The sequence below is a fragment of the Rhodococcus sp. PML026 genome (genome assembly GCF_000963615.1).
GTDB classification, from domain to species: domain Bacteria; phylum Actinomycetota; class Actinomycetes; order Mycobacteriales; family Mycobacteriaceae; genus Rhodococcoides; species Rhodococcoides fascians.
The window spans coordinates 455,537-513,207 of the sequence record NZ_KQ031376.1 but is presented as its reverse complement, the minus strand read 5'-3'; the positions used below and the strand labels follow the sequence as shown (position 1 = coordinate 513,207).

The following is a 57,671-nucleotide window of genomic DNA, read 5'->3' as shown; positions in this document are numbered from 1 at the left end:
CGTCACGACCGCCCTCGCACTGTCGGGGCTGCCGGTGGAGCGCTTCTGCTTCGACGGATTCGCCCCGCGCAAGCAGGGACAGCGGCGCACGTATTTCCAGTCGGTGCTCGCCGAACCGCGTGCCATCGTCTTCTTCGAGGCCCCGCATCGGCTCGTCGCATGTCTCGACGACGCGGTGCACGTTCTCGGCCCCGACCGCCGCGCTGCGGTGTGCCGAGAGCTCACCAAGACCTACGAGGAGGTCCGCCGTGGCGGACTGGGGGAGCTGCTCGACTGGGCACGTGACGGAGTCCGCGGTGAGATCACCGTCGTACTCGAAGGAGCGGTCGCCGTCGCCGAGGAGCCCGAGGATCTCGTGGCCGAGGTGGAATCGCTCGTGGCGTCGGGCATGCGATTGAAGGACGCCTGCGCTCAGGTGGCCGTCGCAGGCGTGTCCAAGCGCGAGGTGTACGAGGCCGTTCTCGCCACCCGCAAGGATCAGTGACGCTCAGCCCACCACGTGCTGGCGTAGCCCTTCGGTCGCTGCCTCGAGAATGGTCTTGGTGCCCTTCTTGACGAGGAAGCCGGGCAGGGGAGCCTTCGGGTCGACGGTCAGCTCGAATTCGACGTGCGTGCCGTTGCCCTTGGGCGTCAACGTGTATCTGCCTTCCTGGGCCTTCTGCTGTGAGCTCTCCACCAAGCTCCACGAGACCTCGTTCTCGCTCCAGGTGTACTGGACCAACTGCTCGTCGTTGATGCCGATGATCGAGACCTTCATCTTGACGTGGTTCGGTCGACCGTCGTCGAAACGATCGACTACCTCGCACTTCTTGTGTACGGGGGACCACGAGGGGATGCCTTCGACGTCGGCGAGGACGTCGAGAATTGTCGCTGCGTCGGCCTCGATGTCGACGGACTTGTTCACTGTGACTGCCATGGGGAGAAGGTATCTCAGCTTTCTGTACGGGGGCTGACGTTACGGGCGAACTCGCCGATGGCGCGCAGTGCGCGACGCGCTTCGGGAACGAAATCGGCGGCCTGGAACACGTGCACCTGATCCTCGAAGACCTGTAGTTCGCAGTCGACGCCGGCGACGGCGAGGCGCTCCGCCATGAGTTCGGCGTCGGCATAGACCATTTCGGTCGATCCGACCTGGATCAGCACCGGCGGCAGGCCGGCGAGATCTCCGTCGACCGGTGAGACCCGAGGGCCGCGTTCACCTTCGATGACGATGCGTGCGTCGACACGATCGGCGAGCGCGGTCAGCGCAGGAACAGCATTGGATGGGAACACCGAACACTTGTCCGCGTTCTCGTGGGTGAGCTTGCCGGTGGGATCCATATCGGTCAGGGGCGACATCGTGAAGATCCCGGCCGGTGCGGGCAGGCCGACGGTCCGCAGAGCCAAGGTGACCATGAACGCGAGATATCCGCCCGCCGAATCCCCGCCCATGATGATCTGGTCCGGGCGATAGCCGGAATCGAGGAGGAAGCGGTAGGCGTCGACCCCGTCCTCGACGGCGTGTGCGATCGGGTTACGCGGCATCATGCGGTAATTCACCGACAGAACTGCGCCGTCGACGCTCTTGGAGACGCGTGACGTCATCCGCCGATGAGTCCGCAGTCCACAGCACACGAAGGCACCGCCGTGCATGTACAGAACGACACGATCGGTTCCGCTGCCCTCGGCCCGAATCCATTCGGCCTCGCATTCGGAGAGCATGACGCGACTGCGGGTGGTGCCGCTGATCTGGGGGACGAGCAGACCCGCGTAATCGACCAAACCCATCGGCCACGGCAGTGACGGTGCCTGCGCCCACACCGTCAGGAACGGGCGCACGGTGAACTGCAGGTATTTGGACAGGATCTGCGACTGCAGGCTTGCTCCGCGGATATCGCGGCGGCGCGCAGTGGCTGCCGCGTCGGACGTTTTCACTACGGTGAGCGCCGGATTCATAGCCGTCGCCTCCATCCCCGTTGGCTGTTGCAGGGCGCGTGTGCGCCGTGCGTCGGATCCCCGTTCTGTTTGGAACCCCTGGTAACGGACAATAGCGGGTGGGATTTCGTGAGCGCACGTAAGGTCGTGTTCTGAGTCACATTCGGTGCCGTACCGTGACATAAAACAAATGGAAAAAGGACAGCTCATGGCACTCATGCCCATCACCGAATCGATGTTTCTGATCGCCGAATCGCGGGAGCACCCGATGCACGTGGGCGGGTTGGAGTTGTTCGTACCGCCCGGCGATCCGCACGAGTTCGCACAGGAAGTGCATCGCAAGTTCACCACTGGTGAAGTGCACGAGCTGTTCCGCAAGCGGCCGGCCCGCCCGGTGCAGATCATGGGAACTCTCGCGTGGGCTTTCGATCAGGACGTCGACTTCGAGTACCACGTCAGGCGCGCTGTCTTGCCCTCGCCGGGACGCATCCGCGAGCTGTTCCAGTTTCTCTCGCTCAATCACAGTGCCCCGCTCGATCGCTACCGGCCGATGTGGGAACTGCACATCATCGAGGGTCTGGCCGACGGCCGAGTTGCGTTGTACACCAAGGTGCATCACTCGCTGGTCGACGGCGTCAGCGCGCTGAAGCTCATGCAGCGCACACTCTCGACGGACCCCGAGGATCGCAGCGGAGTGGCGACCTGGGACCCGTCGTTGTTCGGTCGCGGCAGAAAGAAGGTCGACAAGGCCGAGCCCGGGCGGCTGGCGCAACTGGGCAGCGGCCTGTCCATGGGACGCAAGATTGCCGGCGACCTGGTGGACTTCGCCCCTGCCTCCGCGCGAATAGGGTTGCGCGCGTTGAAGAAAGAAGGCGCACAGCTACCGCTGCGGGCACCGCGGACAATGTTCAACGTGCCCATCGGCGGCGCTCGACGCTTCGCGGCGGAGAGCTGGTCGATCGAGCGAATTCGTAAGGTCGGTACCGCTCTCGATGCAACGCTGAACGACATGGTGCTCGCGATGTGCGCCGGTGCGCTGCGTGCCTACCTCATCGATCAGAACGCGCTCCCCGATCAGCCACTGATTGCCATGGTGCCGGTCTCGCTGCGCAAGGAGGGCGACAGCAAGGACGCCGGTAACTCCGTGACGACCATTCTGTGCAACCTGGGGACCGACGAATCCGATCCACTGCTTCGCCTCGAACGCATCAAGGAGTCCACTGTTCGGGGTAAGCAGATGATGGGGGAGCTCAACACCCTCGAAGCGCTTGCCGTCGGTGCAATCACCATGGCCCCGTTGTTGTTCGGGCCGGTGCCGGGATTCGTCGACTACACCCCACCGCCGTTCAACGTGATCATCTCCAACGTGCCGGGTTCCAAAGAAGACCTCTACTGGAACGGCGCGAAACTCGATGGCATCTACCCGGCGTCCATCGTGTGCGACGGGCAAGCGCTCAACATCACCGTCGCCAGCAACGGCGATTCGTTGAACTTCGGGCTCATCGGGTGCCGACGCAGTGTGCCGCACCTGCAGCGGATGCTCACGCATCTGGAGAACACGTTGGAGGAGCTCGAAAAGGCGGCGTAGCCCCATGTGAGTGGAACCTCGTAGTGGGCTACGAAGTTCCACTCACAAGGGCTTACTTCTCTTCGTACTTGGGGAACACTGGTGTCGGGGCCGGGAGAGCGGTGCCGGGAACCGAACGTGTTGCGATGTCGGCGAATTCGCGGTTCGACGCCCCGAGCAGGTCGAGGATGCGCGACGCGGAATCGGGCATGACGGGCTGGGCCAGGATGCTCACGATGCGCAACACCTCGATCGTCACGTACAGCACCGTGGCCATGCGATCGGGGTCGGTCTTACGCAGCACCCATGGCTGCTGCAGCGAGAAGTAGCGGTTGGTCTCGCCGAGTACCGACCAGATCGCTTCGAGCGCGGAATGGATTGCCTGCACATCGAATTCGCGTCGGCAGATCTCCAGCAGCGCGTCCGCGCGGGCCAGCATCGCCTCGTCCTCGGCGGTGAATGCACCCGGTGTCGGGAGCTGTCCTTCGAGGTTCTTCGCCACCATCGTCAGCGAACGCTGCGCGAGGTTGCCCAGTTCGTTGGACAGGTCGGCATTGACGCGGGCGACGATCGCCTCGTGGCTGTAGCTGCCGTCCTGCCCGAACGAGACCTCGCGGAGGAAGAAGAAGCGCACCGGATCGAGGCCGTAGTTCTCCACCAACGAGTCGGGGGTCAGCACGTTGCCCAGAGACTTGGACATCTTCTCGCCCTTGACATTCAAGAACCCGTGCACGAACACCCGCTTGGGTAGCTCGATGCCTGCGGACATCAGGAATGCAGGCCAGTAGACGGTGTGGAACCTCGTGATGTCCTTGCCGATGACGTGCAGATCGGCGGGCCAGAACTTCCGGTACGCCTCCGAGTCGGTCTCGGGGAAACCCGCACCGGTGAGGTAGTTGGTCAACGCGTCGACCCACACGTACATCACGTGCGCGGGATCGCCGGGTACCGGCACACCCCAGTCGAATGTGGTCCGGGAGATCGACAGGTCGCGCAGACCGCCCTTGACGAAGTTCACGATCTCGTTGCGGCGCGTGTTCGGCGCGATGAAATCGGGCGACGCGTCGTACATCTCGAGCAGTTTGTCCTGGTACTGCGAGAGCCGGAAGAAGTACGACGACTCCTCGGTCCACTCGACGGGCGTGTTCGTCTCCGTCGCGACGCGGGAGCCGTCCTCGGTCAGGGTGGTCTCGGCCTCGGTGTAGAACGCCTCGTCGCGGACCGAGTACCAGCCGGAGTAGGAGTCGAGGTAGATGTCGCCGTTCGCCTCCATCCGTCGCCACAGTTCCTGGCTGGCGGCATGGTGGTCGGCATCGGTGGTGCGGATGAAGCGGCCGTACGAGCTCTGCAGCAGATCGTGCGCCGCCTGGAAGGCGTCGGAATTGCGCGCCGCGAGCTCGCGGACGTCGATGCCCTCGTTCTGCGCGGTCTGCTGCATCTTGAGGCCGTGCTCGTCGGTTCCCGTCAGAAAACGCACGTCGTAGCCATCGAGGCGCTTGAAGCGCGCGATCGTGTCGGTGGCGATGTATTCGTACGCGTGCCCGATGTGAGGTGCTCCGTTGGGGTACGCGATTGCCGTGGTGACGTAGAAGGGTGGCCGTGAGGCATCAGCTGGCGCAGTCATGGTGCGCCTACTCTATCCAGCGTGAGTAGAGAACGTCCCGCGCCACCGCTGCCCGATGCCGTCGGCACCCTCGTCGACGCCCACACCCACCTCGATGCCTGCGGAGCGACCGATGCCGCGAGCGTGGCCGCGATCGTCGATCGCGCCGAGTCGGTGGGGGTCACCCGGGTGGTCACGATCGCCGACGACCTCGACGCCGCGCGCTTCGCCGTCGACGCTGCATCCTGGGATCCACGGGTGTGGGCGGCGGTCGCGATCCATCCCACCCGCGCGAACGTGCTCGACGACGCAGCGAAGGCGGAGATCGAACGACTCGCGGCCGATCCCCGCGTCGTCGCCATCGGCGAAACGGGTCTGGACTACTACTGGCCCGGCAAGCTCGACGACTGTGCGACGGTCCCGGAGCAGCACGAGGGATTTCGCTGGCACATCGATCTCGCCAAGCGCCTCGGGAAGCCGCTGATGATCCACAACCGCGAGGCCGACGAGGATCTGCTCGCGGTCCTGGTCGCCGAGGGCGCTCCGGAGACGGTGATCTTCCACTGCTTCTCCGGCGGGCCCGAGACCGCCAAGGCCTGCGTCGACGCCGGTTACGTTCTCAGCTTCTCGGGGACGGTCAGCTTCAAGAACGCGCATGCGCTGCGTGAGGCCGCAGTGCTGGTGCCCGACGAGTTGGTGCTGGTGGAAACGGATGCTCCGTTTCTCACCCCGCATCCGTTTCGCGGTGCACCCAACGAGCCGTACTGCCTGCCGTACACCGCCCGGGCTCTGGCCGAGGTTCGTGGCCAGGACCCGGCCGAACTGGCGGCGCATGCCACGGCGAATGCCGAGCGGGTGTACGGGCTCTAGCTCCTTGGGTTGCGGCGGAGGTACTAATTCGTTACCGTACCGTGACCGAACTCGGGCGTTTCGACCCCGAAGTCACGCTTGCAACCGCCAGGAATACGAAACTTGTCGACTATCAGACGCCTCAACTCCGCTCGTTCGACCACGCTCTACCTGGTCATCGCGGCCCTGTTGATGACGCTGGTCGCCGGGGGCGTGATGGCGGTGAGCCGTCACAAAACCGTGACCATCGACGTCGACGGCGACATGATTTCGCTGAGCACGATGAAGACCGACGTCAACAGCGCTCTCGTCGATGCCGGCTACACGCCGTCGGACAAGGATCTGGTCGTTCCCGCGCCCGACTCCGGGCTGAGCGACGGCGACACCGTCGTGCTGCGCCGCGCTCGCGAGATCACCCTGAACGTCGACGGCAAGCCGGAGGAGATCTGGACCACCGCGTTGACCGTCGAGGAAGCTCTGCAGCAGACAGGCCTCGCCGAGGACGTCCACGTGTCGGCGTCTCGCTCCGAGCGGTTGCCCCTCGACGGCACCGAACTGGACGTGGCCCTGCCCAAGCAGGTCTCGCTGGTCGACGGAGGCAGTCCGGCAACGCCGGTGACGCTCGCCGCTCCGACCGTGCGCGAATTCCTCGAAGCAGCGGGCAAGCCATTGGAAGAGGCCGACACCGTGTCGCCGGATCCGGATGCCGCCGTCACCGACGGTGCCGAGATCGTCGTCACGCGCGACCGGACCGTCACCAAGACCGAGACCACCGACACCGATGCCCCGGAACAGCGCATCGAAGATCCGACGATGAACATGAGCAAGACCGTCGTCGAGAACCCTGGCGCTCCCGGCGTCTCCGACATCACCTGGAAGATCAACATGGTCAACGGGGTCGAGGCCGGGCGCGAGAAGATCGACGAAGTGGTCAAGGTGCCGGCGCAGCCGAAGACCGTTCGAGTCGGAGCCAAGCCCGGCACCGAGGTCCCACCCGTGGAGAACGGTGCGATCTGGGACGCGCTTGCTCAATGCGAGGCAACCGGCAACTGGGCCATCAACACCGGCAACGGTTTCTATGGCGGCGTGCAATTCGACCAGAACACCTGGGAACGCCAGGGCGGCCTGAAATACGCACCGCGCGCCGACCTCGCCACCCGCGAAGAACAGATCGCCATCGCATCGGTGACGCAGAAGTCGCAGGGCTGGGGCGCATGGCCGGCATGCACCTCGCGTCTGGGTTACCGCTGATCACCTGCCCGCCCGTAGAGTTCGCACCGTGTCCGAACATGTGAGGGGAGCTGCGGCTCTGCTCGGTCCTGCCGAAGTCCGCTCTCTCGCTGCCGAGCTCGACGTGCGTCCCACCAAACAACTCGGCCAGAACTTCGTGCACGACGCCAACACCGTGCGACGCATCGTCGCCTCCGCCGGTGTCGGACCTCAGGACACCGTCCTCGAAGTCGGTCCCGGTCTCGGATCGTTAACTCTCGCTCTGCTCGATGTGGCCGACGCCGTTGTCGCGGTCGAGATCGACCCCAAGCTCGCGACCCGGCTGCCCATCACGGTGGCCGACCGCGCCCCCACCCTCGCCGAACGGTTGACGGTCATCGAAGCCGACGCGTTGCGCGTACGGGCCGAGGACATTCCGGGACACCCGACGGCATTGGTGGCGAACCTGCCGTACAACGTCGCGGTGCCTGTGCTGATCCACCTGTTCTCGGAGCTGCCCAGCCTGCGGGTGGCCGTGGTGATGGTCCAGGCGGAGGTTGCCGATCGCCTCGCCGCGGTACCGGGAAGCAAGATCTACGGCATTCCCAGCGTCAAGGCCCGATTCTTCGGTGACGTCAAACGGGCCGGGGCAGTAGGCCGTTCGGTGTTCTGGCCGGTTCCCAAAGTGGAATCGGGGCTGGTGCGCATCGATCGATACGCCGAGCCGCCGTGGCCGACCGACACTGCACACCGGAAGTCGGTATTCGCTGTCATCGACGCCGCATTCGCCCAGCGCCGCAAGACTTTACGAGCAGCCCTCGCGGGGTGGGCTGGTTCACCCGTCGCCGCGGAGCGCAGACTCCGTGAGGCCGGAATCGATCCCACAGCCCGCGGCGAAACGATCGACGCGGCTGCGTTCGTTCGTCTGGCGGCTACCGAGGCCTGACGTCTCGTTCTTACAGGTGAATGTCCGACAGTCGCGTCAGTTCGGTCCACTTCGACGCCTCGGCGCGTGCCGCTGCGACAGGTGCGTACCGGTCGGCCTCGGTGAGACTTCCCAGCTCCAAGCTGGTCGCCGACGCGATGTCTGCTACCGGAACCTGATACGTGCGGTACGGGCCGAGCGGTGGGGGATCGGTCTCGACCCGAAGCGGCTTGTCGAGAATCGGGTCGAGTGACGGCGACTGATCGAGCACGTATCCGGTGCACGCCGGTGCCGAATCCTGGGACCACGCGGCAATCTTGAAGAAGCGACGCGGTATGGCAATGCCTCGGTAGATCGGATCGTCGTCGGCGAAGATGCAGCCACTGAACACCGAGAGTCGTTGCCCGAACTGCTCGGCATGGCCCAGTACGTAATCCTCGAGCCCCAGCCACAGAGTTTTCGATTGGTTCAGAATGGCCGTCTGCGGAGCGCACACCGTGTAGTGGAAGGTATCCGCATTGGCGCGCGTCGCGACCGACAGTTCGCCCCACACCGGATCTCGTCGGCGAACGAGATGCCCACGGTCGAGGTCGTTGTTCGAGTACAACTCGTTCCCCGCCTGCTGCGCTGCCGGAAGCCGCTCGTCCAGACGCCAATCATCGCCTCGCTCCACGTCTTTCAGGCTCGAGCCGTCGATGTTCACGCCGGTGACCGCGGCGAGGCGTCGGGCAGGATCCATGGACACCGAGAAATGCGTGTACGGAAGAACCACCAGGCCTGCTCGACCCGGCAGCGGAACGTCGATGTCGGCCAGGAAGGTCGGGTCGAAACCGAGTGGGGTCGTCATGGACCCATTGACTCACGCGTCGGTTACCGGAGGGTGAACCGCGGCGAGGTATCTCCGTTCGAGGGCCGCGTGACGCGCGGCGACCACGCGGCATTCCTCTTTCAGCTCCGGCGGGTCGAGCACGGTGAAGTCGGTGTCGAAGGCCGCGAGCCAGCGGGCGATCGACGGCAGTGAGTCTCCCGAGAGCACCACCGCACACGAGGTGTCGTCGATGGATTCGAGTGTGCCCCAGTGCTCGTCGACCATCGGGGCGATCGTCTCGATCGGCGCATGCAAGCGAATGCGCGCCTGAACCTGGGTGAACGCGCGGTCGATTCCCTGCGAGACGTAGGCCGCCGCGCCGCCCGCAGGTAACTCCCGCGGCGTGAACCGTGGGCCGGTGGGAATCTTCGGAGTGAGCCGATCCACCCGATACGACCGCCAATCCTGGCGCAGCACATCCCAACCCAGCAGATACCACCGCGCTCCCGCCCGAACCAAGCTGTAGGGCTCCACCTCGCGCCGAGACTCCGAACCGTCGTGCTTGCGGTAGTCGAATCTCAGTCGCTCGTGCCCATGGCACACCGCAGCCACCGTCGACAACACCGCCGCATCCACCGCCGACCGCGGCGTGTGCTCCACCACGTCGATCCGGAGGGCGTCGAGCCGATGCCGGATGCGCGACGGCATCACCTGCCGGAGCTTCGTCAACGCACGCAACGACGCCTCGCCGATCCCCGCGACCGACCCACCGGCCGCCGACTGCAGGCCGAACGCCACCGCCAACGCCTCGTCGTCGTCGAGCAACAACGGGGGCATCTCGGCACCCGGCCCCAACTGATAGCCGCCGCCGACACCCGGCGTCGCATTGACCGGATAACCGATATCGCGCAACTTGTCGACATCGCGCCGCAGCGTGCGAGGCGTCACGGCGAGCCGTTCCGCCAGCTCTGCACCCGCCCAATCGCGACGGGTCTGCAGAAGCGACAACAGCCGCAACAGCCGGGCCGAGGTTTCCTTCATATCCACACAATGCCACCGAATGCGGACACCTTCGGTCCTCTTTACCGACCCGACCCCGCCACCGAAGTCCACTCAACGTGACATTGACCCCCGAAAGTGCTCGACGGTCGTTTCGCAGGCTGCACTCCAGTCCACTCAACGTGACATTGAGTACCCCCAGGTGGGCCGTCTGATGGTGAACCCGGCCCCTGTTTCTCCACTACTGTGGTTAAACGTGCTGTCTGTCGTTCCCACGCCCGTTGTCGTTCGGGCCCCGTCGAAGGTGAATCTGCATCTTTCGGTCGGTGACCTGCGTCCCGACGGCTTTCACGAGTTGACGACGGTGTTCCAGGCGCTGTCTCTCTCCGACGAGTTGTCGGTCGTTCCGGCGAAGGCGTTGTCGGTTCGGGTGCGCGGCGACGACGCGAAGGTCGTTCCGACGGATTCGCGGAACCTGGTCTGGAAGGCCGCCGAGTTGTTGGGCCGTCGGGTCGGGCGCGAGCCGTCGGTGGAGATCACCATCGACAAGGGCATTCCGGTCGCCGGCGGCATGGCGGGCGGTAGTGCCGATGCTGCCGCGACGTTGGTTGCGCTCAACGCGATGTGGCATCTCGAACTCTCGCGTGACGAGCTCGACGAGGTGGCGGCCGAACTCGGTAGCGATGTGCCGTTCTCGTTGCACGGTGGGACTGCCGTCGGTACCGGCCGCGGTGAGAAGTTGCTTCCGGTGCTCTCGCGTAACAACTTTCATTGGGTTCTGGCTCTGGCGAAGGGTGGTCTGCAGACCCCTGCCGTGTACGGCGAGCTCGATCAGTTGCGGGCCAAGGGCGATCCGCCCAGGCTCGGCGGCACCGAGGATTTGATGCATGCCCTCGCGTCGGGTGATGCGCGGGCTCTCGCCCCGCTGTTGGGCAACGATCTGCAAGCCGCTGCGGTCTCGCTGATGCCGCAGTTGCGTCGCACACTGAGAGCGGGTGTCACTGCGGGTGCGTTGGCGGGCATCGTGTCCGGCTCGGGCCCCACGTGTGCGTTCCTGTGCGCCGACGCCGATGCGGCGGTGTCGGTGAGCGCTGAATTGTCCGGTGCAGGCGTGTGCCGCACCGTCCGTGTTGCGAGTGGACCGGTTCCCGGTGCTCGTGTGGTCACTAGTGAATCGAATGGTTTTTCCTGATGGTCAATCTCGTCAATCTCGAAAACGTCAGTAAGTCGTTCGGCGTCAAGCCTCTGCTCGACGGCGTCTCCCTCGGTGTGCAGGAGGGCGAACGCATCGGCATGGTCGGCCTCAACGGCGGTGGCAAGACCACCACCCTCGAGGTTCTCGCCGGCATCGAACCCCCCGATTCGGGACGCGTCAGCCGAGTCAACGGACTGCGGATGGCCGTCGTCACTCAGCGTGGTGTGTTGCCGCCCGGGTCGACGGTCGGTCAGGTGGTGCTCGATCCGCTCGGGATGGCCGAGCACGAGTGGGCCGGCGATTCGCGGGTACGAAACATCCTGACCGGCATCGGTATTGCCGATCTGGGTCCGGCCGGTAGCTCCGGACTGGACGCGCCGATCGACAACCTCTCCGGTGGCGAGCGCCGACGAGTCGCGTTGGCAGCAGCCCTCGTTCAGGATCTGGATCTTTTGGTGCTCGACGAGCCCACCAACCACCTCGACGTCGAGGGCGTGCAGTGGCTGGCCGCGCACCTGGTGAGCCGTCGGAGCGCGCTACTGGTCGTCACGCACGATCGGTGGTTCCTCGACACCGTCGCCAATCAGACGTGGGAGGTCGTCGGGGGTGGTATCGAAACCTACGAGGGTGGCTACAACGATTGGGTCTTCGCGCGGGCAGAGCGCTCCCGTCAGGCCGACGCATCCGAGGAGCGGCGTCGCAACCTCGCTCGCAAGGAACTCGCATGGCTGCGCCGCGGTGCTCCCGCGCGAACGTCCAAGCCCAAATACCGCATCGAGGCCGCCGAGGCGCTGATCGCCGACGTACCGCCGCCTCGTGACTCCGTCGCGCTGTCCTCCTTTGCGCAGCGCCGTCTGGGCAAGGTCGTCATCGAACTCGAGGACGCCCGCCTGGAAACTCCCGACGGCCGTGAGCTGGTCAAGGACTTCACGTGGCGTCTGGCTCCCGGCGAGCGCGTGGGTCTCGTCGGCGTCAACGGCTCGGGTAAGACGACGATGTTGCGTACGCTCGCCGGTGAACTGCAGCCCGCTGCGGGCAAGCGCATCCAGGGCCAGACCGTCAAGATCGGTTGGCTGAAGCAGGAATTGGACGACCTACCCAAGAAGCTGCGTGTCCTCGACGCGGTCAAGGAGGTGGCCGAGCGGATCACGTTGGGCGACAAGGAGATTTCTGCTGGGCAGCTCGCAGAAAGGCTGGGCTTCACTCCCGCTCGCCAGCGCACGCCGGTCGGTGACCTGTCCGGTGGCGAACGACGCCGCCTGCAGTTGACACGAGTCCTGATGGCCGAGCCGAACGTGCTGTTGCTCGACGAGCCGACCAACGACCTGGACATCGACACCCTGCAGCAGCTCGAGGACATCCTGGACGGCTGGGCGGGCACGCTCGTCGTCATCAGTCACGACCGGTACCTCATCGAGCGCATCTGCGACTCGACGTGGGCACTGTTCGGTGACGGCAAGCTCACCAACCTGCCCGGCGGCATCGAGGATTACCTGCGCAGGCGGGCCGTCCTCGCCGCCGACGCGACGCCGGACTCGTTGACCACCGGTGGGGTGCCGCGGAAGGCAACCCGTGATGCGGCTTCGGAGCGCGCTGCCCGTAAGGAACTCAGCAAGCTCGAGAAGCTCGTCATTCGCCTGTCCAAGCGGGAGACCGAACTGCACGCCGAACTCGCCGAGGCTGCCACTGCGCCGGACAAGCTCGTGGCCCTGGACACCGAACTCAAGCAGGTCCTCGCCGACAAGGACGTCGCCGAGGAACGCTGGATGGAATTGGCCGCCGAGTTGGAATGAGCGGCTCCGCCGCATGTGAGTGGTAGCTCGTAACCTGCTACGAAGTTTCATGCACATGCGCGCAGCGCATACTGTGGTCATGGCATCGGTCGTCGCAGAAGTGATGGGTTCGGATTTCGCTCGTCTGCATCCCAAGGTCCAATGGCGTTTCGGTTTGCAGTCCTCGGATCATCGGGCTCAGTTCGGGGTCGGTGTGATGGAGGAGATGACTCACTCTCGTCTCGTTCCTCCGCCGCTGCTGTGGGCCGGTCGTAAGCGAGGCCTGTTTCCTGCTGGGGTGGGCAAGGATGTGCCCTTCACCATTGCCAACTATGCGTACGTCGACGAATTGGGCCGCGAGACAATGTCTTTCGTGCGTCGCTTCGCGTTCGCCGCGCGTCCGCAGGGGATGAATTCGGTGATGGTGTCGTCGGCAGAATCCGACGCATATGCGCTCGACTACCTGGGGTTCTCGTCGGACATGGTGGTGCACACCACGTGTGCGGTCGACTCCGACGGCGGGTTGGTGCTCGAGAGCGAGGTGCCGCGGTTTCTGCTCGGTCCCATTGCGCCGAAGTTGCCGAAGGTGGCCTCTGCGGTCACGATCGGCCGGGAATGGTGGGACGCGGCAGAGGAACGGCACCGCATCGAGATCGAAGTCAAGAGCCCGATGCTCGGCCAGTTGTTCCTGTATCGCGGGTGGTTCACCGCCGAGGAGCGCGAGTGCCGTCCTGCCGACATACCGTCCGACGCGCGGCCGCGCTCGATCGAATCACGCGAATAGCGCTACTGTTACGCGTCGATCGAAGCAGGTGAAAGGGAGTCCGCAGTGGCCGTAGTCGAAGCCGAGGTAGTCGGTGGTGTCGGGCATATCGTCCTGAACCGGCCGGAGGCCCTGAACTCGTTGAACGAGGCCATGATCCACGGCATTCGTGCGGCACTCGATGCGTGGCGGGACGACGACACCGTCGGTTCGGTTCTGGTGACGAGCAGTTCACCGCGCGCGTTCTGCGCCGGCGGAGACATCAAGGCCATCAGGCAGGCCGTGATCGACGGCGACCGAGAAGCCGGGCCGCGCTACTTCTCTGCCGAGTACGACCTCGACGAGATCATTGCGACGTACCCCAAGCCGTATGTGGCGGTCATCGAGGCCGCGGCGTTCGGGGGAGGGCTGGGAATCTCGGTGCACGGCAGCGTGCGGATCGTGACAGAGAACGCTCTTCTGGCGATGCCGGAGACGGCGATCGGATTTGTTCCCGATGTGGGCTCGAGCTACTTTCTGTCCCGGTTGCCCGATCACATCGGACGCTACTTGGCACTGACAGGCACCCGGATCACCGGATCCGACGCTGTGACACTGGGATTGGCGACACACTTCTGTCCCAGCGAATCCGTTCAGGCGCTGAAGGACGACATTCTCGGTGGCACCGATCTCGGTGCAGCGCTCGATCGACACACGACCCCGCCGCCGACGACGGAATTGTCGTTCGACGCGAAAGCGGTGGCCACGGTGTTCGAGAAGACGTCGCTCGTCGACATCATCGATGCTTTGGAGTGCGATACCGCGTGGTCTCGCTCGACCAAGACTCAGTTGGCAACGCTGTCGCCGACGTCCTTGATGGCCACCGATGCCCTGATCGAGCGGGCTGCGGACAGTACGTTGCGGGAGTGCCTCGATCGCGAGTTGCGGCTGGCGACATGGATCATCACGGAACCGGACTTCGCCGAGGGTGTGCGCGCAGTGCTCGTCGACAAGGACCGCGCGCCGCAGTGGAAGCCTCTGGTGCTCGAGATGGTGCGACCAGAGGCCTTCCAGCAGCTGCTGTGACCGTCAGTGGGTCAGCGGTAACCCTTGGCGGGGTTCTGCAGGTCCAGCACGATGGTCTGGCCGTTGGAACGCACGTGGATCTCCGGGTTCTGCAGACCACCGGAGACGAGGTATTCGCCGAGGAGCTGAAGCAGCTCGTCGGGGCCGACGGAGGTGTCGGGAGTGCGGATGTCGCCGGTGCGGCTGCCGAGTTCGTTCTGGGTCAGCCGACCCGCGATACGAACCGAGGCGACGCCCATAGCGGTACGACGGTCGGGTGCCTGGCCGCGGCCGAGAGACGGCGACGTGCTGCCGCTGGAGGCGTGAGCGGTGGAACGGCCGTTGGTGGGCAGGCCGTGTTCTGAGATCTGATCGCTGGTGGTCACTTCAACCTCGTTCGATTCCGTGGCGGGCTTCTCTGATGCTGCGGGCTGTGGAGCGGATGCCGTGTCGGTGGACGTGACCACTGCCGCCGGGAAATCGGTGGTGGTTTCGGCCGCCTTCTCGGCGGGTGCAGCTACCGAACTGTCGGTGCGGGCACCGTTGGACGGAGTGGAATCGGACTTCGGCGGCGTCGCCAAACGATGCGCGGGAGCGCCACCGACCTTGATCCCGGCCAATGGGTAGTTCGTTCCCTTAGTCATGTCGTTTTCCACTTCATCGTGATTCTCGGGTGGTTCCGCGCCGAGACGCCATGATCGGAGAACTCACATGACGCCCAACTCGGCGTCGAGCACGCCAAAACGTACTCGAAGTTTGTTCGGACCGCCTGAGAGTAGCATCACGATTGTTTAGATCGCCATTTTTTGGTCCAAACGCTTGTTCTGGATCCTGAACCACACCACGAAACCCCAGGTCACAAACCCGGCGTATACCAAGTAGAGGACAGCGGACGGGTAGAAACCGGCAATCACCAGCAGCGGGACGCCCACGATGTCCACCGCGATCCAGATGAGCCAGAATTCGGTGAGCCCGCGGGCCATGCCGAACGTCGCCAGCATCGAACCGGTGAAGATCCACGCATCGGCCCACTTGCCGAACGAACCGAGGTACCCGAACAGCTGCGCGAACACGATCGTTCCGACGACTGCGACAGTGATCATCACCAGTCGCTCACGGGCAGTGCCCCAGCGCGGAACGACGGCGGCCCCCGAGTTCTTCGAGCCGCGCATCCACCGGGCCAGCCCGTAGGCGCTGACGGCAATGAACATCAGCTGCCGTCCGGCTTGTCCGTACAGATCCAACGCCTGCGGAGTGTGGAACACCCCGCCCATGAAGACGGTGAACAGCAGCGCATTTCCGATGATCCCCACCGGCCATGCCCACACGACTCGACGCATCCCGCCGACCGCGGAGAGCAGTCCGAAGCCGTTCCCGATCACCTCGCGCCACAGCACCGGGTGGCCCAGCACGCTGAATTCGGCGTCGAGCAGATCTGTCAGCACCGCGACAGGCTACTGATCGCCTGCGGCGACGAGGGGCTCGAGGGTGAGCTCGGGCATCTCCTTCTGGATGTACTGCAGTCGCCACTTGTCGCTGACGAGAGCCAGCAGGGCACCGTCGGTCCGGGTGAAGATCTCGACGCCGCGCTGACGGCCCAATTCGACGGCCGACGCCGCGTCGGTGCGCCGAGCAAGCGAGTAACCCAACGGTTCCATCCGAGCGTCGACGCCGAATTCGGTCTTCATTCGTGCGGTGACCACCTCGAACTGCATCGGGCCGACGGCCGCGAGAACCGGGGAGGCGTCGCCGCGAATGTCGTTGCGCAGCACCTGAACCACGCCCTCGGAGTCGAGTTGTTCGACGGCTCGGCGGAACTTCTTGTACTTGTCGGCGCTGTCGACGCGCAGTGCCGAGAAGTGCTCGGGTGCGAACGACGGGATCGGTGGGAACTCGACCTTCTTGTCGGTGTACAACGTGTGGCCGGGCGCGAGCGCGGTGGCGTTGACCAGACCGACGATGTCGCCGGGGTAGGCGTTCTCGACCGTCGTCCGGTCACGGCCGAAGACGGTGAGCGCGTACTTGGTGGTGAACGGCTTCTTGGTCTGTGCGTGCGTGACGACCATGCCGCGCTCGAACACACCCGAGACCACGCGCATGAAGGCCAGGCGGTCTCGGTGTGCGGTGTCCATGCCGGCCTGCACCTTGAACACGACGGCGCTGAAGGGATCTGTCACCGCGCGCACCCCGTCGGAGACGTCGGCCCGGGGGCCGGGTGCGGGGGCCAGCGCCACCAGGGTGTCGAGGATCTGGCGCACGCCGAAGTTCAGCATCGCCGATCCGAAGATCACCGGTGACGTCTGGCCGGCGAGGAACATCTCCTGGTCGTGTTGCTGGCCGCTCGAGATCAGCAGATCGCTCTCCTCGACGGCGGTGTCCCAGTCGACGCCCTCGCGCTGCGCGGCGGCCTCGGCCGTCATGAATTCTTCTGGCGCGATCGTGGCACCACCCGCAGTTCGGGTGAAGCGGATGTAACTGCCGTCCTGCACATCGAGCAGGCCACGGAAGTCACCAGCGATGCCGACGGGCCAATACAGAGGCGTCGGCGTCAGGCCGATGCGTGACTCGATCTCGTCGAGCAGTTCGAGCGGGGACTGACCCGGGCGGTCCCACTTGTTGATGACGGTGATGACCGGGATGCCGAACTGGCGGCACACCTGGAACAGCTTGAGGGTCTGCGGCTCGAGGCCCTTCGCGGCGTCGATGAGCATGACGGCCGCGTCGACCGCCGTCAGGACGCGGTAGGTGTCCTCGGAGAAATCGGCGTGGCCGGGGGTGTCGACGAGGTTGATCACGTTGGTGACCTCGGCGTCGGGGGAGGTCTGGTAATTGAACTGCAGCGCAGTCGAACTCACCGAAATGCCGCGCGCCTTCTCCATCTCCATCCAGTCCGAGACGGTGGAGCGACGGCCGGCCTTGCCGTGAATGGCACCGGCCTCGGAGATGACGCGCGCGTGCAGGGCGAGGGCCTCGGTGAGCGTCGACTTACCGGCATCGGGGTGTGAGATCACCGCGAATGTTCGACGCCTCGCGACCTCGAAATCGAGTTCCCTGGCCGAGTGTCGAGCGGGGCCGGAGTTCGGTCCTGACCCGTCGAGTGCTGCATCGACGTCGGGGGAACTGGGCGGGGTACTCACGAAGGCCTCTATCTCGTAGTCACGGCAACGGCAAAGGTCAAGGATACGCGGCCGGTAACGGTCACCGGTCATCGCGGGATTGCTTAGGGTGAGGGACGCGGAAGGACCGTCGAACGAGGAGATGACGCGTTGAGCAAGTTCACCGACGAGATGTTCGAGACCGCAAGCAGCAGCAAACGTGGTTTGGTCACCGGGGAGCCCGAGGCGGCGTTGCGTCAGTCGTGGGGTGAGATCCACGAGCAGGCGCGGAGGATGGCGGGCGCGTTGGCCGACGCGGGGGTCGAACACGGCGACGCGATCGGTATTCTCGCCGGCCAGCCCGTCGACATCGCACCTGCCTGCCAGGCCACGTGGATGCGCGGAGCGTCGGTGACGATGTTGCATCAGCCCACCCCGCGGACCGATCTGGTCGTCTGGGGCGAGGACACCGAAACCGTCGTCCGGATGATCGACGCGAAGGCGGTGATTCTGGGAGCTCCGTTCGACATCGCCGCACCGGTGCTCGTCGAGCGCGGCATCACTGTGCTGAAGATCGACGACATGAAGTCCGGTCGCGACATCGATCCGGTGCCGACGGCCGAGACCGACATCGCGCTGCAGCAGCTCACGTCCGGCTCCACCGGGTCGCCCAAGGCCGTGCGTATCACGCACGAGAACTTCTACGTCAATGCGTACGCGATGATCGATCGCATCGAGTTCGACGTGAATTCCGACGTCATGGTCAGTTGGTTGCCGCTCTTCCACGACATGGGCATGGTGGGCTTCCTGTCGGTGCCGATGCAGGTGGGTGCCGAGGTCGTGAGCATCACGCCGTTGGACTTCCTGCGCTCGCCACTGTTGTGGGCCAAGCTCATCGACAAGTACCGCGGAACAGTCACTGCTGCACCCAATTTCGCGTATTCGCTGTTGGCGCGTCGGCTGCGTCAGGCGGAGGACGATCTGGATCTGGATCTGTCCACGCTGCGTTACGCGTGGAACGGTGCCGAACCCGTCGACCCCGACACGATGATCGCATTGGCAGAAGCGGGTGCGCCGTACAAACTCGATCCGGCGGCCCTCGCGCCCGTGTACGGAATGGCGGAAACGACTCTCGCCGTGTCGATTCCGGACCCCGGCCAAGGGCAGGTGATCGACGTCGTCGACGCGGATCTACTCGAAACGCTCGGCCGCGCAGTCCCGTCCACCCGCGGCAACACCCGATCCCTGGCGACTCTCGGAAAGTTCGTTCCCGGTCTCGAGGGCCGCGTCGTGGACAAGGAAGGGCAGGTGCTCACCGCGCGCGGTGTCGGCATCATCGAGGTCCGCGGCAAGGCCGTCACGCCCGGATACATCACCGTCGACGGCCCCGTGCCGACACAGGACGCCGACGGCTGGCTCGATACCGGCGACGTCGGCTACATCACCGAGGACGAACTGGTGGTCGTCTGCGGCCGGGTCAAGGACGTCATCATCATGGGCGGCCGCAACATCTATCCCACCGACATCGAACGAGCCGCGGGCACCGTCGCGGGAGTTCGGCCCGGTAACGCCGTCGCGATCCGCCTCGACGCCGGCGACAAACGCGAAAGCTTCGCTGTTGCAGTCGAAACGAACGATATCGACAACCCCGACGAGGTCAAGCGCATCGAGCGTGAAGTGATCCACGCGGTGCATTCGGAGGTAGGAGTGCGCCCGCGCACGGTGGCAGTCCTGGGGCCGGGCAGCATCCCGAAGACGTCGAGCGGCAAACTGCGACGGGCCAATTCGGTGTCGCTGCTGAACTGATCAGCGCGGGTGCACCCGATTCTGGGCGGCCTCGAGACCGACCTTCAGCAGTAGCTCGGCGGCGTCGGCGGCTTCTTCGATCACGACGCCGAGGTCCTTGCGTTCGGGCGTCGAGAAGGGCTTGAGCACGAACGACGCCGGGTCCATCCGTCCCGGCGGCCGTCCGACGCCCACGCGGACCCGCAGGTAGTCCTTGGTGCCGAGGTGCTGAGAAATCGAGCGCAGACCGTTGTGCCCGCCCTCACCGCCGCCGAGCTTGAGTCGCAGTGCGCCGAAGTCGATGTCCAGTTCGTCGTGCACGACCACGATGTTCGCGGGGTCGACGGAGAAGAACCGAGCCAGTGCCGCCACCGGCTGGCCCGAGAGGTTCATGAACGTTCGCGGCTTCGCGACGACGACCGAACGGCCGTCGAGCCGGGCCTGCACGATGTCGGAATTGGACTTCTTGTGCGACGTGAACGACGAGCCGACGCGCCCGGCGAGTGCGTCGGCGACCATGAAGCCCACGTTGTGCCGAGTCTTGTCGTACTGCGGACCGGGGTTGCCGAGCCCGACTATCAGGGCGGGGCCGTTTTCGGTGCTCACGGGCGTCATTCTTCCATCGATGGTTCGAAACGAACGGCGCGCCGTCTCCCGAAGGAGAACAGCGCGCCGCTCGAGATGCAGGGGAGAGAATCAGCTCTCGTCGGAGCTGTCTTCGTCCTCGGAAGCTGCTTCTTCCTGAGTCTCGGCCTCGCCGGTCTCGGAGATCGGCTCGGTGCCTTCGCCGTCGGCCTCGAGGTCTTCCTCGGACGGTGCCTCGACGACGTTGACCAGGAGGGTCTCGCCGTCGGAGATGAGGGTGACGTCGGACGGCAGATCCAGGTCTGCTGCGGTGATCTGCGTGCCGATCTCGGCACCCTCGACGGAGACGACGAAGTTCTCCGGGATCTCGAGCGCGTCGGCCTCGATCTCGACGGCGGTCGAGTCGGTGGTGACGAGGGTGCCCGGTGCGGCGTCGCCCTCGACGATGATGTTGACCTCGACGGTGACGCGCTCGCCCTTGTTCAGGACGAGGAGGTCGGCGTGCTCGATGCTGCGACGGATCGGGTGCACGACGATCGACTTGGTCAGTGCCAGCTGCGACTTGCCGGCGATGTCGAGGGTGAGCACAGCGTTGGTGCCGTCGTTACGCAGCACGGCAGCGAATGCGCGGGCGTCGAGTGCCAGGTGCTGGGGGTCGGTTGCGTGTCCGTACAGAACGGCGGGAACGAGGCCGTCGCGACGAGCGCGGCGTGCGGCACCCTTGCCGAATTCGGTGCGGACCTGTGCGGTGAGGTTGTTTACCTTCGATGCCATGGTGCTACATGCTCCTGATAACTGTGATCTGTGGTTCGTGCGGCGTACTTCGTCGGGCTGTCAAACTCGTCGGGGCGGACACGAACGAGCGCGGCCAACGGGGCCGAGCCGCGTCGATAACGGTGGATCCTCATGAGCCGGATCTACCCTCGCCGAGACAACCTGGAAGACAATACACGACCAGGTCACGTGCGCGGAAGTTCGACCCCTGCTACGAACTTCCGCTCAGTGATACTGGAGTTGTTCGTCGAGGTGGAAGGTATGACTCGTTTCCGCTCTGACGCCGATGGCTGTCTTTCATGTGATGTGTCGGCCTTCGCCTCGACGGACATCGTTCACACGCGACCGGTGGGCGGAGTGACTTGATAGGAGCCTGACCAAAGAGTCCCGTCACTGTGTTGTCCGCCGTCCCGGCCGGTGCGTGGTCACCTGTCGAAGGGATAACCAGTGTCCAGCATGACCGAAAACCCACCCGATGTCAGCCTCGCCGTCATTGCAGGCATCGATACTCACAAAGACACCCACCACGCGGCGATCATCGACCACCTCGGCCGCAAAATCTGCGACCGAGAGTTCCCGGCAACCGGCGCCGGCTACCGCGCACTGCTGGCATGGTTGATCGGGACCGGCATCGTCGTCCGAGTCGGAATCGAAGGCACCGGAAGCTACGGCTCCGCGCTGACCACGGTCCTGCTCGCAGCGGGCCTCGAGGTCGTCGATGTCGACCGCACCGACCGCCGCTCGCGGCGCTTTCACGGCAAGTCCGATCCGCTCGATGCTTACAGTGCTGCTCGCATCGCTGCGGCCGGGCTGGCTCGCACGATTCCGAAGACCCACGACGGGGACGTCGAGGCGATTCGGTTCCTGCACAACGCTCGTCGCTCCGCGGTGAAAGCTCGCGCCGAGGCGATCACAGGTCTCAAATCTGCCGTCGTCAACGCGCCCGAACCGATTCGAGAACAGCTCCGGGGTCTGACAACAGTCGCATTGATCGACGCATGCGCAGCACTGCGGCCGACCGCCGTCACTCCAGGTGCACTGACCGCGGCGATCAAGACTGCACTGCGGTCGGTGGCGCGACGGATCCAGCTCCTCGACGCCGACATCAAAGCACTGGACAAAAATCTCGCAGTGCTCATCGACGATGCCGCCGAAGACCTCGTCGGCCGGTTCGGGGTGGGCTACGAAACAGCAGCACAGTTGCTGATCACCGTCGGTGACAACCCCCACCGCGTCAGCTCCGAAGCAGCATTCGCCAGCCTCTGCGGTGTCGCACCCCTACCCGCGTCCTCGGGCAAAACCACTCGCCATCGACTCAACCGCGGCGGCAACCGGCAGGCCAACCGAGCGTTGCACGTCATCGTCATGGCCCGCCTCAAATACGACACCCGCACCCAGCAATACCGCGACCGACGACTCGCTGAAGGCAAGAGCAAACGCGACATAATCCGCTGCCTCAAACGAGCCGTCGCCCGCGAAATGTTCCAACTTCTCACCCAGAAAACTGCCACTTGACACTCATAGGAGCATCACGTGCGAGCGCAGCGAGCAACTCGGCGGCCACCGACCGGGCGACGGCGATGGCGTCGTCCCGACCGCCTGCGGTTCCCATGACCACCGCACCTTCGTGCAACAGTGACAATCGAGTCCCGAGTTCTTCTGAATCGGGGTATCCGGCATCGGCGGCCAGGCGTGCGAACAGCGATCGCGTCCACGCCTTCTCCGACTCGATGATGGCCAACACCGGGCTGTCGGTGCCGCCGAACTCGGCGAATGCGTTGACGAATCCGCAGCCGCGATGGTTGTCGCGCATCCACAGGTCGAGTGCGTCGTAGACCCCGAGTACACGCTGCTCACCCTGGTCGAGGGAGTCGACGTACTGCGTCACGTGCGCACACCAGAGGTCGTATCGACGCTTCAGGTAGCGCTGCACCAGGCCGTCCTTGGAGCCGAAGCGGTCGTACAGGGTCTTCTTGGTCGTGCCGGCTTCCTCGGCGATCAGGTCGACGCCGACGGCGCGGATTCCGCGGTCGTAGAAGAGCTCGCTCGCAACGGTGAGAATTCGTTCCGCTGCGGGGGTCAGTGGCTTGTCGTGCATGGCGACCTTTCGAAAGCGCTGTTCGGAGTGGGGTGCACTGCGAGTATACAGACCTGTATGTTTACATCGCTCTCATGACCTCACGCATCGATGTTCTCGCCGGTACAGCTCTGGTGATTCTGTGGAGTTCGGGCTTCATCGGAGCAGAATTCGGCACCGCCGAAGCTCCGGCCCACACGCTGCTGGCCTGGAGGTACCTGGTGGCAGTCGTGCTCCTCGTCGCGTGGTGCCGATGGCGACGACTCACCCCGACGTGGCACGCGCTGCGTATCCACGCAGTCCTCGGCCTCTTCTGCCAGTTCCTCTACCTCGGTGCCACCATCACCGGCATCGGCATGGGCGTCCCTCCGGGCGTCGCCGCCCTGATCGCTGCTTTGCAGCCGTTGGTGGTCGCGCTGGCCTCGAGCAGGATCTTCGGCGAACGCGTCGGATCGAGAGGAATCCTCGGCCTCCTCGTCGGCATCGCCGGAGTGACGCTCGTCGTCATCGGTGACCTGTCCGGTGCCGATCTCGCGTGGCCCGTCTACCTGCTTCCTGCCGCGGGCATGCTGGCGCTGTCGGCCGGGACGATCGGGCAACGGCTACTGGATCCGAAAGAACCCATCGCGCTGGCCATGGCCATCCAATGTGGCATCAGCGCAGTCGGTTTCATGACGTGGAGTGCACTTGCCGGTGACGCGGTACCGCCGATGACGACGGGTTTCTGGGCTGCGGTGGCGTGGACGGTGGTGCTGTCGACCTTCGGCGCATACGGCGCGTACCTGTTCGTCGTACGCCGCAGTGGACCGACTCGTGCCAGCGTGCTGCTCTACCTGACACCGCCTACGACGATGCTCTGGGCTTTCGTGATGTTCGGCGACGCGGTCACGTGGTTCGGTATCGCGGGCCTCGCAGTCTCGGGGATCGGGGTCGCCGCCTACCTCAGCGCACATCCGGACCGTAGAGCCCGCTCACGCGCCGGCGAGCGCAGCGAGCATCGTGTCCAACTCGGTGAAGGTGACGAAGTAGTGCGGGGATGCACGGACAACGGCGTCGAGTCCCCGGCCTGTCATGTCCAGTCGAGTGGAACCGCGATGGCTCACCGTGACCGTCACGTTTCGGTCGGCAAGTCGGTCGCGGACGGCAACCGGCTCCTTACCGTCCACGGTGAACGAGACGATGCCGCTCTTGCGGTCACCGAGATCGTGGACGGTGACCCCGGGAATGCGTCGCATTCCGGCACGTAGGTACTCGGCGCGCTCGGAGATGGCGTCCGCGACGTCGTCGATGCCCAGTTCGAGTAGATAGTCGACGGCCGCGCCGAGGGCGAGGCGGGCTGCGACGTCGCATTCCCAGAACTCGAAACGTGTTGCGTCGTCGGCCATTCGGTAGGTCGAAGAGTCTTCCCACTGTGCGCTGTGCAGATCGAGAGCCGGTGGATGCAAGCTCGCGGCCAATTCCGGACGCAGGTACAGGAACCCGGTACCTCGGGGCCCGCGTAGCCACTTGCGACCGGTGGCCGACAGCGCATCGACGCCGAGTTCGTCGACGTCCACCCGCAGCTGGCCGATGGACTGACACGCGTCGAGCAGAACGAGGGCACCGTGTCGATGGGCGAGATCGGCCACTGCGCGGGCCGGGTTGATCAAGCCTCCGTTGGTGGGCGCATGCACGACCGACACCACCTTGACCCGGTCGTCGAGCATCTGTTCGAGTGCGTCGATGTCGATGCACCCCGACGCGTCGCTCGGAATCACCTCGACCGTGGCCCCGGAGACCTCGGCGCGGTGCAGCGCGGAAATGGCGTTGCTGGCGTATTCGGCCTCGCACAGCAGGATTCGATCCCCGGCCGACAACGGCACCGAGTAGAAGAAGTCGGTCCACGCGCGAGTGGCGGAATCGCTCAGAGCGATGGTCGACGCCGGTGCCCCGATCAGGGTTCCGATCGATGCCTTGACGGCCGCGAGATCGTCGAGGCGTTCGCTCGCGGCCCGGTACCCGCCGATCTCCGCCTCGCGGCGCAGATGGGCGATCGCGGTGTCGACGACGACGGTGGGCGGCAGCGAGGAGCCGGCGCTGTCGAGAAATACCCGGCCCGACGCACCAGGGGTGTCGCGGCGAATGCGGTCGTGATCGAGCATCGATAGTCCTTCCGGTAGCGAACTCTCGGGCATCAGGGTTCCACAATCGGTAGCCTCGATACGACGCGGGATCTCGGCGTTTTCGATCCTGGCAGCTGGGTACATTGCGTAGTCGGATCGCGGTGAGTGGGAAAGAAGGAAATGTGTCCTCCAACGAGAAGTCCCTCGAGCTGAGCACGCGCCCAGCCATCGAGGCATATGTGTCGAAGGTGTGTTTCAAGCTTGGGCCACCGTCGCTCATCGGTGCCGAACTCGAATGGCTCACGGCCCTCGACGACGGTTCGCGGCCCTCCCTGTCAGCTCTGGCCGCTGCGCTCGGTGATCACTCCCCGCGCAGTATCGCTCCCGAGTCACCCGCCCTGACGTTGCCGGGCGGAAGTATCGTCACCGTCGAACCGGGCGGCCAAGTCGAATTGTCCAGTTCGCCTTCTATTTCCGTTTCCCAGCTCGAACCGCTGCTCGACGCCGATGCCCGACTGTTGCACGACATGCTCGGTCGCGACGGCATCTCCATCAGCGCAGTTCCCGCCGACGCCGTGCGAGATCCCGAACGACTACTGGTCTTACCGCGCTACTGCGCGATGGAAAACCGTTTCACCACCATCGGGCCTTTCGGCAAGCTGATGATGTGCAACACCGCCGCCACCCAGGTCAGTGTCGACGCCGGACGTGATCGGGCGGAGGTCACTTCGCGATGGCAGATGCTGCACGCCATCGGCCCGGCCTTCGTCGCCGCGTTCGCGCGCTCTCCCGAACTCGCCGGGGCACCGACGGGTGCGTGGGCATCGCAGCGAATGCGGACCTGGCTCGAACTCGATTCCAGCCGGACCACAGTACCGAACACGGGCGATCCGATCGCCGATTACGCGCGGTGGGCACTCGACGTTCCGCTCCTCTGTATTCGGGGAACCACCCAGAACTGGGAAGCGCCGTCCGGCATCACTTTTGCGCAGTGGCTCGACGATCCGAGCGTTGTCGGTCGCCCCGCAACCTACGCCGATCTCGATTACCACCTGACGACACTGTTCCCGCATGTCCGAGCCTGCGGGCACCTCGAAATCCGTTACCTCGACGCGCAACCCGACGGGCAGTGGGTGATACCGGCCGCCGCGTTCGAGGCGCTGTTGTCCACTCCCGGTCTGGTTTCCCAGGCCACCGAACTCGGCGCAGGCACAGCTGGTCGGTGGCTCGATGCGGCCCGGGCAGGTCTGGCCGATGGCGAGCTGCGCAGGGCCGCAAGCGAACTGCTCGATCTCGCATCATCCGCGGGAGGAGAGTTCTCCCAGCAGTTGCGTGCGGCATCTCGGAGATGTCGCGCCGGTATTTCGCCCCACGAATTCGATGCGGTGTCGCCGACATCGCAGAGCCGAAAGGAATCGGTGTGAGCGCCGAAGAACTCAGGACCAGGATCGAGACCGTGCTGACTCGGAGCCGGTCCCGCAGTGCCGCGCTCACCGAGTGCGTGGACGAAACCGAACTGATGGCTCAGCATTCGCCGTTGATGAGCCCGCTGATCTGGGACCTGGCACACATCGGCAGTCAGGAAGAACTCTGGCTCGTGCGCGACGTCGGTGGCCGCGATCCTGTGCGGCCGGACATCGACGAGTTGTACGACGCGTTCAAGCACTCGCGTTCGTCGCGAACGTCCTTGCCGCTCCTGACGCCCGAGGAAGCGCGCGCCTACGTGCATACCGTGCGGGACAAGGCCTGGGACGTGTTGCAGCACAGCACGTTCGAGGGCCGACCGGTCGAGAAGCACGGGTTTGCGTTCGGAATGATCGCCCAGCACGAGCAGCAGCACGACGAAACCATGCTCGCAACGCACCAGTTGCGTTCCGGTCCTGCTGTTCTCACCGCTCCTGCACCGCCGACGTCCACGATGCCGGTCGCGGGTGAAGCCATCATCGCCGGTGGGCCGTTCACGATGGGAACTTCCCTGGACCCGTGGGCGCTGGACAACGAGCGGCCTGCACACGCCGTGCACGTGCCGACCTTCGCCATCGACCGGGCCCCGATCACCAACGCGCAGTACATGAACTTCATCGCCGACGGCGGCTACGAGCGTCCCGAGTTGTGGACGGAGAAGGGGTGGGCGCACCGCGTCGATGCGCAGCTCACCGCCCCGCAGTTCTGGGAGTCCGATTCCGACGGCACCTGGTGGCGTCGGAGCTTCGGGGTGCGCAGGCCGGTGCGTCCGCAGCAGCCCGTCGTGCACGTGTGCTGGTTCGAGGCCGACGCCTATGCGCGCTGGGCAGGCAAGCGGCTACCGACGGAAGCGGAATGGGAGAAGGCCGCGCGGTACGACGCGGCGTCGAACACCTCCCGCGCCTATCCCTGGGGCGACGCCGAACCCACTGCAGCACATGCCAATCTGAATCAGCGACATCTCGAACCGGCCGATGTGGGGGCGTATCCGCAGGGTGTGTCCTCGGCCGGGGTCCATCAGCTCATCGGTGACGTGTGGGAGTGGACGTCCTCGGGTTTCGAGGCGTACCCGGGATTCGAGGCATTCCCGTATGCCGAGTACTCGGAGGTGTTTCTGCGCGGCGATTACAAGGTGTTGCGTGGCGGCTCTTTCGGCACCGACGAGGTGGCCTGCCGCGGGACGTTCCGAAATTGGGATCACCCGATTCGTCGGCAGATCTTCAGTGGGTTCCGGTTGGCCCGCGACGTCGAGTCGCACTGAATGTGCCGTCATCTCGGGTACCTCGGAGCAACTACCTCGGTCGGGTCACTGCTGACCCGGGGCGAGAACTCCCTGCGCACACAATCGTTCGCGCCCACCGACATGCGGGGCGGCGGCACCATCAACGCCGACGGGTTCGGCGTTGCCTGGTGGGACGGCGACGACACCGTACGCAGCTATCGCAATCCGATGCCCATCTGGACCGACCCTGCGATCGACGATGCTCTGCCGCAACTGCAGTCGACGTCGGTGATCGCGGCGGTCCGATCGGCCACCGTGGGAATGCCGGTCGAACGCAGTGCCTGTGCCCCGTTCACCGACGAGCGATGGGCATTCAGCCACAACGGCGTCGTGTTCGGTTGGCCGGAATCGTTGGCGGAGCTGTGGTCGGAGATTCCGCCGACCGATGCGTTGATGCTGCCGGCCCCTACCGACGCCGCCGGATTGTGGATCGTGCTGCGAAACCTGTTGCGCACACACGATCCCGAGTCGGCATTGCGCATGCTGGTTCGAGAGGTTCTGGCCAGGTCGCCCAAGGCGCGCCTGAATTTTCTGCTCTCGGACGGCACGTCCATGTATGCCACGGCGGTGCATCATTCGCTGTCGGTACTGCAGACCGAGGATTCGGTCACGATCGCCTCCGAACCCGTCGACGACGATCCCGAATGGATCTCTATCGACGACCGCAGCATCGTCGTCGCGACAGCGACCGGTGTCACCGTTTCGACCCTGGAAGAATGAAGGAGAGTCATGAGCACGGTGGACGTACATCTGACCGACACGACGCTGCTGGACGAATTGCGCAAGGACGTGCGGGAGGGCTTGACGGCCGACCCGAAGTGGCTCTCGCCCAAGTACTTCTACGATGCCGTCGGCAGTGAGCTGTTCGAGCAGATCACGGTGCTGCCGGAGTACTACCCGACCCGCACCGAGCGCGCGCTGATCGAGGAGCATGCACTCGACATCGCCCGGGCCACCGAATCGTCGATGTTGATCGAGCTGGGCTCGGGTTCGTCGGAGAAGACCAAGCTGCTGTTGTCTGCCGGAATCGAACACGGTTCGCTGACAACGTATGTGCCTCAGGATGTGTCCAGTACCGCCTTGGAGGGTGCTATCGAGCAGATCTCGAAGGAGTTCCCGACGCTGGAACTGCACGGCATCGTCAGCGATTTCACCGATACCCTGCACAATCTTCCCTCCGGAACCGGCCGCACCATCGCCTTCCTCGGCGGCACTCTGGGGAACCTCATCCCGCAGGAACGTGAGGAATTCCTGGCGGCCGTAGCGGACGCACTCGACCCCGGCGAGTTTCTGCTGCTCGGGGTGGGCTTGGTGATCGATCCGGACGTGCTCGTTCCCGCGTACGACGACGCAGCCGGTGTGACAGCCGAGTTCAATCGAAACGTGTTGTCGGTTCTCAACTCTCGGCTCGGCGCGAATTTCGACCCCGAGGCTTTCGAACACGTGGCACTGTGGAACGCCGAGCACGAGTGGATCGAGATGCGATTGCGGGCCACAGCTGCGCAGGAGGTGTATTTGCACGATCTCGACCTGCACGTGCACTTCGAGTCCGGAGAAGATCTACGTACCGAGATCTCCGCGAAGTTCCGGCCGGACGGCATTGCCGGTGAATTGAAGATGGCGGGCTTCGACGTCCTCCATCTGTGGTCCGACGCAGATTCGCGCTTCGCTCTGATCCTGGCCGGAAGGGTCTGAACGGACCGCTGGCATTGCGGGCACCACTGCACACTATGTTCGCCGATCGACGGGATTCCGTCGATCGGCGTCGGTAGTGCGCAACCCTGCCCGTCGATGACGCGTATTCACGGGAGTCGACGTCCCGTTGCTGCAACCGACTTCCGGCGACGACGCACCACCGTGATGATTTCGTCCACGACGCGATCGAGTTCGGCAAGTGCTGTGGCCGCCGAGTATCGCAGCACCAACCATCCGTCGAGCACCAACTCGTTCTGGCGTCGACGATCGTTGTTGAACGTCGCGGGATCCGTGTGGAACTCTCGTCCGTCGATCTCGACGATGACTCGTGCGGAAAAGTCGACCAGGTCGCCGTAGAACCTACCTACGCGCGCATTGATCTCCATTGTGAAGTGGCGAGCTTTCAATGCCCGCGCCACCACCCGCTCCGGCTCGGACAGGGTTCTCGGGCAACAGCTTCGAAGCTGCTTGCGCACTGCAGCCATCCCGTCCATGCCCTTTGCCGTGTCACACAGTTCAGCGACCCGACGCCACGGCACGTGATTGTCTATGGCGTTGTCGAAGAACTTCTCGAGATCGGGCGTCGACAAGCAGGTCGCGACATCGACGAACGTTTGCTCCAGGGACACCACTCGCATGCCGCGTCGCGTGGTGATGTCGCCGAGAACTCGGCGGTGAACTCGGATCCAGGGCACCGACCTCGACTGGCCGGTCGGGCCGACAGTGACGTCGACCAGACGCGGTTCGTATTGGATCAGTCCCCATAACCATGCCGCACTTTCGTGACTCAGTGCGGCGTCCGGTCTCCACAGGGTGGCCCCGAGGCACAGTCCGAAATAGTCTGGCTTCTCCGTCGCGTAGACCTTCGGCAGCAGTCGCACCAGCTCACCGGACCGCGACCGCCTCGAAATCGTGCTCGTGCTGATTCCTTGTGCGAGCAATTGCTGCACTGTGTAGACCCCCATTGCTACACCGTTGCGGCTGACGGGCCCACGCAACAGTGGCAATCTCGCAATTGTGGATAACTCGACGACGTTATCCACAGGACTGCCCGGCGGAGCGGGCACGGTTGCACGCTACGGTCGCCGATCGACGGACTTCCGTCGATCGGCGTCGGTAGTGCGCAACCATGCCCCTGGTAGCCAACCCGAAGCCTCCCGATCAGGTGTCCGCCAACGCAAGTACCGGCGAGATCTTGTTCGCCCGCCGCGCCGGTGCCAACGATGCTCCGAGCGCCAGAAGCCCGCCGCACAGTACCGTGCCTGCGATGACGGCCCAGGGGAGTGTCGGAGCAGACACGCCGCCGCCGCTCAGCGAACCCAGCAGCGATTGTGCTGCGGCCCAACCGTATCCGATTCCGAGGATCAGCCCGAAGCCCATCGACGCGACCACCATCTGGGTGCTCTCCGAGACGATCATGGAACGAATCTGCTTGCGGGTGAATCCGAGTGCGCGCAACAGACCGATTTCCCGGGTACGTTGCAGAATGCTCAGCAGCAGGTTGTTCACCATGCCGACCGCGGCGATGACGGCGGAGAAACCGATGAGGCCGGTCATGATTCCGACGGTTACCGTCAGCACTTGACCGATGGTCTCCTCGTCGTACTCGTCGACGAGCATCGATCGATAGCTGTACATCGCGACTGCGAAGGTGACCACCAAGGTCACCCCGATGAGCAGGCCCACTGCAGTGCGGGTGCTGCGATCCGGATAGCGAATTGCGTTGGCGGACGCCAATCGTGCGGCCGGCCCGCGGCCCGCCATCCTTCCGACGAGTCGGAGCACGCCGGGCAGAATGCGGTACGCACCCACCATGATGCCGGTGAACGATGCCACACCGCCGAAGAACGCGACCAGTACTCCGCCGGGGTTGACCATCCCGATCAGCACACCGAGGCCGAGCAGCACGACACCGCCCGCGATGAGCACGATCGACAACACCGTCCGTACCCGCCTCGACCGTGGGGTCTCGATCCCGGTGTCGACGGCACCGCCGGTCGCCTGAATCGGAGTGACGTCCAGAACTTTCCGTGATCCGACGTACGACGCCAGCGTCGTCGTCAGAACCACGGTGACGACGGGAAGGACCACGAGCGGTTGTACGGACGTGTACTGCACGTCCGGCAATTGGCGGGCCGATACCGCGACGGCGCGGGCCAGGTGACTGACACCGACACCGAGCACCAGACCGACTGCGCCACCGAACAACCCGACGAGGAAGCCTTCCCGGGCGACCGATCGACGCAGATCGCGAGCCCGGGCACCCAGTAGGCGGAGCAGCGCGATGGTGCGGGTGCGGCCGGCCACGATCGTCGCGAACGTGTTGGAGGTGACGACAGCCGCGACATACAGGGCAAGGCCGATGAACACCAGGGCTACGCAGTACAACGCCACGATTCCGGTGCTGTCGCTGCCGTCGTCGAAGATGTCGACCAGAAACGCAGTGGCCTGGATCAGCACGACGCCGAAGAACGACGCGAGCGCCGTCACCAGAATGCTCGCACCGTGTTCCCGAGACGCCCGAGCAGATGTGGACACGCTCATCGGAGAACACCTTCCATTCCCAGCATGTAGTTCGAGATCTGTTCCGGCGTCGAACGTCCCAGTTCGTCGACGATGCGGCCGTCGGCGAGGAAGACGATGCGATCGGCGTAACTGGCCGCGACTGGATCGTGGGTGACCATCACGATGGATTGACCGTACTGATGTACCGCCGCAGCGAGGAGGCCGAGAACCTCACGCCCGGTGCGGGAATCGAGGTTGCCGGTGGGCTCGTCGGCGAAGATCAGCTGCGGCCGAGTACCCAGAGCGCGAGCGATCGCGACGCGTTGCTGCTGCCCACCCGAGAGCTGATGGGGTCGGTGCCCGACGCGGCTCTGCAACCCCAGGGTGTCGATGAGTTGCTCGATCCAGGCCGACTCCTCGGCGGTGGGCGCGCGGCCGTCCAGCTCGAACGGCAGCAGAATGTTGCCCCTGACGTCGAGCGTCGGAACGAGATTGAACGACTGGAAGATGAAGCCGACCTGCTTGCGGCGCAACGTCGTCAGAGCGTCGTCGCCCGCCGACGTGATGTCGGCTCCGGCCAGCATGAGCTGCCCGGAATTGGGGGTGTCCAACCCTGCCATGACATGCATGAGGGTGGACTTGCCGGAACCCGATGGCCCCATGATGGCGGTGAACCGGCCGCCGTGAATGTCGAGAGAGACGTTGTCGAGCGCACTCACCGGGTTGGACGAGTCGCCGAAATGCTTGCTGACTTGATATGCCCGTGCAACAGGGCCTGCTGTGATCGTCATGGCAACAACGCTATGAATTCGCCGGACCGAAGTAATCAGGCGCGAGTCTTCGCGTCGTACATCTGCAGGATGACTTCGGTGTCAGTCTCCAGTCAGTCCGTGCTCGAAGGCGTAGACCACCAACTGCACCCGATCACGCAGGTGGAGTTTGGCGAAGATGCGGCTGATGTGTGTCTTCACGGTGGCTTCGCTGAGATACTCCAGCTCGGCGATCTCGGAGTTGCTCAACCCGCGTGCGGTGAGCCTGAACAGCTCCTTCTCCCGCGCCGTGAGAGTGGCGAATTCGGCCGGTGCCTTCGGTACCGCGGGAGTCGGGGTGAAGTGCGCGAGCAGGCCGGTCGTCGCCGACGCAGCAATGACCGAGTTGCCCGCGTGCACCGTGCGGATCGCCGCGAGCAGGAACTCCGGGTCGGCGTCCTTGAGGACGAATCCGCTTGCACCGGAACGGATTGCACGTGCAGCGCTCTCGTCGAGGTCGAACGTCGTCAAGACCAGAATCCGGGGCGGGTGCTCGGATGCGGCCAGGATCTGCTCGGTGGCGGCGATACCGTCGAGCACCGGCATCCGCACGTCCATGAGCATCACGTCCGGCGTTGCGGACGCAGCGAGCGCAACGGCCTCGACGCCGTTCCCGGCTTCCCCGACGAACTCGAGGTCGGACTGGGAGGAGATGAGCATACGAATGCCCGCCCGGAACAGTTGCTGGTCGTCCACCAGGGCCACTCTGATGCGCTCGCTCATGACACTTTTCCCTTGCTGGCTTCGGACGCGGCAGGAAGCCACGCAGTGACGGTCCACGACGAGTCGTCACCGGACGCGATGCACGTACCGCCCGAGAGGCCGGCACGCTCCTTCATGCCGGCGACACCGTGGCCGGAGGATTCGGTGACCGAACGGCCGGGACGGACACTGTTGCGGACCGTCAGTTCGACGCCGGCAGAATCGGATTCGATGGTGACGGACACCGGCTCGTCCGGGTCGCCGTGGCGCAGCGCATTGGTCAACGATTCCTGTGCGATGCGGTACAGCGCCAGGTGCGCTCCGGCCCCCAACGACGAGCCGGTGGTGTCGATGGTGGCGTCGATCTGCAGACCGGTGGCCCGCATCGAGGCGAGCAGTCGATCCAGATCCTCAGATGTCGGGTTCGGCAGGTCGCCTTGGCTGTGCCGCAGCTGGCCGAGTAGCACCCGTACATCGGACAGCGCGGCGCGGGCGGTATCGGAGATGGTGGTCAGTGCGGTGTCCACCGCGGCGGGATCGACAGCGCGTACGTACCGCGCGCCGTCGGCCTGTGCGATCACCACAGCCAGCGAATGCGCGACGATGTCGTGCATGTCACGGGCAATTCGGTTGCGCTCCTGCTCGATTGCCACCTCGTGCTCGGCGCGGGCCTGATGAACCTCCGCGAGCTCGCGCGCGTGTGCCGATTCGATCGATGTGCGCCGCGCGTAAGCCAAGCGACCCAAGGCCCAGGACAACCCGAGTATCGCCCACAGGCCCGCGAGGAGGAAAGCGAACTGTAGGAGTCGGGGTTCCTGAAAGCCCTCTTCCGTGGGTGGGCCGAACGGATTTCCGTCCACGTAGGCCAGATACACCGCTGCGATCACTCCGCCGCCGACGGCGGACGCGAGCCCGAGGCGTCGAACCACGTTGTCGCCGTACGCGGCCGTGCAATACAGAATTGCGAAGATCGCAGTGTCCGCAGACAGCGGCAGCACTCCGGTGACCATCTGCACGACGGCCAGCACCCAGGCGAGCGCCAAGGACCATCGTGGTGATCGGCGTCGGATGGCCAGTGCAACGCCGAACCCGACCAGAACGCCCACACCTGCGGTGCCGGCAACTCCGTTCACGGTGGACGCCAGCAGCAGCAGGACGAACACGACCGCGTACGCGGCGTCGAGTACCTGCCGTGAGATCGATAGCTTGCGCAGCACTCGATCAGACTACGTGCATCAGTTGGTGCGGCGACGCGCCTTCTCGAGGGCGGCCAGCGTCGTCAGAACGGTCGTCCGCTGCTTCTCGAGATCCTTCATACGTGCGCGTGCCGGTAGGCCCTGCGCGCCGTCCAGTGCGCTGATCTGTTCGTCCACCGAGGTGAGTTGAGTCAGCAACTTCTCCACCCGCGACTGCAGTTCGATCGCGTCGATCCCGGTGACACCGGCCTGCGACTTCTTGGTGGGTGCCTTCGCCGGAGCAGACCCCGACGTCGTCGCCGACGAAGACGCCGCTGCGTTCACTGCAGCAGCGGCTCTGGGCCGCAACGCTTTGCGGACCGCGGCCGGGTCGGGGAGCTTCTCGAGTCGAATGCGGTTGAGCACCTCACGCGCATCGCGGGCGGTGACGCGGTACTCGCGCTCCTCCTCGTCGTCGGACGCGAGCGTGCCACCGAGAGGCCGCAGGCCGTACATGCCGATGAAGTGCTTCGCCTCGTCGATGACGGCTTCCTTCTCTCGGCACAGGCCGCACCGCGGCTCGTTACGGAAGGTTTCGACGCTGTCGGTGCTGCCGCACCAGACGCACCCGCCCGGCGTCCATCGAGCGATTCTGACGGTAGTAGTTCCGGCCGGGGCGTTGAGAGAATGTGCGTCGATCACGACGAGTCATCTTAGGTGACAACAAAACCCGCCCCGCACGCCCCCGTCTCGCGAGCTGCATATTCCGGCCACGGGCGTGACGTAGTTCATGCAGTGCAGGTGGGGAGCGGGCGGAGCGGGTTTCGGATCGAGCGAAACAGACCTACTGTTACGCGCTGCCGTTGAAAAGGCTGGTGACCGAACCGTTTTCGAAGACCTCGCGGATGGTGCGGGCGAGCAGCGGTGCGATCGAGAGTTCGGTCAGCGTGTCGAAGCGCTTCTCGTCGCTGATCGGCAGGGTGTTGGTGACGACGACTTCCTTGGCACCGCAGTTGGCGAGGCGCTCGGCGGCCGGGTTGGACAGCACGCCGTGGGTTGCGGCGATGACGACGTCACCCGCTCCGGCTTCTTTGAGTACCTTGACTGCGCCTGCGATGGTGCCGCCGGTGTCGATCATGTCGTCGATGAGGATGCAGGTGCGGCCTTCGACCTCGCCGACGACGCGGTTGGACTTGACCTGGTTGGGCACCAGGGGATCACGCGTCTTGTGGATGAAGGCGAGCGGTGCGCCGCCGAACGAGTCGGCCCACTTCTCGGCGACGCGCACGCGGCCGGAGTCGGGGGATACGACGGTGATGTGTTCGAGGCTGTACTTGCCGCGGATGTGATCGGCGAGCTGGCTGTGGGCATGCATGTGGTCGACGGGGCCGTCGAAGAAGCCCTGGATCTGGTCGGTGTGCAGATCGACGGTGATGATGCGGTCGGCACCGGCGGTCTTGAGCAGATCGGCGACGAGGCGAGCGGAGATCGGCTCGCGGCCGCGGTGCTTCTTGTCCTGGCGTGCGTACGGGTAGAACGGAAGGATCGCGGTGATGCGCTTGGCGGATCCACGCTTGAGTGCGTCGATCATGATGAGCTGTTCCATCAGCCAGGTGTTCAGCGGGAACGGGTGCGACTGCAGAACGAATGCGTCCGATCCGCGGACCGACTCCTCGAAGCGCACGAAGATCTCGCCGTTGGCGAAGTCACGTGCCGTCTGCGGGGTGACGTCGATTCCGAGTTCCTTGGCGACCTGCTCGGCCAACTCCGGATGTGCTCGGCCAGAGAACAACATGAGGTTCTTCTGGTTGTCGATCCAATTAGGGGTGGTCACTGCTTTTCGCCGTCCTTTAGTTCTTGCCGAGCACGATCTGCGCGCGCCGCTGCCTGTGCAGCTTCGGTTCCGGGCCTGTTGTGAACGACCCAGCCTTCGATATTGCGTTGCTTGCCACCGGACACGGCCAGTGCGCCGGGAGGAACATCGTCCCGAACCACTGTTCCTGCACCGGTGTAAGCGCCGTCGCCCACGTGCACAGGGGCGACGAACGTCGAGTCGGATCCTGTGCGTACGTGGGATCCGATTTCCGTGCGGCTCTTGTTGACGCCGTCGTAGTTGGCGAAGACGTTGGAGCAGCCGATGTTGCTGTGCTCCCCGATCGTGGCGTCGCCGACGTAGGTGAGGTGCGGGACCTTGGTGTGGTTGCCGATCGTCGCGTTCTTCGTCTCCACGTAGGCACCGAGTTTGCCGCCCGTGCCGAGGACAGTTCCAGGACGCAGGTAGGTGAACGGCCCGACTGTCGCATCCGGTCCGATGACGGCCTGCTCGGCGTGGGTACGGACTACCGACGCGCGCTCGCCGATCTCGACGTCCCGCAGTGTCGAGTCGGGACCGACGACCGCGTCGTCGGCGATGTGCGTCTTGCCGTGCAGTTGGACGCCGGGTTCGATGCGTACGTCCGCGCCGAGGGTGACGTCGATGTCGATCCAGGTGGTCGCGGGATCGACGACGGTCACGCCTGCGCGCATGTGCCGTTCGATGATGTGGCGGTTGAGCACGGACGTGACGTGCGCCAGCTGAACGCGATCGTTGACGCCCACCACCAGGTCCGGATCGGCGAGCTGGGTGCCGTAGACGGCCTTGCCGTCGGCCTTGCTGATCTTGACGACGTCGGTCAGGTACAGCTCGTGCTGCGCGTTGGCGGTGCTGAGCTTGCCCAATGCCGTGCGCAGAGCGACCGCGTCGAATGCGTAGACGCCGGAGTTGACCTCACCGATGAGGACCTGAGCGGGGGTGGCGTCGGCATGTTCGACGATCTCGGCCACCTCGCCGTCGTTCGTACGCACGATGCGGCCGTAGCCGTTGGCGTCCTCGGGGAGGAAGGTCAGTACCGTCGCCGCCGCTGGGCGGGGAGCGCTCAGGTGCTCGTCGAGCAGAGCTTTGAGGGTATGGCCGTCGAGCAGCGGGACGTCGGCGGCAGTGACGAGGACGGTGCCCTCGAAGTCGTCCGGCAGCGCCGCGAGGCCGCACTGGACGGCGTGCCCGGTGCCGAGCTGTCGATCCTGCACTGCGGTGTGGATGGTGCGGCCGAACGTGGCGGCCAGATCGTGAACTGCGGCGCTCACCCGTTCGCGATCGTGGCCGACAACGGTGACCAGGTGGTCCGGGCCCAGATCGGCGGCGGCGTGCAGCGCATGGGCGAGCATGGTGCGGCCGGCCAGGGGATGCAGAACTTTCGGAGTCTTGGACCGCATTCGGGTACCTGCACCCGCAGCGAGAACGACCACGGCGGTCTGCACAGGCATTGAGCTCCTCGGGGCGATGACGCGAAACGGGCATGCACGAATGGTCTTGCTCGCTCCGCCGCCAGGACTCGAACCTGAACTATCTGAACCAAAATCAGAGGTGCTGCCATTACACCACGGCGGATAATCGACCAGCGGTGGCAGCAGTGGCCGACGAAGAGAACGACGCCTTCGTTAGCCGCTGCGCTCCCACTGAGCGCACCGATCCTCGCATGAGAGGTGGCGGTGAGTCGAACCGCGACGCATAACAGACCACTCGCGTCGTTCCGGCGCGGCCCCTGCGACAGGAAAAACGGATGGATCGGGCATCGTTAGTCTGTAGTAGGCGTCGATTCGACGTCCGCATTGCCCACGGTCGGTGACGGAAGCGGTTTTCGATGACAGGCGCAGCCTCCGAGCAGGAACGCACACCTCGTGTCCGCATGACGGGGACACAGAGACGCGAGCAGTTGATCGAGGTGGGGCGCACGCTGTTCGCCGAGCGTGGGTACGAGGCGGCGTCGGTGGAGGAGGTCGCCGGACGCGCGAACGTGTCCAAACCGGTGGTCTACGAACACTTCGGGGGCAAGGAAGGCCTCTATGCCGTCATCGTGGATCGCGAGATGTCGACGCTGCTGGGCATGATCACCAGTTCTCTCGAACTCAACCGGTCGCGTATTCGGGTCGAACGAGTCGCGCTCGCCCTGCTGACGTACATCGAGGAGCGCACCGACGGATTCCGCATTCTGGTCCGTGATTCGCCGGCATCGGCCGAGGACGGCAAGTACTCGTCTCTCCTCAACGAGGCCGTGGGACGCGTCGGGCACATGCTCGCGGGGGATTTCTCGCGACGCGGTCTGGATCCGGAATTCGCGCCGATGTATGCGCAGGCGTTGGTCGGCATGGTGTCGATGACGGCCCAGTGGTGGCTCGACGTGCGAACGCCGCCCAAGGAAGTGGTTGCGGCCCACGTGGTGAACCTGTGCTGGAACGGGCTGACAAATCTGGAGGCGGACCCTCGACTGACCGAGGAATGACAACTCTGTTTCGGCTCTCACCGAGGAAAAAAGGGGGTATCGTCCCCTTTGTCGGGCGGGAGGGCCGCATCACATCAGGGGCGATTGTCATCCGGACCGATGCATGTTGGCGTCAAACGTAAAGCTGCTCAGTGGTACCGTTCGGGCGTAATTTGCGCAGTGGAAGTTCAATCGCAGAGGCGGATCCTATGGTCAGGCAGGCTCGCGCTGAGATCACTCGCGACACCGTGCTTGCAGGCGCAGCGAATGTCTTCCTGCGCCTCGGGTACGCGAACGCAAGCCTCAGTGAAATCATCTCTCAGTCCCAGGTCACCAAGGGCGCGTTGTACTTCCATTTCGGCTCGAAGGAAGAACTCGCACGTGCGGTCATCGACGAGGGCAATGCGCGTCTGAGCACGGCTTGCATGCAGTTCAACGACGGGCGCATCCCGGCCCTGGAAGCTGCGATCGGGATCTCTTACATCGTCGTCGACCTCTCCGTCACCGACCCGATGGTGTCGGCGATGCTGCGTCTGAGCCATCAGATCGGTGATTACCGCGGCACCGAGGGCAACGTCATGGCCGGCTGGAGCGTCGCGTTCGACAAGCTCGCCGCCAAGGCCATCGCACAGGGTGACATCGACCCCAGTTCGGATCCGAGCACCATCGGTTCGCTCGTGCTCGAAATCCTCACCGGCGTTCACATGGTCGCCGTCGCCACCTCCACCACCGAGGAACTGCCCTCGCGCATGGAGCGACTCTGGTACTACCTGCTCCCCGCGCTGGTGCCGACGAACAAGTCGGACTACTTCCGCGAATTCGCGGCCCGTCGCGTCATTCGCTTCGGTCCGTAGTTCGGGCCCCCAGTTCCAGGCTCCGATTTCGAGGCCCTGATTCTCGGGCTCGGTCCTGGTTCGACGGCATCTCCCGCGTGTCACGGTGTCGGTGCGCTCCCATAGACTCGATGGGACTGTGCGTGCGCAGCCATCGCCTCGACTCGTTCAGGAGCATTGCTGTTGTCTTCCGATTCCCTGCCTGCCATGACCACGTCCGGGCCGGCCCCGATCGTTCCCGACGCGGCGCTTCACCTTTCGGGGCTCGCCAGTGTCGCGTTGACGGATGCGTCGATGGTCGCGGTCGCCGACGCGATCGGGACGGCCGAGCACACGTTGATCGGGCCGCACTCGGTGCGCCCGTTCGTGGCCGCCGCAATCGCGCAGCGCACCCAACTTCTGATCGTCACCGCGACGGGACGCGAAGCCGACGACCTGACGGGTGAACTCACCCAGATGCTCGGTGACGGCGTCGCCATGTTCCCGTCGTGGGAGACGCTGCCGCACGAACGGCTCTCCCCGAGCGCCGATACCGTGGGCAAGCGGCTCGATGTGCTCCGTCGTCTCGCCCGCCCCGGTGACAGCGACTACGGCGATCCGCTGCGTGTCATCGTCACCACCGTTCGATCGCTGGTGCAGCCGATGGCCCCGGGTCTCGGCGAGATCGAACCCGTCACGCTCAAAGTGGGTCTCGATCTGGACTTCGACGGCTTGATCCATCGCCTCGTCGAATTCGGCTACCTGCGCGTCGACATGGTGGGCAAGCGCGGCGAATTCGCCGTCCGCGGCGGCATTCTCGACCTGTTCTCGCCGACGGCCGATCATCCGGTCCGCGTCGAATTCTGGGGCGACGAGATCACCGAGCTCCGCGCATTCGCCGTCTCCGATCAGCGATCGCTCCCCGATCACGAGGTCGATCTCGTCATCGCGCCGCCGTGTCGAGAATTGCTTCTCACGCAGGAGGTTCGCGATCGCGCGGCCGTGCTCGCCGCCGACAATGCCGGTGACACCGCGTTGGTCGAGATGCTGGACAAGCTGTCGGCCGGAGTCCCGGTGGAGGGCATGGAGGCGCTGCTGCCGCTGTTGCAACCCGGCGAGTTGCAACTGCTCGCCGACACATTGCCCGCCGGGACCCACGTCCTGCTCTGCGATCCCGAGCGAATCCGAACTCGCGCAACCGATTTGGTCCGCACAGGACAGGAATTCCTCGAAGCGTCCTGGACTGCGGCATCCATCGGTGGAGCCGCGCCACTGGACACGTCCACCCTCGATACGTCCAGCCTCGAGGGGGCCTCGCTCGATCTCGGTGCCTCCGCATACCGCTCGCTGCGGCAGGTACGCGAATCGGCCCAGGTGCACGGCCGGCCGTGGTGGACCATCAGCCCCTTGGCATCGGGCAACGGTGAAGAAGTGGAGCTCGCCGTCGATCCCGTGCCCGAGGTGCGAGGTTCCGAGGAAGCGTTGACGGCGCTGTACGCCACCCTGCGAGCTCACATCGCCACCGGGGGACGGGCCGTCATCTCCGTGGCCGGAGCCGGTACCGCCAAGCGCATCATCGAGCGCCTCGCCGAGGCAGAAGTGCCTGCTGCACATCTCGATTCCGGTGCGGTCCCGGTTCCGGACGTCGTCAACGTCCTGTGCGGTTCGCTGCACGACGGCCTGGTGTTTCCCGACGCAAAGCTCGTGGTCGTCACCGAGAGCGATCTCACCGGTAACCGTGTCGCGGCGGCGGGGGAGGGGCGCAAGCTACCGGCGAAGCGTCGCAATCAGGTCGATCCGCTGGCTCTCGTCGCCGGCGACAGCGTCGTGCACGACCAGCACGGCATCGGCCGGTTCGTCGAGATGGTCGAGCGCACCATAGGCGGTGCCCGGCGCGAATACCTCGTCGTCGAATACGCGCCGAGCAAGCGCGGTCATCCCGGCGACCGACTGTTCGTGCCGATGGATTCACTCGATCAACTCTCGCGCTACGTCGGCGGCGAACTGCCGACACTGAGCAAGCTCGGCGGGTCCGACTGGGCGAACACCAAACGCAAGGCGCGCAAGGCGGTTCGCGAGATCGCCGGCGAACTCGTGCAGCTGTATGCCGCTCGTCAGGCGGCTCCGGGACACGCCTTCGGGGCCGATACTCCGTGGCAGCGCGAGATGGAAGATGCGTTCGGGTTCACCGAGACGGTCGATCAGATGACGGCCATCACCGAGGTCAAGGCCGACATGGAGAAGGCCGTCCCGATGGACCGCGTCATCCTGGGCGACGTGGGTTACGGCAAGACCGAGATCGCCGTGCGTGCCGCGTTCAAGGCAGTTCAGGACGGCAAGCAGGTGGCCGTCCTGGTCCCGACAACGCTTCTCGCGCAACAGCATCTGCAGACGTTCACCGCGCGGATGGCGTCGTTCCCGGTGACGGTCAAAGGGCTCTCTCGCTTCACCCACGGTGCCGATTCCAAAGAAGTGATGGCCGGATTGGCCGACGGCACCGTCGACATCGTCGTCGGTACGCACAGGTTGCTGCAGACCGGTGTCGCCTGGAAAGACCTCGGCCTGGTCATCGTCGACGAGGAGCAGCGTTTCGGCGTCGAGCACAAGGAGCACATCAAGTCGCTCCGTACTCACGTCGACGTGCTGACGATGTCGGCCACCCCGATTCCGCGAACGCTGGAGATGAGCCTGGCGGGCATTCGCGAGATGTCGACCATCCTCACCCCGCCCGAGGAGCGGCATCCGGTGCTGACCTACGTCGGCGCGTACAACGACAAGCAGGTTGCGGCCGCCATTCGGCGCGAATTGCTGCGCGACGGCCAGGTGTTCTTCGTACACAACCGAGTGAGCTCGATCGACAAGGCCGCCAAGAAGATTCGGGATCTCGTCCCCGAGGCGCGAGTGGCGACCGCACACGGTCAGATGAACGAGGAAACGCTCGAACGCACCGTGCAGGGTTTCTGGCAACGCGAGACCGATGTGCTGGTGTGCACCACCATCATCGAAACCGGTCTCGATATCTCCAACGCCAACACGCTGATCGTCGAACGCTCCGATTCGCTCGGCCTGTCCCAGCTGCATCAGCTGCGCGGTCGAGTGGGTCGTAGCCGCGAACGCGGGTACGCGTACTTCCTGTACCCGCCGGAGAAGCCGCTCACCGAAACCGCCTACGACCGTTTGGCGACCATCTCGCAGAACTCCGACCTCGGAGCCGGTATGGCCGTGGCGATGAAGGACCTCGAAATTCGTGGTGCCGGAAACGTTCTGGGAGCCGAGCAGTCGGGCCACGTCGCCGGCGTCGGATTCGATCTGTACGTGCGGCTCGTCGGTGAAGCGGTCGAGGCCTACCGCGCTGCCGCCGACGGTAAGCCGATCACGACGGACGAGGCACCCAAGGAAGTGCGTATCGACCTCCCCGTCGACGCGAACATCCCGCCGGATTACGTCACCAGCGATCGGCTCCGGCTCGAGGGTTACCGTAAACTCGCCGCCGCGGCCGACTCCGAAGGCATCGACGCCGTCATCGACGAACTCGTCGATCGCTACGGCCCGCTACCCGAGGAGGTCGGCCGCCTGGTCTCCATCGCGAAGCTGCGCCTGATCGCCAAGGAATACGGCCTGACCGACGTCAATGTGGCCGGGACACAGGTGAAATTGGCTCCGATGGACCTGCCCGATTCGAAGCAGATCAGGCTCAAGCGCCTCTACCCGAGCGCGACGTATCGTGCGACCACCGGAGTGGTGCAGCTGCCGTTGCCCCGCGTCGAAGGCGGCGGTGTCGGAGCGGCGCGCGTCCGCGATGTCGAATTGGTGCAGTTCATCGCCGATCTCATCCTATCCTTGGACGGGAAGCCATCTCGGTCCGTCCTGTTGGAGCAAACTGTGGGGGTGTAGCGGTGACGATCGTTCTGCTCGACCCTGTTCGTCCTACTCAGGTACCGGTGGACGCCGTCGAATTTCTCGGTGGCGCAGTGCAGTTCACCGAAGAGGTTCCGGTGAAGGTGCGCTGGTTGTTCTCCGGCACCGCCGCGCCCGACGACGTCGATGCCGTGTTGGTGAGCACCGACCGGACCAATCCCGATGTACAGAACCGGATCGCCCGCGGCGAACGCGTCGTCGCGGCCGAGAAGCTTCCGGGCGACGACGTCATCGCGGCGGTCCAGCTGATGGACCGTTTGCGTAGCGTCGGCGGCTGGGAAGCTCAGCAGACGCACGAGTCGCTGCGCGGCTACCTTCTGGAAGAAACCTACGAGCTGCTCGACGCCATCGCCGCCGGCAACTTGGTCGACCTCCGTGAAGAGCTGGGAGACCTGTTGTTACAGGTGCTCTTTCACTCCCGGATAGCTCAGGACGCCGCCGAGGACCCCTTCGACGTCGATGACGTTGCCGCAGGTCTGGTGCGAAAGCTGACACACCGCAGCCCGCATCTGAGCCGAACCGACACCGGACCGATCGACATCGTCGAGCAGGAGCGAATGTGGGAAGAGAAGAAGGCGTCGGAAAAAGCCAGGGGCTCCTGCCTGGACGGCATCGCAATGTCTCAGCCGTCACTTGCATTGGCGCAGAAGGTGGTCGGACGCGCCAGCAAGGCGGGACTGCCCGACGAGCTCGTTCCGGACGGTCTGCGGGTCGTCCACATCGGCGTCGACCATTCGAACGGCGGGGACAGTGCCGAGGACACATTACGGCGTCGAGTACTCGATTTCGCCGCGTTGATCCGTAATGCCGAGGCATCGGCCCGCAATGCGGGCGTCACGCCGGGAGAGATGAGTGCGTTGGATTGGATCGAACACTGGGGTCTACGGGGCTGACCGGGACGCTTTCTGCTTCCAGGCACGCGAGGACAGCAATCGCATCCCGTTCAAAGCGACGATGACCGTGGAGCTTTCGTGACCGGCCACGCCGATCGGTAGCGGAAGGGTACCGATCAGATCCCAGGCGACCAACACCACGATGAACGTCGCCGCAATCGCCAGGTTCGCGACCACGATGCGGTGAGCCCGCCGCGAAAGCGCGATGACGGCCGCCAGGGCCCCGAGGTCGTCGCGGATCAGGACGGCATCGGCGGTGTCGAGCGCGAGATCGGATCCTCGACGTCCCATGGCGACACCGATGTCGGCCGTAGCCATCGCCGGCGCGTCGTTGACGCCGTCGCCGACCAACAGCACTCGCCGCGGGGTCTCGCCGTCGGTACGTTCGTTCTGCAGTTGTGTGACGGCCTCGGCCTTGTCCTGGGGCAGCAGCCCCGCGCGTACGTCGACAATTCCGGCGCGCGCTGCCACTGCTCGAGCGACGCGGTCGTTGTCGCCGGTGAGGAGCACCGGTCGAGTGCCGACCAGTTCTTCGAGACCTGCGACCGTGGTGTCGGCCTCGGCGCGAACGATGTCGACGAGTCCGATCACGGCGATCGCTTCTCCGTCGAGGTGCACGATCACCGCCGTCATGCCCTCGGCTTCTCGAAGGGCGGCTGTGCGCTCGGCCGGGGCGTTCGTGTTGTGCTGTGCGGCTTCGGCTTCGGCTTCGGGTTTCGTGACCGTGACGATGCGGCTGTCGACCGTTGCCGTGACTCCCATGCCGGGTGTCGAATCGAAGTGCGTTGCCGTGATGATCGCGACGCCCCGGCTCGTGGCGTAATCGACGACAGCGAGCCCGATCGGGTGCTCGCTTCCGTTCTCGGCCGCCGCTGCCAGGCGGAGCACCTCGAGCTCGCCCAGGGTTCCGAGACTATCGATGCACTCCACCCGGGGTGTTCCCTCGGTGAGGGTCCCCGTCTTGTCGAAGGCGACCGTGTCGATGGAGCGCAGCTGTTCCATCGACACGGCAGACTTGACCAGCACGCCGTTCCTGCCCGCTGTGGCCATCGCTGCGAGTAGGGGCGGCATGGTCGCCAGGACCACCGCGCACGGTGACGCGACGATCATGAACGTCATCGCCCGCAGCAACGACGATTCGAGGTCGTTCCCGAGCAGCATCGGTACCGCGAATATCGCTGCGGTACAGAGCACGACGGTCTTCGAGTAGTACTGCTCGACTTTTTCGATGAACAGTTGCTTCTCGGCCTTGGTCTCGGACGCATGCTCGACCAGGGTGACGATGCGCGCGATGATCGTGTCGGACGGGTCGACGTCGATCCTGATCCGTAGTGCGCCGGTGCCGTTGATGGTCCCGGCGAACACCTCGTCGCCCACGGATTTCGAGACGGGCACCGATTCCCCCGTGATCGAGGCCTGATCGATGTCGGATGCGCCGTCGACGATGGTGCCTTCACCCGAAATGCGTTCGCCGGGGCGCACTGTCACGATGTCGCCCGGGCGCAGGTCGGATGCATCGACTGTTCGTTCGTGGCCGGAGGTGTCGAGGACGGTCGCGGTCTCGGGTGCCAAATCCAGCAAGCTCCGGATCGAGTCGGCGGTGCGTCTGGTGAGCACCGCTTCGAGGGCACCGGACGTGGCGAAGATGACGATCAGCAGTGCGCCGTCGAAGATCTGCCCGATCGCGGCGGCACCGAGTGCGGCGACGATCATCAGCAGGTCGACGTCGAGCGTTCGATCCCGCAGCGCCCGGAGTCCTTCCAGCGCAGGCTCCCACCCACCGGTGGCGTAGCAGGCGAGGTAGAGCGCCCAGTACGTCCATGTCGGCGCGTCGATCAACTGCGCGAGAAGTCCGAGGGCGAACAGTGCCGTCGCGGCCAGCGCCCATCTCACTTCGGCGATGTCGACGAGACGGGTGCGGCTCGCGCCGGCTGGGGGTCGCACGTCGGCCGGTGCCGGGGCGGTGCTGGTGAAAGTCATGTGGGCCTTCGTTCCTGGGAGAGTGCGAACCTCACCGTACAAGATTACATGAAGACCTTTACATGTGTACATAAACTATAGTTGTCGCATGGGACATGGAGTCGAGGGACGCAGCACGCCGCCTGCGCAGCTCGATGCCGAATCTGCCGCCACGGTGGCCGCGACCCTCCAGGCTCTGGCCACACCGAGCCGACTGCGCATTCTGACGCAGCTACGGCAGGGGCCGAGCGGGGTCAACGATTTGGCCGAGGCAGTGGAAATGGAACAGTCGGCGGTGTCGCATCAGCTCCGGCTGTTACGCGCCATGGGACTGGTCACCGGAACTCGCTCGGGCCGAAGCGTCATCTATCGCCTGTACGACAACCACGTCGCGATGTTGCTCGACGAGGCCGTCTATCACATCGAGCACCTCGGAATGTCGGCATCGGATTTCCCTTCCGACGCCGACTCCGCCTGAGTTGTTCTCACTCGCCCCAATCCTCGCGCTGGGGGGGGGGGGTATTCCTCGTCCCTCGGGTCGGGATCAATGTGGGTTTCAGTCGGTCAGAGTGCAACAAAGGCGCATTGATCCGGCCCGGCTACCTACGCCAGAACAGGTGATGAGTCATACCGCTGCTACTCGGGACAACTTCGTGCTCGAATCTGTCGTTCAATTCGTCGGGTGAATCCCACAGCTTCAGACCCGAGCCGAATTCGATAGGTGTGACGGCGATGTGCATGGTGTCGACCAGATCTGCGTCGAGGAACTCGCGGATACTCGTGACGCCACCGCCGAGTCGCACGTCCTTCCCGTCGGCCGCCTCCTTCGCCTGTTTCAGTACGTCGCCGGGCTCGCCGTCGACGAAGTGAAACGTGGTGTCGGAGAGTGTGATCGACGGCCGTTCGTGGTGGGTGAGCACGAAGACGGGCGTGTGGAACGGCGGCTCGTCGCCCCACCAGCCCTGCCACTCGTGATCGGCCCACGGTCCGCGTTGTGGCCCGAACTTGTGTCGGCCCATGATCTCGGCACCGATGTTGCGGGCGAAGTCGCGGGCGAAGTAGTCGTCGAGTCCGCGGCTACCGCTCGATCCGGCGTTTCCAGGAAAACTGGCGGTGGCGAAGTACCACCTCATCAGTGCCAGATGGTCGAGACCGAACGGGCTCTCGAGGCTCTGGTCCTCGCCAGCAGCAATACCGTCGCTCGAGACGGTGAAATTCTGTACCCGAACCAGCTGACCCATTTGTGCTCCCGATGTCGATGACGAAAACATACGACGGTGTAGACCGAACCGCGTGCACGAACTCACCGCCCGGACGGGGTGGGGCCGGCGAAGAATCACTCGAACAGCGTCGAACCCCAGTACTCGGATTTTCCGACGCCGGGTGGGCACGCGAATACCGCAGACCCGACGTGTTGGATGTATTCGTTCAGTGCGTCCTTGCGAGACAGGGCCAACTGCATCGGGACGAATTGGGTCAGGGGATCGCGGCAGTAGGCGATGAAGAACAGTCCGGCGTCGAGGTGGCCGAAGCCGTCCGATCCGTCGGTGAAGTTGTATCCCCGACGCAGGATCTGGACGCCGCCGAGGTTTTCCTTCGACGCCAGACGCACGTGTGCGGTCTTGTCGATGAAGGTGCCCTCGGGTCCCTGTGACTCGAAATCGAGTGCGTCGAATTCGTCCTTCTGGCCGAGCGGTGCACCGGTTCCCTTGCTGCGTCCGATCACTCGCTCTTGTTCCTTGAGCGTGGTGCGGTCCCACGATTCGATGAGCATGCGGATACGGCGGGCCACGAGGTAGGAGCCACCTGCCATCCATTCCTGATCGTCGTCAGGGGCAACCCAGACGTTCTCGTCCAGCAGAGACGGGTCCTCGGCCTTGAGGTTGGCGGTCCCGTCCTTGAAGCCGAACAGGTTTCGCGGGGTGTCCTGGGTGGTCGAGGTGGACGAGGTGCGTCCGAAGCCCAGCTGAGACCACTTGACCGAAACCGTGCCGAACCCGACGCGGGCGAGGTTGCGAATGGCGTGCACGGCAACCTGCGGGTCGTTTGCACAGGCCTGGATGCAGAGGTCGCCACCCGAGCGGCGCGGGTCGAGGTTGTCGGCCGGAAAGTGCTGCAGATCAGCAAGGGAGGCAGGTCTTCTCGACGCCAGATCGAACCGATCGAACAGTGCCGGACCGAAACCGATCGTCAACGTCAAAGACGATGCGGTCAGGCCCAGCGCCTCACCGGTGTCGGCGGGCGGGTTGTACTGGCCGCCGTCGACAGCTCCGCCGTCGAACGTCTCCTCGCCATGCACCAACCGCTCGGCCATCAGGGTCCACTTCTTCAGCAGCGCAACGAAATCCTCGCGAGAGTCGGTGGTGACGTCGAACGCGACGAAGTGCATGCGGTCCTGTGCCGGAGTGACGATGCCGGCCTGATGGTCGCCGCGGAACTCGACGACGTCCGACGTCGGCACCTCTGCGCCCGAGGCCGTCGCGTGTCCCGCGATGGCCCCGACTCCGACGAGTGCAGCCCCGGTCCCGACGGCACCGAACAGACGCCGCCGGGAGAACTGTCCAGTCTTACTGTCCGGCAACGACACCCTGCACCTGGCTCACTTCGGCGGACAGTGCGTCGATCTTGTTCGACAGTTCCTGTCGCTGCGGTTCGGTCACGGTGTCGTAGAAGACGAAGCCGTCGCCGCTGCGGTACTTGGCGAGTTCGGCGTCGAGTTCTGCGAAGCGGGCGTCGATCGCGGTGCCCAGTTCGGCGTTGCGCTCGTCGAGGATCGGACGCACGGCCGCGATGGCTGCCTGCGAGCCGTCGACGTTGGCCTGGAAGTCCCACAGGTCGGTGTGCGAGAAGAAGTCCTCTTCACCGCTGATCTTGGTCTTGGCGACCTCGTCGAGCAATCCCTGTGCGCCACCGGCGACCTGGACGGGGTCGATGGTGAAGTCGTCGGCCTTGATCTTGTCTGCGAGTTCGGTGATGTCGGCCTCGAGCTGATCGGCCATCGCATTGGTGTCGGGCTGCAGCCCCTGCGTCCACAGGTCCTTCTCGATGCGGTGGAAGCCGGTCCACTCCGCGCCGGGCTCGACGTCGGGCTCGCGCAAGTCGATGCGCGGATCGAGGTCGTCCGGGAAGCTCTCGGCGACCGGCTCGATGCGCTCGTAATAGCTACGCGCGATGGGGAACTGGGCCTTGGCTGCGGCAACGTCGCCGCTCTTGACCGCGGTGACGAACGACGTCGTGGTCTCTTGCAACGCGTCGATCTGACTGACGACGTAGCGCTTGTAGCCGTCGGCTGCCTCGGTGAGCAAGCCGTCCTCGTCCGTCTGGCGAACCGAATCGCCGGTCACAACGTAATCGGCGCGGACGCCGTCGCCCACCATGCCTGCCTTGCAGGCGGTTTGGTACGTGCCGGGGTCGGGCAGAGCGACGATGAGCTGACGCGTCAGACCCGGTCCGATGTTCTCGACCTCGCCCATGACTCGGTCGCCCTCGCCGTAGACGTAGAACTCGGTGACCTTGCTGCCGTTGTTGGTGATCTGGAACGTGGAGTTTCCGGTGGTGCCCTCGGTTGCACCGACGTCGCAGGACGAGTCGGTGGCCGTGACGGCGATATCGCCCGATGCGGCCTCGGTCGAGGACTTCTCGGTGCATCCGGCCAGGGCCATCGGTAGAACCGCGACCGCGGCCAGAGCGTAAGTGGTACGACGCATGGTGGTGGTGCCTTTCAGGAGTTCTGAAGTACAGGCTCGGGAGCCGCGGGAACGCGGACCGGGCGGAGGAAGAGGAACAACACGACGACGATGTACAGCACCCACGCGATCGCTTGGAAGACAGTGGGTTCGGGGCGGAAGTTGAAGATGCCGGCGAGCACGGTGCCGTACCAGCTCGAGGCATCGAAGTGTGCGGTGATGTCGAAGGCGACAGCACTGCCACCGGGCAGAACTCCGCCGATCTGCAGGGCGCGGATGCCGTAGGCGAGGATTCCGGCGGCGACCACGATGAGGAAGATGCCGGTGTACTTGAAGAACACGGCAAAGTTGATGCGCACCGCGCCGAAGTACAGGAACACCGTCAGTACTGCGGCGACAACGATGCCCAGTAGAAGTCCGAGCAGCGGCCACAGGCTGCCGTTGGTGTTCTCGGCGTACCCGACCATGAGCAGTGCCGTCTCGACGCCCTCACGGCCGACGGCGAAGAACGAGAGCGTCAGCACTGCAGCAGGCCCGACGGTGAGAGCTTTCTCCATGTTCGCCCGCAGCTCGCCGGAGATGTTCTTGGCGGCGGTGCGCATCCACAGGACCATGGCCGTGACGATGACGACGGCGACCAGCGAGGCCGCTCCCGCGATGATCTCGGCCGTCAGTCCGGTGACGGTGGACGTGCCGTAGTGGATCACGAAGAAGATCGCCGCCACCATCGCGACGGCCAGGCCGACTCCCAGCCACACCCACTTGAGGGCGTCGCGTCGGTTCGCCTTGACGAGGAACGCCACGAGAATCATCACCACGATGCCGGTCTCGAGACCCTCGCGAAGACCGATCAGACCGCTGCCGAACATCTGGGTAGCGATCGACGGCGCAGATCCTGCGGCAGCCAGTACGGACACGGATGGTGCTCCTGTTGTGCGTCGAACATTGGTACGCCTTGCCTCGCGAAGGGTAGGCGACCCTCATGCGTGAAGGTTGACAGAAACATACACCCTGCAACCTGGTCCTTATGCACGTTGTACTGGGGTTTTATCGGCCTTTAGCTTTCTATTACCTTCCGTGTGCAGGATGGTGAGGTGATCTCACGAATCTGCGTGCTCGCCACCGCATCGGTACTCCTTGCGCTCACCGCATGTGGCAGCAGCGAGCCGAAGCGTGAGATTCCCGAGGGCATTCCGCCCGGCCCGGGCACGGAGGTGCCGATCATCGACTTCAATGCCCCCGGCCGAACGGCCGATCTGCTCATTGCCTGGGCAGAGCCGCAGACCGATGCGCTCGGTATCTCGGTGACCGCACTCGCGTCGTACGGGCACGCTGCCGCGATCATGGCCGAGACCGACGCGGACTGCGGCATCGCCTGGACGACACTGGCCGGGATCGGGTACATCGAGAGTCGGCACGGCACCTACCAGGGGTCTTCCGTGCAACCCGACGGACTCGTCGCACCGCCCATTCGCGGAATCCCACTCGACGGCGGACCGGGCGTCGCCGAGATCCCGGACACCGACGGCGGATCGATGGACGGCGATGCCGAGTTCGATCGTGCGATGGGACCCATGCAGTTCATCCCCGAGACGTGGAAGAAATGGGGAGTCGACGCCAACGGCGACGGCATCGCAGATCCGGACAACATCGACGACGCCGCTCTGACGGCGGCGCGTTATCTCTGCGCGCGCGGCGGTGATCTGCGGACGGCGCAAGGGTGGGAGAGCGCGTTGATGGCGTACAACCTGTCGGGCCAGTACCTGCGCGACGTGCGAGATCGAGCGGCCGCGTACTCGGTGGGCACCAGGCCGTAGAAACTCCGTGCATCGCGGGCACCATGCAACAGCGGCTAGTCTTGCACCCGGCACAGTCCGCCGGTCCCCGTTACTAGGAGAAGCATTCGTGGCCATCATTGAGCAGGTCGGAGCTCGCGAGATCCTCGATTCCCGTGGCAACCCCACGGTTGAGGTCGAGGTCGCATTGGACGACGGGACGTTGACCCGTGCAGCCGTTCCCTCCGGCGCATCCACCGGTGAGCACGAGGCCGTCGAGCTTCGTGACGGCGGAGACCGCTACGGCGGCAAGGGCGTCGAGAAGGCCGTCAACGCGGTGCTCGACGAGATTGCACCCGCCGTCATCGGCCTCGACGCCATCGAGCAGCGCACCGTCGACCAGGCCCTCCTGGACCTCGACGGCACTCCCGACAAGTCCCGCCTCGGCGCGAACTCCCTGCTGGGTGTCTCGCTCGCTGTCGCCAAGGCTGCTGCGGAGTCCACCGGACTCGAGCTCTTCCGCTACCTCGGTGGCCCGAACGCCCACATCCTGCCGGTGCCGATGATGAACATCATCAACGGTGGCGCGCACGCAGACAGTGGCGTCGACGTCCAGGAATTCATGATCGCGCCGATCGGTGCGGCCACGTTCAAGGAGTCGCTGCGCTGGGGTGCCGAGGTCTACCACGCACTCAAGGCAGTGCTCAAGGCCAAGGGCCTGTCCACCGGCCTCGGCGACGAGGGCGGCTTCGCTCCCGATCTCGCCGGAACCAAGGCAGCTCTCGACCTGATCCTCGAGGCCATCGGCAAGACCGGTCTCAAGCCCGGCCAGGATGTCGCGCTCGCCCTCGACGTGGCGGCCACCGAGTTCTACACCGCGGGCACCGGCTACGCCTTCGAGCGTGAGACCAAGTCCGCCGAGCAGATGTCGGCCTTCTACGGCGAGCTCGTCGACGCTTACCCGCTGGTCTCCATCGAGGATCCGCTCGACGAGAACGACTGGGACGGCTGGGTCGCACTCACCGAATCGATCGGTGACAAGGTTCAGCTCGTCGGCGACGACCTGTTCGTCACCAACCCCGAGCGTCTCGAAGACGGCATCGTCAAGGGTGCGGCCAACGCACTGCTGGTCAAGGTCAACCAGATCGGCACGCTGACCGAGACCCTCGATGCAGTGGATCTGGCCCATCGCAACGGCTACAAGACGATGATGAGCCACCGTTCCGGCGAAACCGAGGACACCACCATCGCTGACCTGGCAGTTGCCGTCGGCAGCGGGCAGATCAAGACCGGTGCCCCCGCCCGAAGCGAGCGCGTCGCCAAGTACAACCAGTTGCTGCGAATCGAAGAAGCTCTGGGTGACGCGGCGCGTTACGCGGGCGAGCTGGCTTTCCCCCGGTTCAATTACGAGGGCTGAGTCAACCGATACGTATGCACGAAGTGGAGAGTGAATGATGGCACGACGCGGAAGGTCCGGGACCAGTCCAGGTGGACGGGATCCCCGACCCCGCGGCCGTCCTTCCTCTCCGAATCGCTCGAAGCCGACCGGGGGTGCGTCTCGCGACGAGACCGCCTCCGGCCGGCCGGCCACTCCACCGGAGCCGTCGGATCAGGCGCGTGACGCCGTGGTGGGTGGCAAAGCTGCTCCGAGGCGCGTCGGTGTTCGTAGACCCAAGATGCCCGAGCGAACGTTCTTCGGGCTGTCCACCGGACGCGCGGTCATTCTCGGAGTCGTGGTGTGCGCGTTGGCGCTGACGCTGGCCGTGCCGCTCAGGACCTACTTCTCGCAGCGCGGTGAGCTCGAGTCCGTGCTGGCCGAGCGTCAGACCCTGCAGGACGAGGTGGACGCGCTCCAGACCCAGAAATCTCAGCTCAACGAACCGTCCCGCATCGCCGCCGATGCTCGCGAGCGGCTGCGGTTCGTCATGCCGGGGGAGACGCCGTATCAGGTGCAGCTCCCCGGCGACTACTCGCCGAGCTCCAAGGATCTCGAGGTGGACAACACCCCGACCGGGCCGTGGTACACCGACCTGTGGAACACCGCGGTGCAGCCGCAGGGATCGGACGAGCCGTCGGAGCCCACGTCCGCGCCCATGCCCGTCGTACAGCCAGAACCCGCTCCGGCCCCGCCGGTGCCAGAACCAGAAGGGGGACCCGTCGGGTGAATTCCTCGGCAGTCTCGCAGGAAGATCTCGATGCGGTCGCATCGCAGCTCGGACGTGAACCGCGTGGCGTACTCGAAATCGCGTATCGATCTCCGGACGGCAGGCCGGGTGTGGTGAAAACTGCCCCGAAGCTTCCCGACGGCACTCCGTTTCCCACCCTGTACTACTTGACCGACCCGCGATTGACGGCGGAAGCAAGTCGGCAGGAATCGGCCGGAGTCATGCGTGAGATGACCGAACGCTTGGGGACCGACCCGGAATTGGCTGCCGCCTATTTGCGTGCACACGAGTCGTACCTGGCTGAGCGTAACGAGATCGAATCTCTCGGAACGGATTTCACCGGCGGCGGTATGCCCGACCGCGTCAAGTGCCTGCACGTGTTGATCGCGCATTCGTTGGCCAAGGGGCCAGGAGTCAATCCGCTCGGCGACGAGTCGGTGGCATTGGCAGCCGAGAACTCGTTGCGCGGCAAAGCTATTCCGGCCGATTGGCCGACCATCGAAGAACTACGTGCGGAGAAATCATGACCAGGGTTGCAGCGATCGATTGCGGCACCAACTCCATCCGCCTGCTCGTCGCAGACAACAACGGTAAGACCCTCGCCGACGTCGCTCGTGAGATGCGGATCGTGCGCTTGGGGCAAGGCGTCGACGCGACCGGAGCCTTCGTGCCCGAGGCCATCGAGCGCACCCGTGTTGCATTGGTGGAGTACGCGGAGATCATCCGCAAGACCGGGGCCACCGCGGTGCGCATGGTCGCCACCTCCGCCACCCGTGATGCGTCGAATCGGGAGGACTTCTTCTCGATGGTGCGTGAGGTACTCGGCAAGGTCATTCCCGGTGCCGAGGCCGAGGTGATCACCGGAGACGAAGAAGCGCGGCTGTCCTTTGCCGGTGCGGTCGGTGAACTCGATTCTGCGGCAGGGCCTTTCCTGGTCGTCGATCTGGGTGGCGGTTCCACCGAGCTCGTACTGGGCGACGCCAAAGGTGTGAAAGCGGCGTTCTCGGCGAACATCGGCTGTGTGCGTCTGACCGAACGATTCCTGCATTCGGACCCTCCCACCGCAGACGAGATCAACGGTGCGCGTGAGTACGCCCGCGAGAAGTTGGCGGAGGCATTCGAGGAAGTCTCGATCGGCGACGCGTCGAGCTGGGTGGGTGTGGCCGGCACGATGACGACCATCGCGGCCATCGCCAAGGAACTACCCGAGTACGACGCCGACGCAGTGCACTTGTCTCGTGTGCCCTTCTCGGAGTTGTTCGAGGTATGCGAGGACCTGATCGACATGACTCACACGCAGCGAAGTGCGTTGGGGCCCATGCACCCCGGACGGGTCGACGTCATCGGCGGCGGAGCGATCGTGTGCAGCGTGCTGGCCGAAGAGTTCGAGCGACGCGGGGCTGTCAGCTCGTTGACGGTCAGTGAGCACGACATCCTCGACGGCATCGCGATGTCGATCAAGATCTGATCTGCAATTCTGCAGACCCGGTCTGCGGCGATGTAGGTTGCATCGCTTCGTGTTTCGGTGAAGCCTGATAGGCGCTGTGGCTCACGTCACTGCTCCCGACGAGGCTAGGACCACCCATGACGACACCCGCCCAGCAGGCCCCGGCCGAGAAAGGTCTGGCGCGCGTAGCGCAAGCACTCGCCAAGGGAACCGAGAAGTGGTTTCCTGACGCGTACATCTTCGCCCTCGTCGGCGTAGTGGTCGTTGCCGTTGCTGCGTTCGCGAACGGTTCGTCTCCGCAGAATGTGGTCGACGCGTTCGGCAACGGTTTCTGGGACCTGACGGCCTTCACGCTGCAGATGGCGATGGTCGTGCTCACCGGGTACGTGGTGGCAACGTCTCCACCGGTCGCCAGATTGATCACCCGATTGGCGCAGGTGCCCAAGAGCTCCAGTAGCGCAGTCAGTTTCGTTGCACTGCTGTCCTGTTCGGTCTCGTTCCTCAACTGGGGCCTGAGTCTGGTGTTCGCCGGTCTGTTGGCCCGTGCCATCGCGCGGCGTGACGATTTACGGACGGACTATCGGGCTCTGGGGGCTGCTGCATTCATGGGACTCGGAGCGGTCTGGGCGCTGGGCATGTCGTCCTCGGCGGCTCAGCTGCAGGCGACGGCCAGTTCGCTTCCGGCGACTCTGCTTTCGGTTACCGGTGTGCTGGACTTCGGTAAGACCATCTTCACGTGGCAGTCGTTGCTGATGTGCGTCATCATCATCGTGTTGACGGTCGTCATCGCACACGTGTCCGCGCCGAAGGGTGCAGCAATCAAGACTGCCGCCGACATGGAGGTCGATCTCGACGACACCGTCGCGGAGCCGGCACCGCGCACCAGGCCGGGGGAGTGGCTCGAGTACAGCCGCATCCTTCCGCTCTTCGCCGGCGCGATGACGCTGGGATGGCTTGTCTCGCAGCTATTGACGCTGCCGGTGCTATCGGTGGTCAGCAGTCTCAACGGCTATCTCTTGGTGTTCCTGATGCTCGGTCTCGTGCTGCACGGCACCCCGCGGCGTTTCCTCGATTCCGTCAGTAAGGCGGTTCCCGCCACTGCAGGGATCTTGGTGCAGTTCCCGCTGTACGCCGCAATGGCGGCCATGTTGACCAAAGCGGAGGGTAGAGGAGGCGTGACGATCTCCGAGCACCTCGCGAATTTCTTCACCGACATCGGTAGCGGCGGTGGATTCGCCGTGGTCATCGCGGTCTATACCGTCGTACTCGGGCTCTTCGTTCCGTCCGGCGGTGGCAAGTGGCTCGTCGAAGCGCCGTACGTGATGCAATCTGCGACCGACGTGCAGATGAACCTCGGCTGGACCGTCCAGATCTACAACGTGGCCGAGGCCCTGCCGAACCTGATCAACCCGTTCTTCATGCTGCCCTTGCTGGCGGTTCTTGGACTTCGAGCACGAGACTTGATCGGGTTCACGTTCCTGCAGTTCATCTTCCACTTCCCGGTGGTCCTGCTGCTCGTGTGGCTCCTCGGCATGACCTTCGACTTCGTGCCGCCGGTCATTCCGGCGCAATAGCAGCCCGATATGATCATCACCGCTGGAGCGCGACTCCAGCGGTGGCCCCTATAGCCCAATTGGCAGAGGCAGCGGACTTAAAATCCGCACAGTGTCGGTTCGAGTCCGACTGGGGGCACCGGAGTCCGTACGGATGCAGATTGCTGTTCCGCAACAATGCTTTTCGGCTGGCAACGTGGACTTCAGCGGCCTATCGCGGATTTGAGTGGACAACCGAGACAGTGGATTTCAGATCCGCGCGGTATGTACGTTCTTCGCCGTCGCATCTTCGTATTCGTCCAGCTCAGGGCCGGGATTCGGGTTGCGAAGTCGTCTCGGTGGGTGGCTCGCTGTCACGAGGCTGTCACAACCTGATCATGCTGAGCTGACTGACCTCGTCGACTCTCGCGATATTTCGGTTCAGTCATAGAGCCGGTTGTGCCGAAACAGGTTTCACATGCATGTCG

At 64.7% G+C, this 57,671-nt stretch carries 51 protein-coding genes, 2 tRNA genes and 1 pseudogene (1 of these 54 cut by a window edge); 28 read left to right on the top strand and 26 right to left on the bottom strand.

What is annotated here, in order from left to right:
* Nucleotides 1-484: the 3' portion of a 16S rRNA (cytidine(1402)-2'-O)-methyltransferase gene (gene rsmI / locus VF34_RS21940; RefSeq protein ID WP_230593395.1), read on the top strand. It extends 341 nt beyond the left edge of the window; only the last 484 of its 825 coding nucleotides appear in the window; the start codon falls outside the window, past its left edge; its stop codon occupies nt 482-484.
* Nucleotides 485-487: 3 nt separating this feature from the next.
* On the opposite strand, the gene VF34_RS21935 is transcribed toward rsmI, so the two are convergent.
* Together VF34_RS21935 and VF34_RS21930 are read right to left on the bottom strand one after the other, a co-directional pair.
* Nucleotides 488-916 carry an SRPBCC family protein gene (locus VF34_RS21935; protein WP_032373033.1) on the bottom strand — a complete coding sequence of 143 codons (429 nt, stop codon included), beginning with the start codon at nt 914-916 and terminating at the stop codon, nt 488-490.
* A 14-nt stretch (nt 917-930) separates the two neighbouring features.
* Nucleotides 931-1,935 carry an alpha/beta hydrolase gene (locus VF34_RS21930; RefSeq protein ID WP_045842039.1) on the bottom strand — a complete coding sequence of 335 codons (1,005 nt, stop codon included), beginning with the start codon at nt 1,933-1,935 and terminating at the stop codon, nt 931-933.
* Nucleotides 1,936-2,122: 187 nt separating this feature from the next.
* Between VF34_RS21930 and VF34_RS21925 the strand changes: the two genes are divergently transcribed.
* Nucleotides 2,123-3,502 carry a WS/DGAT/MGAT family O-acyltransferase gene (locus VF34_RS21925; RefSeq protein WP_032373115.1) on the top strand — a complete coding sequence of 460 codons (1,380 nt, stop codon included), beginning with the start codon at nt 2,123-2,125 and terminating at the stop codon, nt 3,500-3,502.
* Nucleotides 3,503-3,554: 52 nt separating this feature from the next.
* Here the strand turns inward: VF34_RS21925 and metG are convergent, their stop codons facing one another.
* The gene (metG, locus tag VF34_RS21920; RefSeq protein WP_032373032.1) at nt 3,555-5,105 is read right to left on the bottom strand and encodes a methionine--tRNA ligase; all 1,551 of its coding nucleotides are present in this window, start codon (nt 5,103-5,105) and stop codon (nt 3,555-3,557) included.
* A gap of 21 nt (nt 5,106-5,126) precedes the next feature.
* On the opposite strand from metG, the gene VF34_RS21915 reads away from it, so the two are divergent.
* The 3 genes from VF34_RS21915 (at nt 5,127) to rsmA (ending at nt 8,088) form a co-directional block, all read left to right on the top strand.
* The gene (locus VF34_RS21915) at nt 5,127-5,954 is read left to right on the top strand and encodes a TatD family hydrolase (RefSeq protein WP_032373031.1); all 828 of its coding nucleotides are present in this window, start codon (nt 5,127-5,129) and stop codon (nt 5,952-5,954) included.
* Between the two features lie 102 nt (nt 5,955-6,056).
* Complete coding sequence (locus tag VF34_RS21910) at nt 6,057-7,184, top strand: resuscitation-promoting factor (protein ID WP_027496073.1); 1,128 nt, start codon at nt 6,057-6,059, stop codon at nt 7,182-7,184.
* Between the two features lie 28 nt (nt 7,185-7,212).
* Nucleotides 7,213-8,088, top strand: a complete 876-nt coding sequence (gene rsmA / locus VF34_RS21905) for a 16S rRNA (adenine(1518)-N(6)/adenine(1519)-N(6))-dimethyltransferase RsmA (RefSeq protein WP_032364124.1) — start codon at nt 7,213-7,215, stop codon at nt 8,086-8,088.
* A 10-nt stretch (nt 8,089-8,098) separates the two neighbouring features.
* Here the strand turns inward: rsmA and VF34_RS21900 are convergent, their stop codons facing one another.
* Together VF34_RS21900 and VF34_RS21895 are read right to left on the bottom strand one after the other, a co-directional pair.
* Entirely contained in the window at nt 8,099-8,914 is an 816-nt protein-coding gene (locus VF34_RS21900) for a DNA/RNA non-specific endonuclease (RefSeq protein ID WP_032373030.1), read from the bottom strand.
* Between the two features lie 12 nt (nt 8,915-8,926).
* Nucleotides 8,927-9,916: a helix-turn-helix transcriptional regulator gene (locus VF34_RS21895; protein ID WP_032373029.1), complete on the bottom strand. Its 990-nt coding sequence runs from the start codon at nt 9,914-9,916 to the stop codon at nt 8,927-8,929.
* Between the two features lie 214 nt (nt 9,917-10,130).
* Between VF34_RS21895 and VF34_RS21890 the strand changes: the two genes are divergently transcribed.
* The 4 genes from VF34_RS21890 (at nt 10,131) to VF34_RS21875 (ending at nt 14,669) form a co-directional block, all read left to right on the top strand.
* The gene (locus tag VF34_RS21890; protein WP_032371216.1) at nt 10,131-11,066 is read left to right on the top strand and encodes a 4-(cytidine 5'-diphospho)-2-C-methyl-D-erythritol kinase; all 936 of its coding nucleotides are present in this window, start codon (nt 10,131-10,133) and stop codon (nt 11,064-11,066) included.
* Nucleotides 11,066-12,862 carry an ABC-F family ATP-binding cassette domain-containing protein gene (locus tag VF34_RS21885; RefSeq protein ID WP_027496078.1) on the top strand — a complete coding sequence of 599 codons (1,797 nt, stop codon included), beginning with the start codon at nt 11,066-11,068 and terminating at the stop codon, nt 12,860-12,862. The genes VF34_RS21890 and VF34_RS21885 overlap by 1 nt, the downstream gene beginning before the upstream one ends.
* 79 nt (nt 12,863-12,941) lie before the next feature.
* Nucleotides 12,942-13,625, top strand: a complete 684-nt coding sequence (locus VF34_RS21880) for a DUF4166 domain-containing protein (RefSeq protein ID WP_027496079.1) — start codon at nt 12,942-12,944, stop codon at nt 13,623-13,625.
* Nucleotides 13,626-13,670: 45 nt separating this feature from the next.
* Nucleotides 13,671-14,669, top strand: coding sequence for an enoyl-CoA hydratase/isomerase family protein (locus VF34_RS21875; RefSeq protein ID WP_032373028.1), 999 nt, complete (start codon nt 13,671-13,673; stop codon nt 14,667-14,669).
* Nucleotides 14,670-14,680: 11 nt separating this feature from the next.
* Here VF34_RS21875 and VF34_RS21870 read toward each other — a convergent pair whose 3' ends face one another.
* The 3 genes from VF34_RS21870 to VF34_RS21860 form a co-directional block, all read right to left on the bottom strand.
* The gene (locus tag VF34_RS21870; RefSeq protein WP_027496081.1) at nt 14,681-15,292 is read right to left on the bottom strand and encodes a prolipoprotein diacylglyceryl transferase; all 612 of its coding nucleotides are present in this window, start codon (nt 15,290-15,292) and stop codon (nt 14,681-14,683) included.
* A gap of 147 nt (nt 15,293-15,439) precedes the next feature.
* On the bottom strand, nt 15,440-16,093 hold the full coding sequence (locus VF34_RS21865; RefSeq protein WP_032373027.1) for a nicotinamide mononucleotide transporter family protein: 654 nt from the start codon (nt 16,091-16,093) through the stop codon (nt 15,440-15,442).
* 9 nt (nt 16,094-16,102) lie between these two features.
* The gene (locus VF34_RS21860) at nt 16,103-17,785 is read right to left on the bottom strand and encodes a peptide chain release factor 3 (RefSeq protein ID WP_027496083.1); all 1,683 of its coding nucleotides are present in this window, start codon (nt 17,783-17,785) and stop codon (nt 16,103-16,105) included.
* Between the two features lie 129 nt (nt 17,786-17,914).
* Here VF34_RS21860 and VF34_RS21855 point away from each other — a divergent pair, with 129 nt between their 5' ends.
* Nucleotides 17,915-19,549 (top strand): fatty acyl-AMP ligase, encoded by a 1,635-nt coding sequence (locus tag VF34_RS21855; RefSeq protein ID WP_032373026.1) that lies wholly within the window; start codon nt 17,915-17,917, stop codon nt 19,547-19,549.
* On the opposite strand, the gene pth is transcribed toward VF34_RS21855, so the two are convergent.
* Together pth and VF34_RS21845 are read right to left on the bottom strand one after the other, a co-directional pair.
* Entirely contained in the window at nt 19,550-20,143 is a 594-nt protein-coding gene (gene pth / locus VF34_RS21850; RefSeq protein WP_032373025.1) for an aminoacyl-tRNA hydrolase, read from the bottom strand.
* A gap of 81 nt (nt 20,144-20,224) precedes the next feature.
* On the bottom strand, nt 20,225-20,887 hold the full coding sequence (locus VF34_RS21845; RefSeq protein ID WP_027496086.1) for a 50S ribosomal protein L25/general stress protein Ctc: 663 nt from the start codon (nt 20,885-20,887) through the stop codon (nt 20,225-20,227).
* Between the two features lie 456 nt (nt 20,888-21,343).
* On the opposite strand from VF34_RS21845, the gene VF34_RS21840 reads away from it, so the two are divergent.
* The gene (locus VF34_RS21840; protein ID WP_032375837.1) at nt 21,344-22,402 is read left to right on the top strand and encodes an IS110 family RNA-guided transposase; all 1,059 of its coding nucleotides are present in this window, start codon (nt 21,344-21,346) and stop codon (nt 22,400-22,402) included.
* Here VF34_RS21840 and VF34_RS21835 read toward each other — a convergent pair.
* Complete coding sequence (locus VF34_RS21835; protein WP_045842038.1) at nt 22,380-22,985, bottom strand: TetR/AcrR family transcriptional regulator; 606 nt, start codon at nt 22,983-22,985, stop codon at nt 22,380-22,382. The genes VF34_RS21840 and VF34_RS21835 overlap by 23 nt on opposite strands.
* A 74-nt stretch (nt 22,986-23,059) precedes the next feature.
* Between VF34_RS21835 and VF34_RS24795 the strand changes: the two are divergent.
* Nucleotides 23,060-23,887, top strand: a pseudogene (locus VF34_RS24795) (DMT family transporter); the annotation flags it as partial.
* Nucleotides 23,888-23,935: 48 nt separating this feature from the next.
* Here VF34_RS24795 and VF34_RS21825 read toward each other — a convergent pair.
* The gene (locus VF34_RS21825; RefSeq protein WP_045842128.1) at nt 23,936-25,105 is read right to left on the bottom strand and encodes an aminotransferase class V-fold PLP-dependent enzyme; all 1,170 of its coding nucleotides are present in this window, start codon (nt 25,103-25,105) and stop codon (nt 23,936-23,938) included.
* Nucleotides 25,106-25,248: 143 nt separating this feature from the next.
* Between VF34_RS21825 and egtA the strand changes: the two genes are divergently transcribed.
* Genes egtA through egtD form a run of 4 tightly spaced genes read left to right on the top strand, consistent with a single transcriptional unit; the run spans nt 25,249 to nt 29,507 of the window.
* A complete protein-coding gene (egtA, locus tag VF34_RS21820; protein ID WP_032364114.1) occupies nt 25,249-26,490 on the top strand; it encodes an ergothioneine biosynthesis glutamate--cysteine ligase EgtA in 1,242 nt (413 codons plus the stop codon).
* The gene (gene egtB, locus VF34_RS21815; protein WP_197077494.1) at nt 26,487-27,791 is read left to right on the top strand and encodes an ergothioneine biosynthesis protein EgtB; all 1,305 of its coding nucleotides are present in this window, start codon (nt 26,487-26,489) and stop codon (nt 27,789-27,791) included. Before egtA ends, egtB begins: the two co-directional genes overlap by 4 nt.
* The gene (egtC, locus tag VF34_RS21810) at nt 27,792-28,532 is read left to right on the top strand and encodes an ergothioneine biosynthesis protein EgtC (protein WP_032364113.1); all 741 of its coding nucleotides are present in this window, start codon (nt 27,792-27,794) and stop codon (nt 28,530-28,532) included.
* A gap of 9 nt (nt 28,533-28,541) precedes the next feature.
* Complete coding sequence (gene egtD, locus VF34_RS21805; protein WP_045842035.1) at nt 28,542-29,507, top strand: L-histidine N(alpha)-methyltransferase; 966 nt, start codon at nt 28,542-28,544, stop codon at nt 29,505-29,507.
* A 107-nt stretch (nt 29,508-29,614) separates the two neighbouring features.
* Here the strand turns inward: egtD and VF34_RS21800 are convergent, their stop codons facing one another.
* The 9 genes from VF34_RS21800 to VF34_RS21760 all read right to left on the bottom strand — a co-directional run bounded on the left by VF34_RS21800 (nt 29,615) and on the right by VF34_RS21760 (nt 38,125).
* Nucleotides 29,615-30,472: a DUF559 domain-containing protein gene (locus VF34_RS21800; protein WP_032401187.1), complete on the bottom strand. Its 858-nt coding sequence runs from the start codon at nt 30,470-30,472 to the stop codon at nt 29,615-29,617.
* A 196-nt stretch (nt 30,473-30,668) separates the two neighbouring features.
* Entirely contained in the window at nt 30,669-32,051 is a 1,383-nt protein-coding gene (locus tag VF34_RS21795) for an ABC transporter permease (protein ID WP_027496095.1), read from the bottom strand.
* Nucleotides 32,048-32,803: an ABC transporter ATP-binding protein gene (locus tag VF34_RS21790; RefSeq protein WP_045842034.1), complete on the bottom strand. Its 756-nt coding sequence runs from the start codon at nt 32,801-32,803 to the stop codon at nt 32,048-32,050. Before VF34_RS21790 ends, VF34_RS21795 begins: the two co-directional genes overlap by 4 nt.
* Nucleotides 32,804-32,884: 81 nt before the next feature.
* Nucleotides 32,885-33,544 carry a response regulator gene (locus tag VF34_RS21785; RefSeq protein WP_032364108.1) on the bottom strand — a complete coding sequence of 220 codons (660 nt, stop codon included), beginning with the start codon at nt 33,542-33,544 and terminating at the stop codon, nt 32,885-32,887.
* Nucleotides 33,541-34,740 (bottom strand): sensor histidine kinase, encoded by a 1,200-nt coding sequence (locus VF34_RS21780; RefSeq protein WP_032373017.1) that lies wholly within the window; start codon nt 34,738-34,740, stop codon nt 33,541-33,543. The genes VF34_RS21785 and VF34_RS21780 overlap by 4 nt, the downstream gene beginning before the upstream one ends.
* A gap of 18 nt (nt 34,741-34,758) precedes the next feature.
* Nucleotides 34,759-35,400, bottom strand: coding sequence for a hypothetical protein (locus VF34_RS21775; protein ID WP_027496099.1), 642 nt, complete (start codon nt 35,398-35,400; stop codon nt 34,759-34,761).
* 148 nt (nt 35,401-35,548) lie between these two features.
* On the bottom strand, nt 35,549-36,532 hold the full coding sequence (locus tag VF34_RS21770) for a ribose-phosphate diphosphokinase (protein ID WP_027496100.1): 984 nt from the start codon (nt 36,530-36,532) through the stop codon (nt 35,549-35,551).
* Complete coding sequence (gene glmU, locus VF34_RS21765; RefSeq protein ID WP_027496101.1) at nt 36,529-38,001, bottom strand: bifunctional UDP-N-acetylglucosamine diphosphorylase/glucosamine-1-phosphate N-acetyltransferase GlmU; 1,473 nt, start codon at nt 37,999-38,001, stop codon at nt 36,529-36,531. Before glmU ends, VF34_RS21770 begins: the two co-directional genes overlap by 4 nt.
* 53 nt (nt 38,002-38,054) lie before the next feature.
* A tRNA-Gln gene (locus VF34_RS21760) sits at nt 38,055-38,125 on the bottom strand.
* Nucleotides 38,126-38,378: 253 nt separating this feature from the next.
* Here VF34_RS21760 and VF34_RS21755 point away from each other — a divergent pair.
* The 4 genes from VF34_RS21755 to VF34_RS21740 all read left to right on the top strand — a co-directional run bounded on the left by VF34_RS21755 (nt 38,379) and on the right by VF34_RS21740 (nt 44,619).
* Nucleotides 38,379-39,017: a TetR/AcrR family transcriptional regulator gene (locus VF34_RS21755; protein ID WP_032401190.1), complete on the top strand. Its 639-nt coding sequence runs from the start codon at nt 38,379-38,381 to the stop codon at nt 39,015-39,017.
* A gap of 188 nt (nt 39,018-39,205) precedes the next feature.
* Complete coding sequence (locus VF34_RS21750; RefSeq protein ID WP_045842033.1) at nt 39,206-39,850, top strand: ScbR family autoregulator-binding transcription factor; 645 nt, start codon at nt 39,206-39,208, stop codon at nt 39,848-39,850.
* 186 nt (nt 39,851-40,036) lie between these two features.
* Nucleotides 40,037-43,702: a transcription-repair coupling factor gene (mfd, locus tag VF34_RS21745; RefSeq protein WP_045842032.1), complete on the top strand. Its 3,666-nt coding sequence runs from the start codon at nt 40,037-40,039 to the stop codon at nt 43,700-43,702.
* A gap of 2 nt (nt 43,703-43,704) precedes the next feature.
* On the top strand, nt 43,705-44,619 hold the full coding sequence (locus VF34_RS21740; RefSeq protein ID WP_032401192.1) for a nucleoside triphosphate pyrophosphohydrolase: 915 nt from the start codon (nt 43,705-43,707) through the stop codon (nt 44,617-44,619).
* On the opposite strand, the gene VF34_RS21735 is transcribed toward VF34_RS21740, so the two are convergent.
* Complete coding sequence (locus tag VF34_RS21735) at nt 44,608-46,599, bottom strand: heavy metal translocating P-type ATPase (RefSeq protein WP_082079234.1); 1,992 nt, start codon at nt 46,597-46,599, stop codon at nt 44,608-44,610. The two genes, VF34_RS21740 and VF34_RS21735, sit on opposite strands and share 12 nt — an antisense overlap.
* Before the next feature lie 88 nt (nt 46,600-46,687).
* On the opposite strand from VF34_RS21735, the gene VF34_RS21730 reads away from it, so the two are divergent.
* Nucleotides 46,688-47,056: an ArsR/SmtB family transcription factor gene (locus VF34_RS21730; RefSeq protein WP_032407560.1), complete on the top strand. Its 369-nt coding sequence runs from the start codon at nt 46,688-46,690 to the stop codon at nt 47,054-47,056.
* A gap of 121 nt (nt 47,057-47,177) precedes the next feature.
* On the opposite strand, the gene VF34_RS21725 is transcribed toward VF34_RS21730, so the two are convergent.
* From VF34_RS21725 to efeU, 4 genes are all read right to left on the bottom strand, one after another.
* Entirely contained in the window at nt 47,178-47,819 is a 642-nt protein-coding gene (locus VF34_RS21725; protein WP_032373013.1) for a dihydrofolate reductase family protein, read from the bottom strand.
* Nucleotides 47,820-47,914: 95 nt separating this feature from the next.
* The gene (efeB, locus tag VF34_RS21720) at nt 47,915-49,165 is read right to left on the bottom strand and encodes an iron uptake transporter deferrochelatase/peroxidase subunit (RefSeq protein ID WP_082079233.1); all 1,251 of its coding nucleotides are present in this window, start codon (nt 49,163-49,165) and stop codon (nt 47,915-47,917) included.
* Nucleotides 49,146-50,285 (bottom strand): iron uptake system protein EfeO, encoded by a 1,140-nt coding sequence (gene efeO, locus VF34_RS21715; protein WP_032373012.1) that lies wholly within the window; start codon nt 50,283-50,285, stop codon nt 49,146-49,148. Before efeO ends, efeB begins: the two co-directional genes overlap by 20 nt.
* 14 nt (nt 50,286-50,299) lie before the next feature.
* Nucleotides 50,300-51,181, bottom strand: a complete 882-nt coding sequence (gene efeU / locus VF34_RS21710; RefSeq protein ID WP_032373011.1) for an iron uptake transporter permease EfeU — start codon at nt 51,179-51,181, stop codon at nt 50,300-50,302.
* Between the two features lie 189 nt (nt 51,182-51,370).
* Between efeU and VF34_RS21705 the strand changes: the two genes are divergently transcribed.
* From VF34_RS21705 to VF34_RS21675, 7 genes are all read left to right on the top strand, one after another.
* Entirely contained in the window at nt 51,371-52,081 is a 711-nt protein-coding gene (locus VF34_RS21705) for a lytic transglycosylase domain-containing protein (RefSeq protein ID WP_045842124.1), read from the top strand.
* Nucleotides 52,082-52,169: 88 nt separating this feature from the next.
* Entirely contained in the window at nt 52,170-53,456 is a 1,287-nt protein-coding gene (eno, locus tag VF34_RS21700; protein ID WP_027496113.1) for a phosphopyruvate hydratase, read from the top strand.
* 259 nt (nt 53,457-53,715) lie between these two features.
* Nucleotides 53,716-54,204, top strand: a complete 489-nt coding sequence (locus VF34_RS21695) for an FtsB family cell division protein (RefSeq protein WP_230593554.1) — start codon at nt 53,716-53,718, stop codon at nt 54,202-54,204.
* On the top strand, nt 54,201-54,731 hold the full coding sequence (locus VF34_RS21690; RefSeq protein ID WP_032371198.1) for a DUF501 domain-containing protein: 531 nt from the start codon (nt 54,201-54,203) through the stop codon (nt 54,729-54,731). The genes VF34_RS21695 and VF34_RS21690 overlap by 4 nt, the downstream gene beginning before the upstream one ends.
* On the top strand, nt 54,728-55,672 hold the full coding sequence (locus VF34_RS21685) for a Ppx/GppA phosphatase family protein (protein WP_032373009.1): 945 nt from the start codon (nt 54,728-54,730) through the stop codon (nt 55,670-55,672). Before VF34_RS21690 ends, VF34_RS21685 begins: the two co-directional genes overlap by 4 nt.
* A gap of 116 nt (nt 55,673-55,788) precedes the next feature.
* The gene (locus VF34_RS21680) at nt 55,789-57,225 is read left to right on the top strand and encodes a short-chain fatty acid transporter (protein WP_027496117.1); all 1,437 of its coding nucleotides are present in this window, start codon (nt 55,789-55,791) and stop codon (nt 57,223-57,225) included.
* A 44-nt stretch (nt 57,226-57,269) separates the two neighbouring features.
* Nucleotides 57,270-57,343: transfer RNA gene (locus tag VF34_RS21675), tRNA-Leu, on the top strand.
* Nucleotides 57,344-57,671: the final 328 nt, after the last annotated feature.

Excerpts from the sequence above, each read along its gene's own strand:
- VF34_RS21935 (WP_032373033.1), bottom strand. The coding sequence starts at position 916 with ATGGCAGTCACAGTGAACAAGTCCGTCGACATCGAGGCCGACGCAGCG.
- metG (WP_032373032.1), bottom strand. The coding sequence starts at position 5,105 with ATGACTGCGCCAGCTGATGCCTCACGGCCACCCTTCTACGTCACCACG.
- VF34_RS21735 (WP_082079234.1), bottom strand. The coding sequence starts at position 46,599 with ATGACTTTCACCAGCACCGCCCCGGCACCGGCCGACGTGCGACCCCCA.
- VF34_RS21790 (WP_045842034.1), bottom strand. The coding sequence starts at position 32,803 with ATGACGATCACAGCAGGCCCTGTTGCACGGGCATATCAAGTCAGCAAG.
- VF34_RS21795 (WP_027496095.1), bottom strand. The coding sequence starts at position 32,051 with ATGAGCGTGTCCACATCTGCTCGGGCGTCTCGGGAACACGGTGCGAGC.
- VF34_RS21785 (WP_032364108.1), bottom strand. The coding sequence starts at position 33,544 with ATGAGCGAGCGCATCAGAGTGGCCCTGGTGGACGACCAGCAACTGTTC.
- VF34_RS21680 (WP_027496117.1), top strand. The coding sequence starts at position 55,789 with ATGACGACACCCGCCCAGCAGGCCCCGGCCGAGAAAGGTCTGGCGCGC.
- VF34_RS21925 (WP_032373115.1), top strand. The coding sequence starts at position 2,123 with ATGGCACTCATGCCCATCACCGAATCGATGTTTCTGATCGCCGAATCG.
- VF34_RS21695 (WP_230593554.1), top strand. The coding sequence starts at position 53,716 with ATGCCCGAGCGAACGTTCTTCGGGCTGTCCACCGGACGCGCGGTCATT.
- VF34_RS21885 (WP_027496078.1), top strand. The coding sequence starts at position 11,066 with ATGGTCAATCTCGTCAATCTCGAAAACGTCAGTAAGTCGTTCGGCGTC.
- VF34_RS21755 (WP_032401190.1), top strand. The coding sequence starts at position 38,379 with ATGACAGGCGCAGCCTCCGAGCAGGAACGCACACCTCGTGTCCGCATG.
- pth (WP_032373025.1), bottom strand. The coding sequence starts at position 20,143 with ATGACGCCCGTGAGCACCGAAAACGGCCCCGCCCTGATAGTCGGGCTC.
- VF34_RS21800 (WP_032401187.1), bottom strand. The coding sequence starts at position 30,472 with ATGGGGGTCTACACAGTGCAGCAATTGCTCGCACAAGGAATCAGCACG.
- egtC (WP_032364113.1), top strand. The coding sequence starts at position 27,792 with ATGTGCCGTCATCTCGGGTACCTCGGAGCAACTACCTCGGTCGGGTCA.
- VF34_RS21880 (WP_027496079.1), top strand. The coding sequence starts at position 12,942 with ATGGCATCGGTCGTCGCAGAAGTGATGGGTTCGGATTTCGCTCGTCTG.
- VF34_RS21870 (WP_027496081.1), bottom strand. The coding sequence starts at position 15,292 with ATGACTAAGGGAACGAACTACCCATTGGCCGGGATCAAGGTCGGTGGC.
- VF34_RS21835 (WP_045842038.1), bottom strand. The coding sequence starts at position 22,985 with ATGCACGACAAGCCACTGACCCCCGCAGCGGAACGAATTCTCACCGTT.
- egtD (WP_045842035.1), top strand. The coding sequence starts at position 28,542 with ATGAGCACGGTGGACGTACATCTGACCGACACGACGCTGCTGGACGAA.
- VF34_RS21845 (WP_027496086.1), bottom strand. The coding sequence starts at position 20,887 with ATGGCATCGAAGGTAAACAACCTCACCGCACAGGTCCGCACCGAATTC.
- VF34_RS21750 (WP_045842033.1), top strand. The coding sequence starts at position 39,206 with ATGGTCAGGCAGGCTCGCGCTGAGATCACTCGCGACACCGTGCTTGCA.
- VF34_RS21730 (WP_032407560.1), top strand. The coding sequence starts at position 46,688 with ATGGGACATGGAGTCGAGGGACGCAGCACGCCGCCTGCGCAGCTCGAT.
- VF34_RS21930 (WP_045842039.1), bottom strand. The coding sequence starts at position 1,935 with ATGAATCCGGCGCTCACCGTAGTGAAAACGTCCGACGCGGCAGCCACT.
- VF34_RS21725 (WP_032373013.1), bottom strand. The coding sequence starts at position 47,819 with ATGGGTCAGCTGGTTCGGGTACAGAATTTCACCGTCTCGAGCGACGGT.
- VF34_RS21685 (WP_032373009.1), top strand. The coding sequence starts at position 54,728 with ATGACCAGGGTTGCAGCGATCGATTGCGGCACCAACTCCATCCGCCTG.
- VF34_RS21840 (WP_032375837.1), top strand. The coding sequence starts at position 21,344 with ATGACCGAAAACCCACCCGATGTCAGCCTCGCCGTCATTGCAGGCATC.
- VF34_RS21900 (WP_032373030.1), bottom strand. The coding sequence starts at position 8,914 with ATGACGACCCCACTCGGTTTCGACCCGACCTTCCTGGCCGACATCGAC.
- glmU (WP_027496101.1), bottom strand. The coding sequence starts at position 38,001 with ATGCCTGTGCAGACCGCCGTGGTCGTTCTCGCTGCGGGTGCAGGTACC.
- mfd (WP_045842032.1), top strand. The coding sequence starts at position 40,037 with ATGACCACGTCCGGGCCGGCCCCGATCGTTCCCGACGCGGCGCTTCAC.
- VF34_RS21895 (WP_032373029.1), bottom strand. The coding sequence starts at position 9,916 with ATGAAGGAAACCTCGGCCCGGCTGTTGCGGCTGTTGTCGCTTCTGCAG.
- VF34_RS21825 (WP_045842128.1), bottom strand. The coding sequence starts at position 25,105 with ATGCTCGATCACGACCGCATTCGCCGCGACACCCCTGGTGCGTCGGGC.
- efeO (WP_032373012.1), bottom strand. The coding sequence starts at position 50,285 with ATGCGTCGTACCACTTACGCTCTGGCCGCGGTCGCGGTTCTACCGATG.